Source organism: Arthrobacter sp. MYb214 (assembly GCF_002979865.1).
In the GTDB taxonomy this organism is placed as follows: domain Bacteria; phylum Actinomycetota; class Actinomycetes; order Actinomycetales; family Micrococcaceae; genus Glutamicibacter.
Genome location: NZ_PCPZ01000002.1, coordinates 287,664 through 345,334 on the forward strand (window position 1 = coordinate 287,664; position 57,671 = coordinate 345,334).

At 61.4% G+C, this 57,671-nt stretch carries 50 protein-coding genes (2 of these 50 cut by a window edge); 33 read left to right on the plus strand and 17 right to left on the minus strand.

Going from position 1 to position 57,671, the window contains the following annotated elements; all coding sequences use genetic code 11:
• From CQ012_RS07055 to CQ012_RS07065, 3 genes are all read left to right on the plus strand, one after another.
• Positions 1-1,317 carry the 3' portion of an MFS transporter gene (locus tag CQ012_RS07055; RefSeq protein WP_105657113.1) on the plus strand. 72 nt of this gene lie to the left of the window's left edge, so 1,317 of the gene's 1,389 nt are visible here — the last part of the coding sequence; its start codon lies beyond the left edge, outside the window; the stop codon is at positions 1,315-1,317.
• Between the two features lie 183 nt (positions 1,318-1,500).
• Positions 1,501-2,241: an SDR family oxidoreductase gene (locus CQ012_RS07060; protein WP_181149032.1), complete on the plus strand. Its 741-nt coding sequence runs from the start codon at positions 1,501-1,503 to the stop codon at positions 2,239-2,241.
• A 102-nt stretch (positions 2,242-2,343) separates the two neighbouring features.
• The gene (locus tag CQ012_RS07065) at positions 2,344-2,799 is read left to right on the plus strand and encodes a DUF6176 family protein (protein ID WP_286134588.1); all 456 of its coding nucleotides are present in this window, start codon (positions 2,344-2,346) and stop codon (positions 2,797-2,799) included.
• 71 nt (positions 2,800-2,870) lie between these two features.
• On the opposite strand, the gene CQ012_RS07070 is transcribed toward CQ012_RS07065, so the two are convergent.
• Positions 2,871-4,652 carry an acetyl/propionyl/methylcrotonyl-CoA carboxylase subunit alpha gene (locus CQ012_RS07070; RefSeq protein WP_181148829.1) on the minus strand — a complete coding sequence of 594 codons (1,782 nt, stop codon included), beginning with the start codon at positions 4,650-4,652 and terminating at the stop codon, positions 2,871-2,873.
• 303 nt (positions 4,653-4,955) lie between these two features.
• Here CQ012_RS07070 and CQ012_RS07075 point away from each other — a divergent pair, with 303 nt between their 5' ends.
• On the plus strand, positions 4,956-5,378 hold the full coding sequence (locus CQ012_RS07075; protein ID WP_146112923.1) for a hypothetical protein: 423 nt from the start codon (positions 4,956-4,958) through the stop codon (positions 5,376-5,378).
• Between the two features lie 54 nt (positions 5,379-5,432).
• Here the strand turns inward: CQ012_RS07075 and CQ012_RS07080 are convergent, their stop codons facing one another.
• Both CQ012_RS07080 and CQ012_RS07085 read right to left on the minus strand, forming a co-directional pair.
• A complete protein-coding gene (locus CQ012_RS07080) occupies positions 5,433-5,999 on the minus strand; it encodes a GNAT family N-acetyltransferase (RefSeq protein ID WP_388024124.1) in 567 nt (188 codons plus the stop codon).
• An 85-nt stretch (positions 6,000-6,084) separates the two neighbouring features.
• The gene (locus CQ012_RS07085) at positions 6,085-6,603 is read right to left on the minus strand and encodes a CGNR zinc finger domain-containing protein (RefSeq protein ID WP_105661743.1); all 519 of its coding nucleotides are present in this window, start codon (positions 6,601-6,603) and stop codon (positions 6,085-6,087) included.
• Between the two features lie 25 nt (positions 6,604-6,628).
• Between CQ012_RS07085 and CQ012_RS17405 the strand changes: the two genes are divergently transcribed.
• Entirely contained in the window at positions 6,629-6,832 is a 204-nt protein-coding gene (locus tag CQ012_RS17405) for a hypothetical protein (RefSeq protein WP_146112924.1), read from the plus strand.
• A gap of 54 nt (positions 6,833-6,886) precedes the next feature.
• Here the strand turns inward: CQ012_RS17405 and CQ012_RS07095 are convergent, their stop codons facing one another.
• The 5 genes from CQ012_RS07095 to CQ012_RS07115 all read right to left on the minus strand — a co-directional run bounded on the left by CQ012_RS07095 (position 6,887) and on the right by CQ012_RS07115 (position 13,906).
• Positions 6,887-7,528, minus strand: coding sequence for a Maf family protein (locus CQ012_RS07095; protein WP_105661745.1), 642 nt, complete (start codon positions 7,526-7,528; stop codon positions 6,887-6,889).
• Positions 7,525-11,028 (minus strand): MMPL family transporter, encoded by a 3,504-nt coding sequence (locus tag CQ012_RS07100; protein WP_105661746.1) that lies wholly within the window; start codon positions 11,026-11,028, stop codon positions 7,525-7,527. The genes CQ012_RS07095 and CQ012_RS07100 overlap by 4 nt, the downstream gene beginning before the upstream one ends.
• Before the next feature lie 4 nt (positions 11,029-11,032).
• Positions 11,033-11,815: a TetR family transcriptional regulator gene (locus CQ012_RS07105; protein ID WP_105661747.1), complete on the minus strand. Its 783-nt coding sequence runs from the start codon at positions 11,813-11,815 to the stop codon at positions 11,033-11,035.
• 3 nt (positions 11,816-11,818) lie between these two features.
• Complete coding sequence (locus tag CQ012_RS07110) at positions 11,819-13,195, minus strand: dicarboxylate/amino acid:cation symporter (RefSeq protein WP_105661748.1); 1,377 nt, start codon at positions 13,193-13,195, stop codon at positions 11,819-11,821.
• Positions 13,196-13,441: 246 nt separating this feature from the next.
• A complete protein-coding gene (locus CQ012_RS07115) occupies positions 13,442-13,906 on the minus strand; it encodes a DUF2975 domain-containing protein (protein WP_105661749.1) in 465 nt (154 codons plus the stop codon).
• 189 nt (positions 13,907-14,095) lie between these two features.
• Between CQ012_RS07115 and CQ012_RS07120 the strand changes: the two genes are divergently transcribed.
• A complete protein-coding gene (locus CQ012_RS07120; RefSeq protein ID WP_105657125.1) occupies positions 14,096-14,485 on the plus strand; it encodes a VOC family protein in 390 nt (129 codons plus the stop codon).
• Positions 14,486-14,538: 53 nt separating this feature from the next.
• Here the strand turns inward: CQ012_RS07120 and CQ012_RS07125 are convergent, their stop codons facing one another.
• Complete coding sequence (locus CQ012_RS07125; protein ID WP_105661750.1) at positions 14,539-16,206, minus strand: DUF885 domain-containing protein; 1,668 nt, start codon at positions 16,204-16,206, stop codon at positions 14,539-14,541.
• Positions 16,207-16,557: 351 nt separating this feature from the next.
• On the opposite strand from CQ012_RS07125, the gene CQ012_RS07130 reads away from it, so the two are divergent.
• The 9 genes from CQ012_RS07130 to CQ012_RS07170 are packed head-to-tail and all read left to right on the plus strand — an operon-like array spanning position 16,558 to position 33,553.
• A complete protein-coding gene (locus CQ012_RS07130; RefSeq protein WP_105661751.1) occupies positions 16,558-22,752 on the plus strand; it encodes an Ig-like domain-containing protein in 6,195 nt (2,064 codons plus the stop codon).
• Between the two features lie 49 nt (positions 22,753-22,801).
• Positions 22,802-23,812: an AAA family ATPase gene (locus CQ012_RS07135; protein ID WP_105661752.1), complete on the plus strand. Its 1,011-nt coding sequence runs from the start codon at positions 22,802-22,804 to the stop codon at positions 23,810-23,812.
• Complete coding sequence (locus tag CQ012_RS07140) at positions 23,812-25,131, plus strand: DUF58 domain-containing protein (protein WP_105661753.1); 1,320 nt, start codon at positions 23,812-23,814, stop codon at positions 25,129-25,131. The genes CQ012_RS07135 and CQ012_RS07140 overlap by 1 nt, the downstream gene beginning before the upstream one ends.
• Positions 25,128-27,482: a DUF4129 domain-containing transglutaminase family protein gene (locus CQ012_RS07145; protein ID WP_105661754.1), complete on the plus strand. Its 2,355-nt coding sequence runs from the start codon at positions 25,128-25,130 to the stop codon at positions 27,480-27,482. The genes CQ012_RS07140 and CQ012_RS07145 overlap by 4 nt, the downstream gene beginning before the upstream one ends.
• Positions 27,473-28,570, plus strand: coding sequence for an RDD family protein (locus tag CQ012_RS07150; protein WP_105657131.1), 1,098 nt, complete (start codon positions 27,473-27,475; stop codon positions 28,568-28,570). The genes CQ012_RS07145 and CQ012_RS07150 overlap by 10 nt, the downstream gene beginning before the upstream one ends.
• The gene (locus tag CQ012_RS07155; protein WP_105657132.1) at positions 28,567-29,391 is read left to right on the plus strand and encodes a PP2C family protein-serine/threonine phosphatase; all 825 of its coding nucleotides are present in this window, start codon (positions 28,567-28,569) and stop codon (positions 29,389-29,391) included. Before CQ012_RS07150 ends, CQ012_RS07155 begins: the two co-directional genes overlap by 4 nt.
• Positions 29,388-31,286 carry an FHA domain-containing protein gene (locus tag CQ012_RS07160; protein WP_105661755.1) on the plus strand — a complete coding sequence of 633 codons (1,899 nt, stop codon included), beginning with the start codon at positions 29,388-29,390 and terminating at the stop codon, positions 31,284-31,286. Before CQ012_RS07155 ends, CQ012_RS07160 begins: the two co-directional genes overlap by 4 nt.
• The gene (locus tag CQ012_RS07165) at positions 31,283-32,842 is read left to right on the plus strand and encodes a serine/threonine-protein kinase (protein WP_105657134.1); all 1,560 of its coding nucleotides are present in this window, start codon (positions 31,283-31,285) and stop codon (positions 32,840-32,842) included. The genes CQ012_RS07160 and CQ012_RS07165 overlap by 4 nt, the downstream gene beginning before the upstream one ends.
• Before the next feature lie 9 nt (positions 32,843-32,851).
• Positions 32,852-33,553 carry a hypothetical protein gene (locus tag CQ012_RS07170; protein WP_105657135.1) on the plus strand — a complete coding sequence of 234 codons (702 nt, stop codon included), beginning with the start codon at positions 32,852-32,854 and terminating at the stop codon, positions 33,551-33,553.
• Between the two features lie 79 nt (positions 33,554-33,632).
• Here CQ012_RS07170 and CQ012_RS07175 read toward each other — a convergent pair whose 3' ends face one another.
• Both CQ012_RS07175 and CQ012_RS07180 read right to left on the minus strand, forming a co-directional pair.
• Entirely contained in the window at positions 33,633-33,851 is a 219-nt protein-coding gene (locus CQ012_RS07175; protein WP_105657136.1) for an acyl-CoA carboxylase subunit epsilon, read from the minus strand.
• A 52-nt stretch (positions 33,852-33,903) separates the two neighbouring features.
• Complete coding sequence (locus tag CQ012_RS07180) at positions 33,904-35,514, minus strand: acyl-CoA carboxylase subunit beta (RefSeq protein WP_105657137.1); 1,611 nt, start codon at positions 35,512-35,514, stop codon at positions 33,904-33,906.
• Positions 35,515-35,709: 195 nt separating this feature from the next.
• Here CQ012_RS07180 and CQ012_RS07185 point away from each other — a divergent pair, with 195 nt between their 5' ends.
• The 7 genes from CQ012_RS07185 (at position 35,710) to CQ012_RS07215 (ending at position 43,417) form a co-directional block, all read left to right on the plus strand.
• Positions 35,710-36,567 carry an SDR family oxidoreductase gene (locus CQ012_RS07185; RefSeq protein WP_105657138.1) on the plus strand — a complete coding sequence of 286 codons (858 nt, stop codon included), beginning with the start codon at positions 35,710-35,712 and terminating at the stop codon, positions 36,565-36,567.
• A gap of 57 nt (positions 36,568-36,624) precedes the next feature.
• Entirely contained in the window at positions 36,625-37,491 is an 867-nt protein-coding gene (locus CQ012_RS07190; RefSeq protein ID WP_105657139.1) for a biotin--[acetyl-CoA-carboxylase] ligase, read from the plus strand.
• An 86-nt stretch (positions 37,492-37,577) separates the two neighbouring features.
• Positions 37,578-38,126: a hypothetical protein gene (locus CQ012_RS07195; protein ID WP_105657140.1), complete on the plus strand. Its 549-nt coding sequence runs from the start codon at positions 37,578-37,580 to the stop codon at positions 38,124-38,126.
• Entirely contained in the window at positions 38,123-39,334 is a 1,212-nt protein-coding gene (locus tag CQ012_RS07200) for an adenylate/guanylate cyclase domain-containing protein (RefSeq protein ID WP_105657141.1), read from the plus strand. The genes CQ012_RS07195 and CQ012_RS07200 overlap by 4 nt, the downstream gene beginning before the upstream one ends.
• Positions 39,334-40,290: a PP2C family protein-serine/threonine phosphatase gene (locus CQ012_RS07205; protein WP_105657142.1), complete on the plus strand. Its 957-nt coding sequence runs from the start codon at positions 39,334-39,336 to the stop codon at positions 40,288-40,290. The genes CQ012_RS07200 and CQ012_RS07205 overlap by 1 nt, the downstream gene beginning before the upstream one ends.
• 47 nt (positions 40,291-40,337) lie before the next feature.
• Positions 40,338-42,614, plus strand: a complete 2,277-nt coding sequence (gene ligA / locus CQ012_RS07210) for an NAD-dependent DNA ligase LigA (RefSeq protein WP_286134146.1) — start codon at positions 40,338-40,340, stop codon at positions 42,612-42,614.
• Between the two features lie 2 nt (positions 42,615-42,616).
• The gene (locus CQ012_RS07215; RefSeq protein WP_105657144.1) at positions 42,617-43,417 is read left to right on the plus strand and encodes an inositol monophosphatase family protein; all 801 of its coding nucleotides are present in this window, start codon (positions 42,617-42,619) and stop codon (positions 43,415-43,417) included.
• Here the strand turns inward: CQ012_RS07215 and CQ012_RS07220 are convergent.
• Complete coding sequence (locus tag CQ012_RS07220) at positions 43,414-43,971, minus strand: hypothetical protein (protein WP_105661756.1); 558 nt, start codon at positions 43,969-43,971, stop codon at positions 43,414-43,416. The two genes, CQ012_RS07215 and CQ012_RS07220, sit on opposite strands and share 4 nt — an antisense overlap.
• Before the next feature lie 197 nt (positions 43,972-44,168).
• Between CQ012_RS07220 and CQ012_RS07225 the strand changes: the two genes are divergently transcribed.
• The gene (locus CQ012_RS07225) at positions 44,169-44,402 is read left to right on the plus strand and encodes a hypothetical protein (RefSeq protein WP_105657146.1); all 234 of its coding nucleotides are present in this window, start codon (positions 44,169-44,171) and stop codon (positions 44,400-44,402) included.
• Between the two features lie 9 nt (positions 44,403-44,411).
• On the opposite strand, the gene CQ012_RS07230 is transcribed toward CQ012_RS07225, so the two are convergent.
• The 3 genes from CQ012_RS07230 to CQ012_RS07240 all read right to left on the minus strand — a co-directional run bounded on the left by CQ012_RS07230 (position 44,412) and on the right by CQ012_RS07240 (position 46,896).
• A complete protein-coding gene (locus tag CQ012_RS07230) occupies positions 44,412-44,861 on the minus strand; it encodes an SRPBCC family protein (protein ID WP_105657147.1) in 450 nt (149 codons plus the stop codon).
• Positions 44,862-44,889: 28 nt separating this feature from the next.
• A complete protein-coding gene (locus CQ012_RS07235) occupies positions 44,890-45,696 on the minus strand; it encodes a glucosamine-6-phosphate deaminase (protein ID WP_105657148.1) in 807 nt (268 codons plus the stop codon).
• Between the two features lie 69 nt (positions 45,697-45,765).
• Positions 45,766-46,896, minus strand: coding sequence for an ROK family transcriptional regulator (locus CQ012_RS07240; RefSeq protein WP_181148822.1), 1,131 nt, complete (start codon positions 46,894-46,896; stop codon positions 45,766-45,768).
• A gap of 192 nt (positions 46,897-47,088) precedes the next feature.
• On the opposite strand from CQ012_RS07240, the gene CQ012_RS07245 reads away from it, so the two are divergent.
• On the plus strand, positions 47,089-47,649 hold the full coding sequence (locus CQ012_RS07245) for a GNAT family N-acetyltransferase (protein ID WP_105657150.1): 561 nt from the start codon (positions 47,089-47,091) through the stop codon (positions 47,647-47,649).
• Between the two features lie 63 nt (positions 47,650-47,712).
• Positions 47,713-49,626, plus strand: a complete 1,914-nt coding sequence (locus tag CQ012_RS07250) for a penicillin-binding transpeptidase domain-containing protein (protein ID WP_105657151.1) — start codon at positions 47,713-47,715, stop codon at positions 49,624-49,626.
• A 16-nt stretch (positions 49,627-49,642) separates the two neighbouring features.
• Here the strand turns inward: CQ012_RS07250 and CQ012_RS07255 are convergent, their stop codons facing one another.
• Positions 49,643-50,242 (minus strand): GNAT family N-acetyltransferase, encoded by a 600-nt coding sequence (locus tag CQ012_RS07255; RefSeq protein WP_181148823.1) that lies wholly within the window; start codon positions 50,240-50,242, stop codon positions 49,643-49,645.
• Positions 50,243-50,327: 85 nt separating this feature from the next.
• Here CQ012_RS07255 and CQ012_RS07260 point away from each other — a divergent pair, with 85 nt between their 5' ends.
• From CQ012_RS07260 to CQ012_RS07285, 6 genes are all read left to right on the plus strand, one after another.
• A complete protein-coding gene (locus CQ012_RS07260; protein ID WP_105657153.1) occupies positions 50,328-50,879 on the plus strand; it encodes a maltokinase N-terminal cap-like domain-containing protein in 552 nt (183 codons plus the stop codon).
• An 84-nt stretch (positions 50,880-50,963) separates the two neighbouring features.
• Entirely contained in the window at positions 50,964-51,260 is a 297-nt protein-coding gene (gene gatC, locus CQ012_RS07265; protein WP_038989805.1) for an Asp-tRNA(Asn)/Glu-tRNA(Gln) amidotransferase subunit GatC, read from the plus strand.
• A 5-nt stretch (positions 51,261-51,265) separates the two neighbouring features.
• Positions 51,266-52,804, plus strand: a complete 1,539-nt coding sequence (gene gatA, locus CQ012_RS07270; protein ID WP_483561464.1) for an Asp-tRNA(Asn)/Glu-tRNA(Gln) amidotransferase subunit GatA — start codon at positions 51,266-51,268, stop codon at positions 52,802-52,804.
• A gap of 5 nt (positions 52,805-52,809) precedes the next feature.
• Entirely contained in the window at positions 52,810-54,318 is a 1,509-nt protein-coding gene (gatB, locus tag CQ012_RS07275; protein ID WP_105657155.1) for an Asp-tRNA(Asn)/Glu-tRNA(Gln) amidotransferase subunit GatB, read from the plus strand.
• A 143-nt stretch (positions 54,319-54,461) separates the two neighbouring features.
• On the plus strand, positions 54,462-55,394 hold the full coding sequence (locus tag CQ012_RS07280; RefSeq protein ID WP_146112253.1) for a hypothetical protein: 933 nt from the start codon (positions 54,462-54,464) through the stop codon (positions 55,392-55,394).
• A 63-nt stretch (positions 55,395-55,457) separates the two neighbouring features.
• Complete coding sequence (locus tag CQ012_RS07285; protein WP_105661757.1) at positions 55,458-56,000, plus strand: GrpB family protein; 543 nt, start codon at positions 55,458-55,460, stop codon at positions 55,998-56,000.
• On the opposite strand, the gene CQ012_RS07290 is transcribed toward CQ012_RS07285, so the two are convergent.
• The gene (locus tag CQ012_RS07290; protein ID WP_105657158.1) at positions 55,954-56,901 is read right to left on the minus strand and encodes a GlxA family transcriptional regulator; all 948 of its coding nucleotides are present in this window, start codon (positions 56,899-56,901) and stop codon (positions 55,954-55,956) included. The genes CQ012_RS07285 and CQ012_RS07290 overlap by 47 nt on opposite strands.
• A gap of 70 nt (positions 56,902-56,971) precedes the next feature.
• Between CQ012_RS07290 and CQ012_RS07295 the strand changes: the two genes are divergently transcribed.
• Positions 56,972-57,547, plus strand: coding sequence for a cysteine hydrolase family protein (locus tag CQ012_RS07295; protein WP_208294210.1), 576 nt, complete (start codon positions 56,972-56,974; stop codon positions 57,545-57,547).
• A gap of 110 nt (positions 57,548-57,657) precedes the next feature.
• Positions 57,658-57,671: the start of a GNAT family N-acetyltransferase gene (locus CQ012_RS07300; RefSeq protein ID WP_286134162.1), read on the plus strand. Its footprint extends 505 nt past the window's final position; only the first 14 of its 519 coding nucleotides appear in the window; it begins with the start codon at positions 57,658-57,660; its stop codon lies off the right edge, out of view.

Sequence of the window (57,671 nt, forward strand, 5' to 3'; positions counted from 1 at the left end):
GGCACCACTGTCGAATTCTTCGACTTCTACGCCTACGCCACCGCGTCGGTTCTCGTTTTCCCGGCGTTGTTCTTCCCTAACGCCTCCACCATCAACGCGATCCTTTCATCGTTCGCGATCTTCGGCGTGGCTTTCGTGGCTCGTCCACTGGGTTCAATCATCTTCGGCCACTACGGCGACAAGCTCGGCCGCAAGGGCACCCTGGTGGCGTCACTGCTGCTGATGGGCATTGCCACCTTCCTGATCGGCTTCCTGCCGCCGGCCGCGGGCAACTGGACCGTTTTGGCTCCGACCGCACTGGTGCTGCTGCGCTTCGCACAGGGCCTGGCGCTGGGCGGCGAATGGTCCGGCGCTGCGCTGCTGGCCACCGAGAATGCGCCGAAGAACAAGCGCGCCATCTACGGCACGTTCCCCCAGCTGGGCGCACCCATCGGCTTCATCATCGCGAACCTGATGTTCGTGGCCCTGCAGACCTTCTGCACTGCAGAGCAGTTCATGGCATGGGGCTGGCGCGTTCCGTTCTACTTCTCGGCAGTCATGGTGATCATCGGCCTGTGGGTACGCCTGAAGCTGGTTGAATCCGCGTCCTTCAAGAAGGTCCTGGACCAGAAGAAGGTAGTGAAGTCGCCGTTTGCGGTGACCATGAAGAAGCACTGGCGCCCAACCCTGGCCGGTACCTTCATCATGCTGGCAACCTATGTGCTGTTCTACCTGATGACCTCCTTCACCCTGACCTACGGCACCCAGCCAGCTACCGTCGAGCAGGCGACTGCTGCAGCTGAAGCCAAGGGCAAAACCTTTGACGCCGCAGGCTTCGTTCCGGGCTTGGGCATTGAACGCCCGACCTTCTTGACCATGCTGATCATCGGTGTCGTCTTCTTCGGTATCTTCACCGTGGTTTCCGGCCCGTTGGCTGAGAAGTTCGGCCGCCGCAAGTTCCTGATCTGGGTTACCGCGGGCATCTTCGTCTTCGGACTGTCGTGGACCCTGTTCTTCGGTCCAGGCCAGGGCGCTGCCATGGCCGGGCTGATCATCGGGTTCACCCTGATGGGTCTGACTTTCGGCCCAATGGCTGCGTATCTGCCTGAGTTGTTCCCGTCCAATGTCCGCTACACCGGCTCGGCTGTTGCCTACAACATGTCCTCGGTGATCGGTGCGGCTCCTGCTTCCTTCGTGGCTGTAGCCCTGTGGAAGGCCGGTGCGGGCAACACCACCGGCGTTGGCCTGTACTTGGCACTTGGCGCGGTACTGACCTTGGTCGCGCTGTTCATGACGCGCGATACCTCTGACATGGACATGGAAGAGTGGGTCGAGTAGTTCGACAGTCTTGCCGAGGGAACGGCTCGGCGAATCATCAAGCCATGATGATTCGCCGGGCCGTTTCCCGTTTCCGTGCAGCCTGGATGAATACGAGCTGAAAAGGGCCATCAACCCCTGACAACTTGATGCGCGGCATGGAAGCATGGGACGCGGAATATCCAATACCGAAGGGGAATGCTCATGCGTATTGCAGTTGCGGGAGGCACCGGCGCTATCGGCACGCTGGTGGTCGAAAAACTCAAGAGTGCTGGCCACGAACCAGTGGTGCTCGCACGGTCCGTGGGATGCGACCTGGTGAACCGCAACGCGGTAAAGCAGTGGCTGGTTGACTGCCAATCGGTCATCGATGTTTCCGGAGTTTCCACCACCAGCTCTGCTGCATCCATGCGGTATTTCACCCACTCGACGGCCAACCTCGTCAGTGTGGGGCGCGAGTCCGGGGTGCAGAACCACGTGGCGCTCTCGATCATCGGAGCGGCCGAAGTGGATTCCAGCTATTACGCGGGCAAAGCCGTGCAAGAGCGGATGCTGCACATGCTTCCCGGTGGCTATACGCTGCTGCGCTCGACCCAGTTCCACGAATTCATTGGCCAGAATATCAAGCGTCTGGGCGCGGGTCCGGTGCAGATGGCGCCGAAAATGCGGATGCAGCCCATCGCGGGCATCGAAGTGGCTGCAGCACTAGTGGATCTTGCCGAGGGGTCGGCGCAGGGCGTGGTGCAAGACCTTGCTGGGCCGCAAGAAGAATACGCTCCCGACCTGTTTGCCAAGTACCTGCAGGCCCAAGGCAGGTCTCCAAAGATGGTTGAAGTGCCTGTTCCTGGCCCCATGGGCAAGGCCATGCGTGATGGGGGACTGCTGCCAGGCGGTTCCGCCCGGTTGGGCCACGAAACCTTCGATGCCTGGCTAGCGCGGCAGTAGCCCGAACCAGCCTCCTTATTCAGTATCCATTGGCTGGCGTGCGGGAACTTCCAGCATCCGAATAGCCGTGACAAAACAAGTGGATTCTGGAAGCATCACGTCATGGACGAAAAAGAACCGCATGTTCCCTACAATCCCACGCCTCGGGACTTTCCCGGCTTTGCGATGCCAGCTTCAGTGCCGCAAGGCATGCGTCTGGAGCTGAGCCGTTCAAGGATCAAGGATGGGCAGGATGAGAACTTTGGCGCCTGGATCGACATGCTCAATGCGCGCTACGAGGAATGCGAAGCATCCTTATCGGCACAACGGGCAGCGCTGGAAGCAACATTCAGGCATGTGGAAGCCGATGGTTCAATATGGATCTACCACCTGAGCCTGGTAGGCGAGAACGGCGGCGGGCTCGATACGCAGCAGGATATCGATGTGGCGCACGAAGCAGCTAGCCGCCAGGCGAAAATGCCTGGCTGGGAAGAACTTGAACCGAAGTTCCTGCTCATGCCCGATCACCTGAAGGCATCCATGGCGCACTGGGCAGAACATGGACAGGTGCCAGAGTAGAAGATTCCAGTTGCAGAACGACGCAGGGCCTGGACATATCTGTCCAGGCCCTGCGTCGTTGCAAACGAGTGCTACTTGGCTTCTTCGATCGAAGCGATGACGGCGCCCGATGACAGGGTCTCGCCCGGGGCAACTTCCAAGCCGCTGACCACGCCATCACGGTGCGCAGTAATTGGCTGCTCCATCTTCATCGCTTCCAGCACGACAATCAGATCGCCCTGGGCCACGGCCTCGCCATTCTCAACGGCAACCTTCACGATGGTGCCCTGCATCGGCGAACGCAGTTCTGCGCTGTTCGCGCCAGCGGAGCTGGCTGCCTTGCGGCCCGGCTTGCGCTTCTTCTTGCCTGCGGCCTTCTCGGCACCGTTGGAGGATACCGATCCCAGCGACGAAGGAAGGGTGACTTCCAGGCGCTTGCCGCCAACTTCAACGGTCACGCTGGTGCGCTCGTCTTCGGCTGCGTCCTCGCCGTCCATTGGCATCGGGTGGGGCTCGATGGCGTTATCGAATTCGGTTTCGATCCAGCGGGTGTGGACCTTGAACGGCCCCTGGGCCGGAACGAACGATGGGTCGCTCATCACTGCACGGTGGAATGGCAGCACGGTAGCCATGCCCTCGATCTGGAATTCTTCCAGCGCACGGCGGGCACGAGCCGCAGCCACTTCACGGGTGCTGCCGGTGACGATCAGCTTGGAGATCATCGAGTCGAAGTTCCCTGAAACGCTTTCGCCCTGCTCGATGCCCGAGTCAACGCGAACGCCGGGCCCCGATGGCAGGTTCATCTTGGAGATGGTGCCTGGGGTCGGCATGAAGTTGCGGCCGGCATCTTCGCCGTTGATGCGGAACTCGAAGGAGTGGCCGCGGATCTCCGGGTCGGTGTAGCCCAGTTCTTCGCCGCGGGCGATGCGGAACTGCTCGCGCACCAAGTCCAGGCCGGTGACTTCCTCGGAGACCGGGTGCTCAACCTGCAGGCGAGTATTGACCTCGAGGAAGGAAATGACGCCATCCTGGCCTACCAGGAATTCGCAGGTGCCTGCGCCGTTGTACTTCGCTTCGCGCAAGATGGCCTTGGAAGCTTCGTACAGCCGGGTGGTCTGCTCTTCGCTCAAGAACGGGGCCGGCGCTTCTTCAACCAGCTTCTGGTTGCGGCGCTGCAGCGAGCAGTCGCGGGTGGAAACGACAACCACGTTGCCGTGGATATCGGCCAAGCACTGGGTCTCCACGTGGCGCGGTGCATCCAGGAAACGTTCGATGAAGCATTCGCCGCGGCCGAAAGCGGCTACAGCTTCACGCACTGCCGAGTCGTACATTTCGCCGATTTCTTCGCGGTTGCGGACCACCTTGATGCCGCGTCCGCCGCCACCGTAGGCAGCCTTGATGGCCAGCGGAAGTCCGTGCTCGTCGGCGAAGGCGTATACCTCGTCGGCCGAGGCCACCGGATCCTTGGTGCCGGGAACCAGCGGAGCGCCCACCTTTTCAGCAATGTGGCGGGCCTTGACCTTGTCGCCGAGCTGGTCGATGGACTCTGGCGAAGGGCCAATCCAGGTCAAGCCCGCGTCAATAACAGCCTGGGCGAACTCGGCGTTCTCCGAGAGGAAGCCATAGCCCGGGTGGATCGCGTCGGCGCCGGAGCGTTCAGCTGCGTCCAGGATCTTCTCAATGCGAAGGTACGATTCAGCGGCGGTGGTACCGCCCAGCGCGTAGGCTTCATCAGCCAGACGCACATGCAGAGCATCGCGATCCGAGTCGGCATAGACCGCAACGGACTCGATTCCTTCATCGCGTGCGGCACGGATAATACGCACTGCAATCTCGCCGCGGTTGGCGATAAGCACCTTCGTCAATGGATTCATCATGAACCTTGTCTTTTAAAAATAGGGTTTCTCAGCTACGAGCCTATCGTTTTTGTGGGAACTATATGTAGTTATCGCCTAGAACGAGGGTGTTAGGGCGAATTTTTTGGAGGAATCCTACAAAGGAGCTTCGTGCTGGCTCTTCGCGGAACCTGCCCCGCGAGGCTTGCAGACCCTGTCGCCCGCGAGGCCTGGAAAGGGGCGCGGCTCTCCGCTGGTGCGCTGGCAGCGCTGGCATCTGCCCTAGTCTTCGCGCACCCGGCGAACTAGGCTATCGCCAAGATGGAAAACAAGGAGGCAGTCGTGGGAAATCAAGGCAAGGCGCTCTGTGCGCTGCTGGCTGCTGGAACGCTCGCCTTGGCCGGTTGCTCCAGTGGGAGCGGCATCCCGGCGCTTGACCGCGATCCGGCTGGAACCGACCAGTGGCCGGGGGATAGGAGCCAGTTGGAGAACCTTGGCATGCAATCCGTGCGTTTTCTGGTCACGCACGGCAACGCCGACTACTTCGCCACCGCATCGGCAGATGCGCAAACGGCTTGCCTGTTCAAATTCGCCCAAGGAGAGGCCTCGGCAGCTGGCGGATGCGGCGGGGCCGGGGACGCGGATGCCATCGTCGAAGTGAGCGCCCCTGGAACGAGGATGATGCTGGTCCGGGCCGGAGCCGACTTCTCGGACTTGGAAGAGGCGGGCTGGACCAGGATCCACGAGAACATTCTAGTGTTCTAGCTGGCCGGGAGCCAAGGGATTCCTGAAGGGCCGCTTGACGCCTGCAGGATTGGGCTATCCAAGGTTGGCGCCCATGGTGTACACCACAGGTCCCTCTGCTATCGCGGTGCGATGCAATACCTCGAAACCGTGCCGCTCGTATAGGCGGACGTTTCTCTCGTTGGATGTTTCCAGCGACACCTCGGGATAGTCCGACGCGGCAATATGGTTCAGGCACCGGCTGATGAGTGCCGAACCAAGACCCCGTCCAACGCTGGATCCAGCAACCCCAAGCGTGGCAAAGTCCCACGCGTTCTCAGGCCGCTGTGGCAGGTCGGCTCCGTAGGTGATCTCCAAGCGATCGCCCATCAGCTGCGAAATCTCTTCCTGCATGCCCAAGCCAGGCTCTGGACAACTTGGTGGCAGGAGCGCAGCGACACCGTCGAGGTCCTCGCTGACCAGGACGACTCCATGCTCCAGAGCGTGGGAAAGGTAGACGGCTTGAAGGCGTTCCAAGCGCTCCAGGTAGCGATCGGCTGGAATGCTCCACCGTGTCCAGGGGTAGAACGCAAACGCCTCGGCCAAAGTAGAGGACGCACTGGGAATATCCGCGCGGCGCGCGGAACGGATAGCTGAAGTCACATCCATATCCTAGCCAAGCCAACCCGGCCTCCCGCCGTGCGCCGCCACGCCATGGTTCCGGCCTGGCATGAATCAGCCCCGGCAGCTACGCCTGCCGTTCGCGGTGCCGCCTGACGGCCGCGCGATTGGCGCAACGCACCGAGCAGAAACGCTGGCGCCCGTTGCGTGTCACGTCCACAACCACGTGGCCGCAGGGTGCGGCCTCGCAGCGCCGCAGCCGATGCATGCCCCTGGTGGTCAGGTGCAATGCCGTGCCCACGCAGAAGACCGAGCGCAGCACCTGGGGCATGCTCTGGCCGTCATCGCGATAGTGCAGGTGCCAACCCTCCCCATCGTGGTCCACCAGGCGCGGATAGGCCGAAGCTCGAGCCGCCTGCAAATTCAGCAGCAGCGCCCGCTCGGGATCGGACGGCGCGTCAACGATGTCCAGCCAGTCATCCACTACCGCGCGCGTTTGGGCATAGTCCGAGGCGAGCCGCGGAAAAGGCATGGTCATGCCGCTCTGCCGGGTGCGTTGTTCGATGCCGTCGCGGTCCGATGGCCAGTCATTGGCCAGCGACGCAGCGAGGAGCACCGCATATTCTCCGTAAGGGTTGAGTTGCATAAGAGCATTACATCATGCTGGAGCCATGACTATTGCACAGCACAGCCAAGCCGTTGATTCCCGGCAGGAAACCGATGTCCATGAGCACTGCTGGGAGATCGGATCCAGGCATCGGACTTCCGCCGGGATTGTTGAATACTTCCATTGCCGCCGCTGCCGGCGCCACATCATGCTCCAGCGCGGGTTCGGGCACGAACAGATGCTGCTGAGCAGGGAACTGCAGGCATGAAAAAGGTGCCTTCCGCTGTGGGGCGGAAGACACCATTTGCCGGCCGGAACCGGATTATTTCCAGAGATCCACGATGCTGATCCCGGCTTGGGCCAGCAGGCCGCGCAGCACGAAGACATCCAATCCGACTACGTTCTGGAAGTTGCCTTCGATGGACTCGATGAAGGCTGCAGCCAGCCCGTCAATGGTGAATGCCCCGGCGCAGGGCAGCGGTTCCCCGCTGGCGACGTAGGCCTCGATCTCGGCATCATCCACGGTGGAGAAATGCACCACGGTGGAAGATACCTGGCCGCGAGCCTGTTCCGGATTGGCGGGATCAATCAGCCAATGGCCCGAGTGCAGGATTCCGGTAGAACCGCTCAGCTGCAGCCATCGTTCGCGGGCTACCTCTTTGGTGTGCGGCTTGCCGTAGGCCACGCCATCAAGTTCGAAGACCGAATCGCAGCCCAGCACCACGGTGCCTGCCGGATGATCTGCCTGGGTCACGTTCTCGGCCTTGGCACGAGCCAGCAGCAATGCGGTCTGCGCTGGACTCTGCTCGCCGTTGCGGGCCACGGCAGCTGCCAGCACCGCATCTTCATCCACCTCGGAAACCTGGGTGGTGAATTTGATGCCCGCATCGGCCAGGACCTTCTTGCGTCCCCACGAAGCCGAAGCCAGCAGCAACCGGGGTCCTGTCTTCATCTGTTCGCTCATACGGCGGCGTTCTCCTTGGCCTGGTCCTGGCTGGAATTATCAGCGGAAGTGCTTTCCCCGGAATCCAGCATATCGTTGAGTTTCGATCCTTCGACATCAACATCCGGCAGGATCTTGTCCAGCCATTTAGGCAGGTACCAGGCCTTGTCGCCCAGCAGGTGCATCACTGCCGGAATGAAGGTCATGCGGATGATGAACGCATCGAAGAGCACACCGAAAGCCAGCGCGAAACCGAGCGGGCGGATCATTGCCAGGTGCGAGAACACGAAGCCGGCGAAGACCGAGATCATGATCAGCGCAGCGGCGGTGACGACCGGTGCTGCCATCGAGAAGCCGGAACGGACCGCGTCCTTGGCCGGCTCGCCGTGAGCGTAGCGTTCACGCATCGCCGAGACCAGGAAGACCTGGTAGTCCATGGCCAGCCCGAACAGGATGCCGGTGAGCAGGATCGGCAGGAAGCTGAGCAGCGGACCGGGAACGTTCACATCGAAGAGGCCGGAGAACCAGCCGAACTGGTAAACCATGACGCTGGCGCCGAAGGCCGCGGCCAGCGAGAGCAGGAAGCCACCGGTGGCCAGCAATGGAACCACGACCGAACGGAAGACCAGCAGCAGCAGGATCAGCGACAGGCCAACCACGATGCTCAGGTACGGTACCAGGGCGGCGGTGACCTTTTCGGAGACGTCAATCTGCGCGGCAACCTGGCCGGTCACGGCAATGTCGGCACCCGTGGCCTCGGAGAACTCCGAGTAGTCCGCACGCAGCTGGTGCACCAGCGCTTCGGTGGCTTCCGAGGAAGGGCCATCGGTAGGGATCACCTGGATGGCTGCCAAGGTGCGGTCTTCGGTCATGGTGACTGGAATTGCGGCCACCACGCCGTTGTATTCGCGCAGTTTCTCGGCCACATCGAGGCTAGTTTCCTCAGCTTCGCGCTCGCTGAGCCCTGCAGGCAGATCAGCTAAGACCAGCAGCGGGCCGTTGTAGCCGGAACCGAACTTGTCGCTGGTTTGCTCGTAGGCCTGGAAGGCCTGCGAATCGGCAGGTTCTGCACTGCCATCAGGCAAAGCGGTTCGCATCTGCGTGGCCGGCAGGGCGATGGCACCCAGGACGAGTATCACCAGCAGGGTCACCGGAACAGCGATCTTGGTGACCATGCGAACCCAGCGAATGGAGAACGATTCCTTGATGTGGGGAATCGCGGCATCCGCGGCTGCCTTCTTGCGGGCCCGCTTGGAAACCAATTTGGTGCCGGCCAGGGACAGCAGTGCTGGCAGCAAAGTGATGTTCAGCAGCACCGAGCAGAACACGGTGAACGCGGCCGACAGGCCCAAGACGGTCAGGAACGGAAGCCCTGGAACAGCCAGTGCGGCCAGTGCGATGATCACGGTCAGCCCGGCGAAGACCACCGCGTTGCCGCTGGTTCCCACGGCGCGTGCAATCGACTCTCCGACCTCCATGCCGGACAACAGCTGCGAACGGTGGCGGTGGATGATGAACAGCGCATAGTCAATGCCCACCGCAAGGCCCAGCATGAGAGCCAGGGCAGGGGTAATCGAGGCCATGTCAATCAGCGAGGAGAACGCCATCGTAGTGCCCACGCCAGCGCCCACACCGAGGATCGCCAGCAACAGCGGCAGGCCGGCGGCGACCAAGGTGCCGAGCATGGCAATCAGGACAATGGCAGCGATGACCACACCAATGATTTCCGAGGCTCCGAAGACCTGGGACATGTCCTGCATGATCTCCTTGGAGAACAGCACCTCAACGCCGTTAGCCTGTGGACCTGCGGCGATAGCCTTGATCTGCTCGCGGTCATCGGGAGTCAAAGCGTCGGTCTGGACCTTGAAGGTCACCTGCGAAACTGCAGTACTGCCGTCTTCGGAAACGAAACGCATATCGGAGCTTGCGCCCACCTGGCGCGAAGCGAATTCCAGTTCAGCTCGGCCGGATTCCAGATCCTTCAGGCCTTGCTCTATGTCCTTCTCGCCCTGCTCAAGCTCGGCGGTCTTTTCCTTGATGGTTTTTTCGCCGTCTTCAAGCTGCTTCTTGGCTTCTGCCAGCTCGGCCTTGCCTGCAAGGAACTGGGCCTTCTTGGCATCGAATTCACGTTGCCCGGCCTCCAGCTTGGCCCTGCCGGCATCGAGCTCGGCCTGGCCTTCGCTCAGCTTCACCTTGTTGCTGGCGATCTCAGTTTTCGCTGCATCCAGCTGCGCCTTGGCGTCGTCCAGCTGGGTTTTGGCGGCGCTAAGCTGGCTGCGGTTCGCCTCCAGTTCCTGATGGCCGGCCTTGGCCTGGGCCTGTCCAGCGTCGAGTTCCTTGCGGGCGGCGTCAAGCTGCTTCAAGCCGGCTTCGGCCTTGGCGATCTGCCCCAGTGCGGCGGTGGCCTGCTGCTTACCGGCGGTCGCTTGGGCGATGCCGGATTCAGCCGAGGTTTTGCCGGCTTCGGCTTCGGCGAGACCACCCTGCAAGGCGTTCAACGCAGCGGTGTATTCGGAGATTTCCTTTTCATTGCCGGCTTCTTCAGCGGCATCAAGCTGCTGTTGCACGCCTGCAATCTGGATCTTCAGATCATCGATAGCGGCTTCAGCCTCGGCCAGTCCGGCCTGTGCGGCGGCCAGGCCATCTTCAGCTGACTTCAGACCCGTGGTGGCTTCTTCCTTGCCTGCCGACAGGGTTGCGTCGAATTCTTCGCGGGAAGAGTCGCCCAGCAGCTGTTCCATGCCAGCCTGGTACTCCTTCTCGCCCGCGGCGAGCTTGGCGTCAGCGGCATCGAGCTTCTGCTCGCCAGCGTCGAACTTTGCGCGGCCAGCGTTGTATTCGGCCGTTCCGTCCTTGTACTGGGCTAATCCGGCGTTGTACTTCGCTTCGCCAGCTTCCAGCTGGGCACGACCCGAAGTCAGCTCGCGCTGGCCGGTTTCCAGCTGCGCGCGGCTATCGGCGAGCTGCTTTTCGGCGGCGGCAATTTGCGGCTCGGCAGCCTGGATTTCCTTCTGGCCGTCAAAGTACTGTGCCCAGCCATCGGTGAGTTCCTCGCGGCCTTCCTTGAGCTGCACCTTGCCATCGGCAATCTGCACCTTGGCATCGTCAAGCTTTTCCTGGCCGTCAACGAGTTCCTGCTGCGCTTTCTCCAGCTCTGGCTGCGCCTTATCGAGCTGTTCCTGCAGTTCGAAGGGGCTCATGGCTTCGACTACCTGGGACTGCATGGCCAGCTGTTCCAGGGACTCGGCGACGGCCTGCTTCTGGGTTTCGTTCAGCGGCCGGTTCGAGCTTTCACGGAACACAATCGAGCCAGAGCCGCCGGCGAGATCCGGGAGCTCTTCCTTCATTCGGTCGAGGGTGCGCTGGGTTTCAGTTCCGGGCAGGGTGAAGGTATTCGATAGCTGGCCCATGAACAAGCTGGCGCACAGGCCGATGAAGATGAAGGCCGCCAGCCACATTGAAATGACGCGGTAGCGGTGCAGGTGTGCCCATCGAGCGAGGCGGTAGAGGAGGGAAGCCATGAGCTTAGATGTCCTTCAAGGTGCTAGTGCTGGTCAGCGGCAAGGCGGTAAAACCCTGGTCAAGGGTTTTCATGGCCTGGGTAATCAAGGAATGGAAGACGGAGATGAGCTCGGGGGAAATATCCAGACCGTGAGTTTCGGTAGCTGGCAGACGCTCGATCCACTCATCAAATGCTGCTTGGCCTGCGCCGAGCAGAGCATGGGTAAAGACTCTGATGGAAAAACTGTCGGCCTGCGGATAACGGCGGGCGACTTTTTCGATGACTTCCGTGGTGGCTGTCCGCCATTCGTTCATCGTGGCGGGGAAGCCGCAGTTGGCTTCTTCCGTTCGCAAGAATGCACCAAACTGGGCCACTTGCCCGAGCATCTGCGACACGTCATCAGACTTGAGCGATTCGATGATCGCTTCGACCAGAGGCATGGAGTCGGTCAGGTCGCTAATGGAATCCACCATGGTTCCCAGAACCTGGTGCAGGGGATAGGAGAAGACCGCATCTACTGATGGAAAGTAGTTGAAGAGTGTACGGCGCGAAACACCGGCCGCTTCAGCGATCTGCGTAGCGGTAAGCGCCGTGGCAGAGCCTTTGCGAAGCAGGTCCGCGACGGCTTCAACGATGGCTTGTTTCGTTGCTCGTTTGTTTAGTTCGCGGCGGGTGCCGGTACTCGGGGAAGTCACATAACTTACACTACGTGCAAAGTTGCACCCTGTGCAAAGTGAATCCGTGTGACCTTTAACCGGAAATCGGCGCACGAGCAGTAGTGCTCGTGCGCCGATTTCTTTCAGCAATGCCTACTTGGTTGCAGCTGCCTCAGCATCTGCCGCTGAGATGCTTTCATCAGCGAAGGGGTTGCCATTGCGTGGTGCGTTGTACATGTCAATGTCCAAGATGCCCTCGCGCTTGGCGACAATGGTTGGAATCAGTGCTTGGCCGGCGACATTTACCGCGGTGCGGCCCATATCAATGATCGGGTCAACGGCCATCAGCAGGCCAACGCCTGCCAGCGGCAGGCCCAGGGTGGAAAGGGTCAGCGTCAGCATGACGATGGCGCCGGTAGTGCCTGCGGTTGCTGCCGAGCCCAATACGGAAACCAGCGCAATCAAGAAGTAATCGGTGAGGGACAGCTCAATACCGAAGAACTGGGCAACGAAGATTGCTGCGATCGCCGGATAGATGGCAGCGCAGCCGTCCATCTTGGTAGTCGCGCCCAGCGGCACTGCGAAGGAAGCGTAGCCCGAAGGCACCCCGAGGTTGCGTTCGGTCACGCGCTGGGTCAATGGCAGGGTGCCAATCGAAGAGCGTGAAACGAAGGCCAGCTGTACTGCAGGCCATACACCCGAGAAGTACTGCTTGATTGACAGGCCATGTGCGCGGACCAGTACCGGGTAGAGCGCGAATAGCACCAGTGCCAAGCCGACGTAGATTGCAACGGTGAACTTGCCCAGTGCGCCAATAGTGTCCCAGCCATAGGTGGCAACAGCGTTGCCGATCAGGCCAACCGTGCCGATCGGCGCGATGCGGATGATCCACCAGAGGACCTTCTGGATGATCGCCAGGATAGAGGCCGAGAACGCGAGGAATGGTTCGGCCGTCTTGCCAACCTTGAGGGCAGCGACGCCCACGGCGATGGCAATGACCAGTATCTGCAGGACGTTGAAGCTGATCGAGGTGGAAGCGGTTGCTTCATCAACCAGCTTGGTGCTCGCGCCCAGACCCAGGAAGTTGGCTGGGACCAGGCCAGTGAGGAAGCCGAGCCAGTCGCCGGTCTTGCCATCGTATTCATCTGGCATGCCCTGGCCGGTATTCGCTCCGGGGCGGAAAACGGTGCCAAGAACCATGCCGATGATTACCGAGATCAAGGCAGTGATGGCAAACCAGAGCAGGGTCTGCCACGCAAGGCGTGCCGCATTGGTGACCTTGGCCAAATTGGCAATTGAGGCGACAACCGCAAAGAAGATCAGTGGGATCACTGCAGTGCGCAGCAACGCAACGTAGCTGGAACCAATGATCGACAGGGCTTCACCCAGCCCGTTGGGTTCCTCGGCGGTGCTGCCGGTGTACTTGGCTAGGAGACCCAGTAGAAGACCAACAATCAGCGCCGCAATGATCTGCGGGCCGAAATTGGTCATCCAGCGTGGAAGCTTAGATGAAGGCGCGGTAGTAGACATGCGTTCAAGATTAGGGCGCTTTTCTTCGCCGGCGGCAGTTTTTGTTACGCAACATGACGGTATTTCGCCGTTTGTGCTTTATTGCACTGAAAAGCGGTGTCTAGGGTCACTGGACCGGCGAAATGGCGCACGATTTGTGCGAAGACTTCGGTGCGGGGACACAGATCTTCACATGGGAATTTTTGGCTCCGTGCCATTGTTGCTGGACTAATCGCCGTGACTGTGCTTGAAGAAGCATCGCTCACTTCACGCAGTTTGCTTTCGTATCCTGGACGCGAGCATGCCGCGCAGGGCGACCAGCAAGCAAGTGGCAGTTCCTCCCAGTGCCGCCCCGCCGGCAACGGCAAGGACGACACCGGGACCGTCAGCGCCGATAAACCCCAAGAGGTGAATTCCGAGTCCCAGGACCAGCAGGGTTGCTGCAGCGGCGGCGCAACTGGCGATGCTGAACCAGTGCAGTGAGCTGGCCTGGTAGAAGGTTCGGCGCCGAAGCTTCGATATGAGGATCCAAAAACAAATGAGGACAATCTGCAGGCAAGCAAGCCCGGCCGTCACTGCGCACCGGTACGGGGTCGCCAGATGGGCCACTTCGGGATGAATGTAGATGGTCTCCTCGATGAACATCGGCAAAATCAGCACTTGGCCAAGGAGCACCCCGAGGAAGATTGCGATGAGCGCGATTCGGGCGGGTAAAACTGCGAGACTGGTCATCTAATGATTTTCGGCTATTATCTATCGTTAATCAATAATTTCTTGTTGTTTTTCCCTGGAATATAGAGCTGGGCTCTTCAGTGCTGCTTCCGTGATCTTGACCTGTCGGAACCATATGGAAAGGTAGAAGCCAGCAAGGCGTGGGAAATCCCTGGTTGCTGCATGGGCCGGAACTGAAAGAAGGAAATAATGCGGGTTTATATCACTAGTGTGTGCGTGGATGATCAGGCGAAAGCTAAAGCGTTCTATACCGAGGTGCTGGGCTTCAAAGTCAAGCACGATATCCCTGTGGGCGAATACAGCTGGCTGACCCTTGTTGCAGCGGACCAGGAGCAAGGTCCTGAAGTGCTTCTGGAGCCTTCAGCACACCCTGCCGTTGGGCCGTACCGTTCAGCACTGAAAGCAGACGGCATCCCGGCAACTTCCTTTGCCGTTGATGATGTCCAGGTGGAATTCGAGCGTCTTAGCTCACTGGGCGTGAAGTTCACGCAAGAACCGACGGATGCCGGACCCGTCGTGGTTGCGACCTTTGATGACACGTGTGGCAATCTGATCCAGATTTCCAGCTACAAGGGATAAAACGAATGGCGGTCCTGCCAATAAGCAGGACCGCCAAGCCGATTTCCTGGAGGCTACTTCACTAGGGCGCGCTTCAAGATATCCAGGCCAACTGAACCGAGCTTCAACGCCGCGGTATGGAATTCCTTGAGCGAGAAGTCCTCGCCCTCGGCGGCCGCGAGATCGTCGCGGATCTGCTCCCAGAGCCGTTGGCCGATCTTGTAGGACGGAGCCTGGCCTGGCCATCCCAAATAGCGGTTGTACTCGAAGTCCAGCTGACCCGTGGACATGTCCAGATTCTTCTCCAGGAACTCATAGCCGTTTTCGGCGTTCCAGGTGCCGGTGCCCCACTGCGCAGGAACTTCCAAGCCCAGGTGAACTCCTATATCAAAGACCACTCGCGCGGCTCGAATGCGTTGCGCATCGAGCATGCCCATGTAATCGCCCGGGTCATCGAGGTAGCCCAGCTGGTGCATGAGGCGTTCGGAGTACAGCGCCCAGCCTTCGCCCTGGCCGGAAACCCAGCACATCAATCGGCGCCAGCTGTTGAGCGTGGAAGCCTGCATTTGGGCTGTACCGATCTGCAGGTGATGGCCGGGAACGCCCTCGTGATAGACGGTGGTGAGCTCGGCCCACGTGGTGAATTCATCTTCTCCAGGCGGAACCGACCACCACATCCGTCCCGGGCGGCTGAAGTCTTCTGATGGGCCGGTGTAGTACACGCCGCCATCCTGGGTCGGAGCGATCATGCATTCGATGCGGTCCATTGGCGCCGGGATGTCAAAGTGCTTGCCCGACAAGTCCGCCATGGCCTGGTCAGCCTTGCCCTGCATCCACTCCCGCAAGGCGTCGGTGCCTGAGAGCTTGCGCGCCGGATCCTCGTTGAGGATCTTCTTGGCTTCCTCGATCGTGGAGCCCGGCTTGATCTGCTGGGCGACGCGCCGCTGCTCGGCGATGATGGCATCGAGTTCGCCGACGCCCCAGGCATAGGTCTCTTCCAAATCCACTGCGGCGCCCAGGAAACGGCGGGACATCAGCGAGTAGTACTCTCGGCCCACCGCGTCTTCGGCCGGTGCCTGTGCCAGGAGTTCATCTTGCAAGTACGCGGTGAGTTTGCGGTAGGCCTTCTTCGCGGCTTCGGCTCCGGCTTCCAGCTGTGCTTGCAAAGTGGTATCCACTGCGGTGCCGGAGGTGGCCAACTGGTCGAAGAATCCGCCATCCTTGGCGTAATCGGTGGTTTGCGTGATCACTATGGACACTTGGCGCTGCGCCGCAACCAGATCATTTGAAGCGGAATCACGCAAAGATGCGATGTAGCCGTCAATCGCAGCCGGAATGTTGGACATTCGCTGGGCGATGAAAGCGTAGTCCTCGGAGGACTCCTGCGGCATCAAATCGATGATTGAGCGGATTTCCTGTGCCGCGCTGGCGATATTGTTCAGCTCGGTGCGCCCGGTGAACAGGATTTCCAGTTCGAGGCTCAATCGCTCGGTCATCGCGTCAAGCGAGACTTCGTCAATTGCGTCGACCGCAGTGGCGTTGGCCAATGCGCCCAAAGTCTCCCGCAGTAAGCTGATCTGCTGGGTGGTGCCAGCAGGGGAGTAGTCGCCATAGGTGGTCTCGTAGCCTGGCAAGCCAAGGGAAACTCCCCATTCCGGGGTCAGTTCAAGGGACTTGGCGAAGAAGGCTTCGGCGATCTGGTCGATTGCCGAAGGCTCGCGGTGCGGTGCAGAGGATGTCATGTAACTAACAGTAGTTGATATGAAAGATTTGTTGAAGACTTTTGCGCAGGTTCGTTCTGAACTGCTTCCGCGGTCGTCTAGCAGGTGCTTCCAGGCGCGGGTTATGCCGCTGGACCTGCCGAAAAGGAATCAAAGGGCATCTGCGGTCGCATAGGCGGTTCCCGCTGATGAAGATGAAGCACGCGAATTGTATTGCGTTGATGAATCGCCCAGTCAGTGCCCATGGGGAGAACTCTCCATGGCGGAGGTTTTGTCAGTTCGTTAGAATTGGAGGGCGTTGAGTCTGGCTATGGGGAATAAGGCCGGATTCTGGCGCACACTCGTACCAGCAAACCAAGGACTGACCTCTAGATGGCCAAAGCCGCTTCGACCGGATGGACCGGACTGCTCAAAAGCACCGGGTTCAAGGTGACTGCGATCCCAGTCGTGGCGGCCCTTGCCGTCACCGGCGCCATTATCTATCCGGGCTTCGAAACAGCTGACGTGGAACTCAACGACGGTGGTGTCTGGGTAGTCAATCAGTCCGAAGGCAAGATCGGGCATGTCAACTACCAGTCGCGCACCATCGACGGTGGCGTTGCCACCCCGCTGGCCAACTATGACCTGGTGCAGCATGAAGAAAGCGTGCTGGTACGCAACCTGGAACAGGCCTCGCTGACCACTATTGACCCCGCGATGGTGCAATTTGCTGGCGATAACAACCTGCCAGCCAACTCATCCTTCTCCTTCGGTGCGTCCGTTGTCGCCGTCACCGACGCGGAACACGGAACTGTCCAGGCCAGCAACCTCGAACAGATTGCCGATTTCAAGGGCGAAGGCGCCGAACCGCTGATCGAGTCCAAGGGCGAAGTCGCCGCCGTGGTTGGCGCCGACGACACCATCTGGGCCGCTGACCTCGGCGCAGGAACCCTTTCCAGCTTCACCCTGGACGACGACGGGAAAGCCGAACTCGCCCAGGAATTCGAAATTCCGGAACTGGCCGAGATGAAGGAGCCGCAGCTTTCGGCCGTCGGCAAGATCGGCGTGGTCTTCGATGAAGCCACCGGCGAACTGGTCACCTCGGAGGGCAACTCCGCAATTCTCGAGAATCCTGCCAACGCCCGGATCCAGTCTCCGGGCCCGGAAGCCGAGAACATTGCTGTGGCCCTGGACCAGTCGCTGGCAACGGTGAGCCTGTCCGGCAAAGCCACCAACTATGAGCAGCTGGAAACCGCTGGCACCCCTATCCAGCCGGTGCGCGTGGGAACGTGCACCTACGCGGCCTGGCAGACCAGTGGCGAGTATCTGCGCTTCTGCGATGACCCGGCACATAACCAGAGCACCGCAATTCCGGAAATGCCAGAAGGCGCTGAACTGGCGTTCCGCGTCAACCGGGACGTGGTCGTGCTCAACGACGTGCATTCGGGGCAAGTCTGGTTGGCCAATGAAGGCATGGAAATCGTCAGCAACTGGAGTGATCTGGAACCGCCTGCTGGCAAGGGCGAAGCCAAGGAAGAAGAAACCAAGGAAATCACCGACGCCATCGAGCTGCCTAACCGCACCGAGGAAAACAAGAAGCCGATCGCCGAGGACGACAGCTATTCGGTACGCCCCGGCCGCACCACCTTGCTGCCGGTGCTCTATAACGACGTGGATCCGGACGGCGATTTGCTGACCGCGAACCTGGAAGGCGCTGCGCCCTCGGTAGGTGCCGTGCAGCCGGTCCATGACGGCACCGGATTCCAGATTGTGGTCCCCGAAGATGCCAGGGGCGGCGCGAGTTTTTCCTACACCACCAAAGACGGCCGCGGGGGACAGGACACCGCGACCGTCAAGCTGAACGTGGTGGACGATGAAACCAACAAGGCTCCGGAACAAAAGCGCACCACCGTGCTGCGCGTGCAGCAGGGCGAGTCAGTCAGCCACAACGTGCTCGCTGACTGGACCGACGCGGAAGGCGATGACCTCCGCTTGCTCGGTGGAACCTCCGATGGCGATGACGTGATCCGCGTCCAACCCGATGGCACCTTGACCTTCCAGGATGACGGAAAGAAGCTGGGGCAAAAGGAATTGGCCATCCAGGTTTCCGACGGGCAGGAGGGCACCAAGGGCCGGGTACTGATCGAGGTCTTGGCCGACGCCACCGTGAAACCGGTGACCGCGACCGATCATGTGGTGGCCAATATCAATGAATCCGCCAGTTTCTCCCCGCTGGACAATGACACTGATCCCAGCGGAGACGGACTGCGGCTGGCCGGGGTGGATGATGTTCCCGGGTTGGAAATCAAAACCAACGCACAGACCGGAACCGTGACCGCGCGCGCCGAACGCGCCGGAACCTACTACGTTGAATACATGGCCACCAACGGCCCGGCCAGCGCCCCGGGCCTGGCCCGCATCGATATCAAGAAGCCGGAAGAAAATGCCGAGGATCCGATCGCGGTACGCGATGTCGCCTTGCTGCCTGCCGGCCAGGATGTACTGGTCAACGTGCTGGGCAACGACACCGACCCGGCCGGTGGCGTACTGGTGGTAACCGGCGTGCAGACCGCCAGCGACAAGCCGTTCTCCACCTCCGTAGAACGCAATACCTTTGTCCGCATCACCGACGTGCGCGGCCTCACCGACCCGACCACCATTAGCTACACCGTGTCCAATGGCTCTCGTGAAGCGACCGGTTCCATCCGCGTGATTCCGATTCCGGCACCACCACGCATGGATCCGCCGCAGGCCAACCCGGACACCGTCACCGTCCGCGAGAACGACGTGGCCACCGTCAAGGTTCTGGAAAACGACATCCACCCGAACGGCGGAGAGCTGCTCTTGCGTCCCGAGCTGGAAGAAGCTGATGATCTGGGAGAAGGGTCCCTGATCTCGGTTGCCGACGAAACGATTCGATTCCGCGCCGGCGACTTTGGCGGCAAGGCCAAGCAGGTTTCCGCGGTCTACACCGTGGCAGGACCTGATGGCCAGGAAACCAGCGCCAGCGTCACCTTCAACGTCCTGCCCGAGGCAGAAGCCAATGACCTGGAAAAGAACACCCCGCCGAACCCGGAACCAGTCACCGGGCGGGTCTTCGCCGGCTCCAGCACCAACGTGCTGATCCCGATTGACGCTATCGACCCCGATGGCGACTCGGTCTCCCTCGTGCAATTCGGCGATTCCCCGCGCATGGGCACCGCGAAGATCCGCGGGGCCTCCATCGACTACACGGCCAACCCCGATGCCTCGGGCACCGATGAATTCAGCTACGTGGTGGAAGACCGTTTGGGTGCCCGCGCCACCGGCACGATCAAGATCGGCGTGGCACCGCTTGCCGAATCGAATAATTCCCCGGTTGCCGTCAACGACTTCTTGACCGTGCGCCCCAACCGCCCGGTGGCGGTGGACGTGATGGACAACGACACCGACCCGGATGGCGACCCGATCGCCTTGATGAGCGAAGTCTCCACCGAAGCCAGCATGGAGGTGGAAGTCATTGACGGCCGCGTCACCCTGACCTCGCCCCCGGAAGACGGCAACGTTTCGGTGCGCTACATGATTTCCGACGGCCGCGGCGGCACCGCGGCGGGCACGCTGAGCATCAAGTCCGATCCAGAGGCCCAGCTGCTGGCGCCCATTGCCCGCGATGACCGGGTTTCCTTGGAAGAAGTCATCGGCGATGAACAAGTGACCGTAGATATCTTGCGCAATGACGAGGACCCGGATGGCAGCTCCAGCGAATTGGAGATCAGCTTGCCGGATAACCCGCCTACTGCCCAAGTCACCGAAGATGGCCTGGTCGTCACCGCCACCGAGGACGCGCAGATCATTGCCTACACGCTGACCGACCCCGACGAACTGGCGTCCACTGCCTTCGTCCATGTGCCAGGCACCGCTGGAGCGCGGCCAATCCTGCGCAGCGGGCTGAATCTGCAGGTCGAGGCGGGACAGGTCCTGCCACTGAACCTGGATGACCTGGTCCTCGTCCGCGAGGGCCGCACCCCGCGCTTGACCACCGAAGAGTCGGTGGCCTCGATGCCGCAGAACGACGGCGAGCTGGTCAAGTCCGCCACAGAACTGTCCTTCCGTGCACCGGTTGATTTCGACGGCTCGGCTACCGTCAGCTTCGAAGTCACCGACGGCACCGGCCCCGACGATGAAATGGGCCTGAAGTCCAAGCTGACCCTGCCAATCAATGTCACCCCGGCTCCACGCCAGGATGATCCCGACGAGCGCCAGAACCAGAACGAAGAAGGCCAGCCGGAGGAGGAAGAGCCAGAGGAAGAGGAAGAAGAGCAGCCGCAGGAGGAGAACTTCGCTCCGACCCTGCAGGCCAATGCCTTGGCCGTGGGCCAGGGCGAGGAGCCAGCCTTCCTGGACCTGCGCATGGCCGCCAACGATGCCAATGAAGACGACGTTCCGAAGTTGAAGTTCGCCATCTCTTCGGTGGATATCCAAGGTGTCCAGGCCGAACTGGTCGAAGAGCATAACCTGAAGGTCAGCGCCGGAGCTTCGACCCCGAAGGGCACCACCGGTACCGTCACCGTCACGGTCAGCGACGGTGTGAACCCGCCGGTTCCGGCCGCCATGAACATCACCGTGACCGGCTCGGTCCGCGAGCTGCCGGTAGCTGTGGCCGATAACGTGGCCGATGCGGCCCAGGGCAAGACCGAAGTGGTCGATGTGCTGGCCAACGACCACAACCCGTACGCGGATGAAGGCCCGCTGCGCCTGATCAACGCCCGCGCCCTGGAAGACACCGGGGAAGTGGAAACGAGCGGCGACAAGGTATCCATCACCCCGAAGGACAACTTCGTGGGCACCATGCGGGTGGAATACACCATTGGCGATGTCACCGAAGACGTGGCACGCAACGTCATCGGTACCGTGACGCTGAACGTCAAGGGCGCCCCGGAAGCCCCGGGCCTGCCACGCGTCCAGTCCACCGGGGATGAGAAGGCTGTGCTGCAGTGGGATCCACCGGCCAACAACGGCTCGCAGATCACCCACTACACCGTGACCGGCGGCGGGCACACCCAGCGGTGCGCCACCACCACCTGCACCATCACCCCGCTGGCCAACGACACCGTATACAACTTCACGGTGACCGCCGCCAACGAGATCGGCCAGTCCCCGGCCTCGGCGCCGTCAGCCGATGCCCGACCGGACGTGGAACCCGAACAGCCGGCCGCCCCGACCGGCACCGACGGCGACCAGCAGGCGGCCTTCAAGTGGACTGCCCCCGCCAGCCGGGGTTCGGCCATCCAGAGCTACACCTTGGAGATCTCCCCGGCACCGGCCAACGGCGTCACCCAGGTCACCGGCATTACCGGCACTTCCTATACCTGGAAGGGCCTGAAGAACGGCACCGATTACCAGGTCCGCGTGCGTGCGGTGAACAAGGCGTCCAAGCCATCGGCCTTCAGCGCCTACTCGGCAGCCGTGACCCCGGCTGGCAAGCCGTTCAAGCCGTCCGCCCCCACCGCGGCCCGCAAGGAATCCGCGGTGGATGGCGGCGTGGTCAACGTCGCCTGGAACGCACCGGGCACCAATGGAGCACCGATCACCGGCTATGCCCTGCGCGTCTACAAGTCCGGAACCCTGGAGAAGACCATTGGCTCCATTGCGGCCAATCAGACCAGCCAGTCGGTCACCGGCCTGAGCACCTCGGGTTCCTACACCTTCACCATCGCGGCAACCAACCGCAAGGGCAGCTCGGAACAGAGCTCGAATTCGGTGGCGGTGACCCCGTACGGGCGTCCAAAGGCCGTGTCCAGCGTGAGCGCCAAGGCCACCGGCGCCAATCGCATGGTGCAACTGGGCTTCCAGGCTCCTGCGGCCAACGGCTCGAAGATCACCGGATACCAGTACTCCGCCGATGGCGGAGGGTGGCAGTCCTTCGGCGGCCCCGGCTCGGTGATCGACACCGGTTCCAACGGCACCGCGCATACCTGGCGCGTGCGTGCCTTGAATGCTGCCGGCCCGGGAGACCCCAGCCCGGCCAGCAACCAGACCAGCGCCTACGGTCCGCTGCGCGATAACGCGAAGATTTCCTCGTCGCATGGCGATAACTGGATTTCCTTCAGCTGGAATACAGCCGCCGGCGAATCCAACGGACGCAAGGTCACCCAGACGGTAGCCATTGACGGGTCTAACACGGCTAACGACGGTACGGAGAAGGTCAGCAACCTGGGCTACTCCACCAGCCGCACCCTTAAGATCGTGGCCACGGATACCGAAGGCCAGAGCAAGTCCTGGTCCAAAACGGATCAGACCAATCCTAAGCCGGCCCGTTCGGTGAAGCTGTCCGAAGGACCGTTGTACAACGGCTACGCGAACTCCACCTGCCCGCCGAACTGCTACAAGTACCACGTGGAGCTCTACGACTTCGACCCGGGCACCCACACCTACCTGGCGCAGTGCTACCACTCCAAGGGAATGTTCTCGGATAATTACGTGACCTTCAACGTCGACGGCAATGGCCGGGCCTCCAAGGACTTGCCATGCGTGATCGAATCGGGATATGCCCAGCCGTACTTCGCGAAAATCGACGGCACGGAATCCGACCGGGTTAATTTCAGATAAGCGCGGCATCGGCCGAGCATCAAGACGTACAGAAAGAACAAACACTGCCATGACCATGAGCACCGAGCAGGCCAACTGGTTCTGCGATACCTTCGCCAAATTGGTGTCCAATGTCGGACTGTCCGTGCTGGGCAAGGACCAGGCCATCAAGCTGGTGCTAACTGCCATGCTCACCGAAGGGCACGTGCTGCTCGAAGACGCACCGGGCACCGGCAAGACCATGCTGGCCCGCTCGCTGGCCGCCACGGTGCGGGGCAGCAACTCGCGCATCCAATTCACCCCGGACCTGTTGCCCTCGGACGTCACCGGCATCACCATCTACGACCAGCGCAGCGGGCAGTTCGACTTCCACCATGGACCGATCTTCGCCAACCTCGTGCTGGCCGATGAGATCAACCGCGCGTCTCCAAAGACCCAGTCGGCGTTGCTGGAAGTCATGGAAGAAGGGCGGGTCACCGTCGATGGCACCACCTACCCGCAGGCTCGCCCGTTCATGGTGATTGCCACCCAGAACCCGATCGAGCAGGCCGGTACCTACCGGCTGCCCGAAGCCCAGCTGGACCGTTTCCTGATCAAGACCTCCATCGGGTATCCGGACCGGGAAGCCACCGTGGCGCTGCTTTCGGGCAGTACCCAGCGTGACCGCTCGACCGCGCTGAGCGCCATCATCACTACCGAAGCAGTGGTGGAAATGGCCGAGCTGGCAACCACCGTGCATGTGGACACCGCCGTGCTGGAGTACGTCGCGGCGCTGTGCGAAGCGACCCGCGAAGTTCCGGAAACCCGTTTGGGAGTTTCGGTCCGCGGAGCCCTGGCGATGGTGCGCGCGGCCAAGGTGTGGGCTGCCAGCCAGGGACGGAACTACGTGCTGCCGGATGACATCAAGGAATTGGCGCCCTATATCTTCACCCATCGCCTGGTGCTGGACCCGGAAGCGGAATTCACCGGCACCACCTCCGCCCAGGTCATCACCTCGGTGCTGCGCAAGGTCCCGGCCCCAACCCGCCGTGGCAATGAAGACTCCGCTCCGGCCGCCGGCAAGGACCAGGACGAGCATTAATGAGCAGACGAGCTAAGCGTTCTGCACGGAGCACCAGGCTGAATCGCAGGGCCGAAATGTCGCTGACCATGGCCAGCGAAGCAATGCAGGTGCTGCGCGAATACCTGCGCCCTGCAACAGCGCGGGTCAAGGAATTCAGCACCCGTTTCCTCGCACCGGTCACCACGGTCATTTCGCCGCTGGGCTTCGTGCTGCTGGGTACAGCGATTCTCCTGTGGATCCTGGGCGCCAGTTTCGGCTGGCAGGAGGCCCTGCTCGGCGCCTTCATGGCCACCTTGCTGCTGCTGGCTTCCGTGGGATTCATCCTGGGCCGCAATGATTTCAGCGTGGACCTGGACCTGCACCGCACCCGTGTCGCTGTGGGGGACCGCGCCGTTGGCGCCCTGCAGGTGGCCAACCAGGCCTCGCGCAGCGCAGCGCCGGTGATGATGGAACTTCCGGTAGGCCATGGTGCCGCCCAGTTCCGGATCCCGCGCCTGGAGCCGCAAGGAACGCACGAAGACCTGTTCACCATCCCGACCCAGCGCCGCCAGGTGCTGGAGGTGGGGCCGGTCCGCTCGGTCCGCCAGGACCCCTTCGCCATTCTGCGCCGGCAGGTGAAATGGACCGACCGCTACGAGCTGTTCATCCATCCGCGCACCACCGCGCTCGATGGCTCCTCTGCTGGTTTCATCCGCGACCTCGAAGGCATGCCCACTTCGGATCTCTCGAACTCCGATGTGTCCTTCCACGCCCTGCGCGAATACCAGGCAGGAGACGACCGCCGCCATATCCACTGGAAGTCAACGGCGCGTACCGGTGAATTGATGGTCCGCCAGTTCGAAGAGACCCGGCGTTCGCACCTGGCACTGAGCCTGAGCACCAATCTGGACGAGTACTGCGAGGCGCACGCAGAGGAAGATTTCGAACTGGCTATTTCGGTCGCTGCCTCCATCGGGCAGCAGGCAGTGGCGGAACAGCGCAAGCTGGCCATCGTGACCCAGCAAGGTCCGGTGCGCACCGACAGCGGCCGCATGATGATGGACTCGCTGACCCGCATCGAAGCAGCCGCTGGCCAGCGCGAGAACCTGGTGCAGGTGGTTCGCCACACCGCCGATATCGTGCCCGGAGCGTCGGTGCTTTTCTTCCTCACCGGCACCAGGACCAGTGCAAAGTCGCTGCGTGAAGCCTGGATGCATGTGCCTGCCGGAGTGCGCGCCATCGCTATCAGGTGCGAGACCGGCATGGAGCCGACGCGCTCGAACATTGGCGAGCTGACGGTACTGAGCCTGGGCAAGCTGGAAGAACTCGGCTTGATGCTGCGAAAGGCCGTGGCATGAAACAGTCTTTGCCCCTCTGGCGCTTCGGCGTTGACGCGATCTGTCTGGGATTGGCCCTGGTCCTTGGTGCCCTGGGTCTCCTGGACGCCTACGGCGCGAGCTTGAACTTCATCCTGGCTGCCGTCGGCGGAATTGTTGCCGGTCTTGCATTGGCCTGGGCCAATGTGCACTTCAAGCTGGGTACTTGGCGGACCATGGCCCTGTTCGCACTGCTGTACCTCGTGCTGGGCACGCCGTTGGCGACTCCACGCGAGGCTGCCTTCGGAATCTTGCCCACCGGGCAATCCCTGCGCACCTTGCTGACCGGCCTGGTCTTCAGCTGGAAAGACATGCTCACCGTGGCGCCACCGGTAGGCTCCTACGGCGGCGTATTGATCGTGGCCTTCCTTTCCGCGCTGCTCACCGCGCTGCTGGCCGGCTTGGTGGCCTGGCATTTGCGCTCGCCGTATTGGACTTTGCTGCCGCTGCTGGCGATGTTCGTGCTGGGTATTGTTTTCGGCACCCGCGACGTGCCGATGCCGATCGCCCGTGGCGTCGCCTTGATTGCGGTATTGGTCGGTTGGCTTGCCTGGCGGCGCTTTATGGACACGCGCATTTCCGGCGGATTCAGCTCGCTGAACCACGAGCAGCTTGACTCCCATGGCGGCCAGCAGATGTTGCTGCGCCGCATCATTGCCGGAGCCCTGGTGCTGGCCGGAGCCGGCGTAGCGACCGCCGCGGCCACTCCGCTGCTGGCCCCCGAAACCCCGCGCCAGGTGTGGCGCGATGCGTTGGAACCACCGGTGGATCTCTACGATTATCCAAGCCCGCTGACGAGTTTCCGCAAGTATGTGAAGACAATGGCTGACGACACCCTGCTGACCGTCAAGGGCTTGCCAAAGGGCGAGCGCATCCGCTTGGCCGCATTGGATTCCTACAACGGCATGGTCATCAACGTGGATCCTTCCGCTGGTGGCAGTTTTGCCCCCGTGGGTGATGCCAGCGATATTCGTTCTGCCCAGACGCTGGAAGGCCGCGAAGCGGCTGAACTTGAAATCTCGATCCAGGACTATGAAGGGGTGTGGGTTCCTTCCGGAGGCAAGCTCATGGGCTTGGATCTGGCCGGCGGTCGTGAAGATGAACTGGCCCGTTCCCTGTTCTACAGCGATACCTCTGAAAGCGCGCTGAGCTCCATTGGCCTGGAGAAGGGCGATGCCTACACGGCTAAGGTGCTCTTCCCCGCCAAGCCGAGCGATGACCAGCTCAATGAACTGGATTTGGCGCAGTTCCGCATGCCAGAGCTGGCCAATGTGCCAGCCACGGCGGGAGCCAAGGCCGCCGAATTCACCGGTACGGCACGCGGCGACCTGCAGCGCGTGCGGAGCATTGAAGCCATGCTTTCCGGAACCGGATTCTTCTCCAACGGCACCGAGGGCCAGGTTCCCTCGCTCTCCGGGCACGGAGCGGGACGTATCACCAGCCTGCTCGATGCCGAGCAGATGATCGGCGATGACGAGCAGTATGCTGTCGCGATGGCGCTGATGGCCCGCGAGCAAGGGATCCCTGCGCGCGTAGTCATGGGTTTCTACCCGGAGGAATACGCGCCGGGGAAAGCCGTTGAAATCAAGGGGTCCGATGTTCATGCCTGGGTGGAGATCGCTTTCGAGGAAATAGGCTGGGTTGCTTTCAACCCGACGCCGAATGAAGACGAGCAGCCCACTCCTCCGGAACAGGAACCCAAGGCTGTGCCGCAGCCGCAGGTGCTGCAACCGCCACCACCGGCGCAGGAAGAAGCGGATTTGCCTCCGCAAACTGCACCGGAGCCGCAGGAAGTCGAAGAGGAACCGAAAACCTTCTGGGAACGCTGGGGCCAGGTCATCATTGTCGCCGGCATTTCGCTGGGTTCGGTGCTGCTTGTGCTCTCGCCGCTGCTGCTGGTTGCCTTGCTGAAGCTGCGCCGCAGGCAGAAGCGTTCTCAAACCGGCAGCGCCGGTGACCGCGTGAGCGGTGGCTGGCAGGAATTGCTCAGCCATGCCACTGACCACCGAATCGCGACTGCCAGCGGTGCGACCCGGCGGGAAAGTGCCGGCGTGCTGGCCGACGGTTTCCCGACGCTGTCCAGCCCGGTGCAGTCGCTGGCGCAGCGTGCGGATGCGGCGAACTTCGAGCATGAAGAACCGACCGAAGAGCAAGTGCGGAAGTACTGGGAGGATGTCATTGCGCAGACCCAGAAGATGCAAGAGCCGCTGGGCTTCTTCGGCAAGATGCGGGTGAAATACTCTCCACGCTCTCTGATACACGAGTTGGCGGCTAAAACGGTCACCACGGCACGAACATTGCAACGGAAAAACAGGAGCAAGCCATGGCGGTAAAAATGGACCTGGTAGATGCCCGAACTGCGCAGCGGCTGCTTTCGTGGCTCGTCGACTTCCTGCCAGTACTGGTCCTCTCGGCTATTTTCCTGCCGATGATCGGATCCAGGATGGTGAACTCGCTGGATGCGCCGCAGATCATGGGCGAGATCGCCGGAACGTACATCCTGTACGGCGTCCTGGCTCTGGCCTACACGGTGTTCTTGTGGTGGTGGGAAGCTGCTGCAGGCAAGAGTCTTGGCAATGTGCTCCTCGGGTTACGCACCGCTACTGTGTCAGGCGAGCGCCCGGGCTGGGGTAAAATCATTATTCGCCGTTTGCTGATAGCCGTCGCGGGTATCGTTCCGATCCTGGGACCGGTGCTGATGGTGATCTCCAACCAATTCGACGCGAACGGCAAGAAGCAGGGATGGCACGATAAGGCGGCCGGGACGCTGGTACTGGATATCAAGGCTGGACGGGATCCGCTGACTACCGGTGGTACCGGGGGACCGGGGTCTTTCGCGCCTGAGCAGCAGTATGCTCCGGGCCGTCGCTTCGTGGGCGAACCAGAAGAAGAGCCCGGCAAGTCCTCGGGAGTCATCGATTCGGTGCCAGGCGCCGTGCGCGCCAATGCGCCTGAGGCGCAGAAAGCAGCTCGTCCCCGTCCTGCCTCGCAGCCTAAGCCGGAGGCGAAGATCGTTGAAGTCCCTTCGTCCAAGTCCGGTGGTGACCCGGATGCAGATCTCGGTCACACGCAGATTCGTTCGCAATCGCCTGATGCCTTGCATCTGCTCTTTGACGATAGCCGGTGCCTTGACCTTGCTGGCAGCATCTTGATCGGACGCAACCCTTCCTACGCAGAGGGCGATGCAGGTGTTCACCTGGTCGCGGTGGATGATCCGGAACGCACCGTCTCCAAAACGCATCTGCTGATCGAGCCGGGCGTAGGCAGTGTCTGGGTTACGGACCGGGATTCGGGCAACGGTTCTTCCATTGTCGATGAAGACGGAAATGTGCGCGAACTTGTCCCGGGCAAGCCGGAGCAGGCAATGATTGGCCATACGGTGTACTTCGGTGACCGCTACTTCCAGGTGGAACGTCCGTGACAGATACTAGCCCGGCAGCCAGCCTCAGATTCAGCCACGGCCAGGCAACGGACCGTGGACTGCGCCGCGCCTTGAACGAGGACAGCTTGCTGGCCTCGGAACGGTTGCTGGCCATTGCCGATGGCATGGGCGGACATGAAGCCGGTGAAATAGCTAGCGCCCTGTGCCTCAAGATCCTGGGTGCGGGATTCCAAGACGCCGGCACCAATCTCGATCCGGAAACCCTGGACGCGCTGCTGCTTGAAGCTGACCGCAGCATTGTGGAGGCAGGCTCCGGCCGAGCCGGAACCACACTCACTGGGGCCGTGCTGATTGATGCAAGGACCTCCAGCGGGCAGGAAGAACAACCCGAACTGCTGGTGTTCAATGTGGGCGACTCGCGCACCTACCTGTGGGCCCAAGGATTGCTGCAACAGGTCAGCATCGATCACTCCGAAGTGCAGGAGCTGATGGATATCGGCCAGCTGGACGCCGCGCAAGCGGCCACCCATCCGCGCCGGCACGTCATCACCCGCGCATTGGGGATCAACGCCAACAGCCAACCCGATTACTGGCTGGTGCCACTAGCAGGGCACGAACGCATTCTGGTCTGCTCAGATGGGCTGAGCAGCGAAGTCGGCGACGCCGCAATCCAGGAGATCCTCACGCGTTTCCCGGATCCGCAGCAGGCGTCCGAGGAACTGGTCCAAGCGGCCATCGACGCCGGAGGACGCGATAATATCAGCGTGATCGTCGCCGACGTGCAGTATGGGCACCCCGATGATGTTGGCATTACAATCCCACGCATATCGACCACGAGCCACCAAGAGGAGAAATCATGAACGGCCTGAGTTACATTCCCGGAGACTGGTACGCCCTGGTGAATAACCAGCACATCGTCCTGCTTCCTGCCAGCGCCAGCGCCGAACAGGTCAACGTTTTGTGGTCCAACCTCGTTGGGAAGACGACGGTGGAAGCACTGCTCTCAGAGCTGTTGCCGCTTTACCAGATGAACATTGCCGAGCTGCCGAACTTCGCTTTGGTTTCCCGGGACAGGGCACCGCATCTGGTCTTGCGGGGAGCCCCAGAATTTACCGCACGGACAGCTGCCGGTGACGAGCTGGTCAGCGGTGCCGGCATTGCGACCTGGACCGAACGCAAACTTGGCGAGTCGAAGTCATGGACTTTGAGCACCGGTTCGGCGAATCCTGAAGCTGCGTTCGCGCTGCCAATTAGCGAAGGCATTGTTCGAGTATCAAGCCTTGAGTGGGGCACCGAAGGGGACGCCGCTGCTGGTGCGCCCGCCGGTGCCGCATCCAAATCACCTGCCACCCCTTCTGCTCCGGCCAAAGCAGCTCCAAGCGTGATGGCGCCTGCCGCCGCTGCGGCCAAGCCTGCTGCGGCTCCGGCAAAGGCGCCAGCGCCAACTGCGGCTAAGCCTGCTGCTGCGCCCGCGCAGGCAAAGGCCCCCGCAGCAACGGCGGCTAAGCCTGCGGCGGCCCCCGCTGTTGCCAAGCCGGCGGCTGCTCCGGCAAAAGCTCCAGCGGCAGCGAAAGAGCCAGCGCCAGCTGCGGCTAAGCCTGCGGCGGCCCCCGCTGTTGCCAAGCCGGCGGCTGCTCCGGCAAAAGCTCCAGCGGCAGCGAAAGAACCAGTGCCAGCTGCGGCTAAGCCTGCGGCGGCGCCCGCGCAGGCAAAGACCCCCGCAGCAACCGCGGCCAAGCCTGCGGCGGTGCCCGCGCAGGCAAAGGCCCCAGCGGCAGCGAAAGAACCAGCGCCAACTGCCGCCAAGCCGGCATCCGACCCGGGCGCCGCCGCGCCGTCCAAAGAAGCAGGAGATCCCAAGGGCCCCGCAGCTGTGTTGGCACGAGCAGCCAAGGCAGCCGACGCGGCCAAGGTATCTGCACAGGGTGCCGGGGATGAGCAGACAGATGGCACGGCAACGAGTTATGCGCTGCCGCCGACCGAAGTCTCGGAAGAAACTCAGGATCCAGCACAATACGAGCAGGAAGCCTACTCGGAGGAACTATCGCTGGGCGGACAGCTGCTGGGCGCCAGAGGTGCAGCAGAGACCGTCTACGATACCGGCCAGGGCGATGATCTGGACACGATTATCAAACCGCGCCCGGGAAGTCCTGCCTCTTCGGCGCGGCCGGTTGAACCAGCCGACGACGAGCACACGATCATCCGCGGCTCCAGTGTTCCGAAATCCAGCGCCGCTTCAGGTTTGGACGCCAAGGACGGCACCGAAAATTCGGTGTCGCTGAATGAATTCATCTTGGCCCGCTCTTGCTCCAAGCGGCATCCCAACCCTCCAACTGCCTCGACCTGCCGGGAATGCGGCGAGCGCCTCACCGGCCAAGCGCAGCAAGTTCGCAAACCGGCCATGGGGCGCATGATTGTCAGCGATCACGGTGGCGCCCGCGAATACGCCCATGAACTGAACCGCTCGGTGATCCTGGGGCGCCAGCCAAGCGCAGCAGCCATCAAATCCGACACCGAACCCCGCCTGCTGAAGGTGGAAAGCCCAAGCGGTGACATCTCCCGCTCGCACCTGCATGTGCGAGTGGAAGGATGGCATGTGCAGCTGGTTGACCTGGGTGCGACTAATGGCACCGTGCTCCTGCGCGAAGGGCAGCGGCCACGGCGCCTGTCCCGGCACCAGGAGATCATGCTGATCAACGGCGATGTTGCTGATCTGGGCGATGGCGTGAGCATACGCTTCGAGGATCTGCCGTGAGCCTGCGGCGCGCGCCAGCTCCGGCACCGCAGATCCCGGGATTCACCTACGTCAAGCCGCTGGGCACGGGCGGATTTTCCGATGTCTACCTGTACGAGCAGCACCGGCCCAACCGCAAGGTGGCGGTGAAGGTGCTGCTGGCGGATGTCAGCGATGAGGAAGCCCGCCAGCGATTCGAGGCGGAAGCCAACTTGATGGCCCAGCTGTCCACCCATCCGTATATTGTCACGATCTACCAAGCGGAGATCACCGAAGACGGACGTTCCTATTTGGCCATGGAGTATTGTTCCCGGCCTTCTTTGGACGTCCGATACCGTCGTGGCGTCCTGAGCATTGATGAAACGCTGTCCCTGGCGATCCAGTTGTGTTCAGCGGTGCATACTGCGCATCTTGCTGGCATTGTGCATCGCGATATCAAGCCGGGAAACGTGCTGACCACCGACTACAACAGGCCGGCGCTGACCGACTTCGGCATCTCGGGAACTATCGGTTCACACACCGCTGGGCTTTCGGTGCCATGGTCCGCACCGGAAGCCTTCGGCGATGGCATGCCTCCGGGTGTGCGCATGGATGTGTACTCGCTCGGTGCCACGATCTATACGATCTTGGCCGGGCATTCGCCATTCGTCCGTCCTGGACAGGATAATTCGCAGGCAGTACTCATTGAGCGGATTTGCAATACGCCGTTGGTGCCGTTGGAACGGCTTGATGTTCCTGAATCATTGAGCCAGGCGCTGGCGGTAGCCATGGCGAAGAACCCGGCGTCGCGATTCGGCTCGGCTGCCGAACTGGCCCGCTCGATGCAACGAATCCAGATCGAGCTGGGCTTCTCGGTCACGCCCTTTGAAGTACTTGAAGAACCTGCAGAAGCGGTTGACGAAGATCACGGCGAGAGCACTCGCGTTCGCAATGTTACTTCGATTAGCGATGCGCAGCGTCCGCTGCCTACCCCACCGATGATTTCCTCCGTTCCCGGGCAACGGCTGCGGCAGGCAGGACCGTCAGTTCCAATACCGCGGCTGGAAATGCCGAAGGATTCCATTTCGGCTCCGGGCCAGCAGAGCGCAGCTCGAGGCGAATCAGGAACGCCGGTGGACGCGCCGGCAGAACCGAAGCCGCGCCAGGGCCTGCCGAAGGTCTTCATCGCAGTGGGCCTTGTGCTATTTCTCCTGGTTGGCGGCGCTGTCATTGCCAACATGTACTTGCCGGACCAAAATGCTGCACAGCGTTCTGGCCCGCCTATTACAGCGACGGACGGGCCCAAGGATGCATTGGTTGGCGGCACTGTGCCGAAGGTGGATAATTTTGCGTACTCCACGGTCGGAGAAACTGTAACTTTCCGTTGGTCCAACCCAGAACCGAATAAGGCAGACCATTACCGGTGGGCTCCAATTACCGCCACGGAAACGGGAGAATACAAGCAGACGATGTCCCCAAGCGCCACTACCGAGATCGGGAAAGGCGGACAAACCTGTATCGAGGTCAAGCTCGTGCGCGATGATGGACGTATCTCGGATGGAGCACGGTTCTGCACCGCCGCAGGTTCAGGAAAGTAGGCAAGAGAGATGAGTGAAGTAACTATCGAGTACTGCGGACAGTATTATCCTGTCCAAGACGCCAAGCCCTTCACCATCGGCCGAGAAGGCGATCTGGCCATCGACGACAATCCCTACTTGCACCGGCACTTCTTGACGATTACCAAGCAAAGCGGGCTGTGGTGGCTTAATAACGTCGGTAGCCGGCTGACCGCGACGATTGCTGACCGTACCGGCGGACTGCAGGCCTGGCTCTCGCCGGAATCGAGCCTGCCCCTGGTGCTGAACCGGGTGGGCGTGGTTTTCACCGCCGGTCCCACCACCTACGAGCTATCGATTCATGTTGCGCAGCCGGCATTCCGGCAGGCCTACATGGACTACGACGCTTCGGGCGAGACCACCATTGGCCCGGTGCTGCTGACCAGTGCCCAGCGGGCCTTGGTCGTTGTCCTGGCTGAGCCGATGCTGCGCCGTGAAGGCACTGGCTTGAGTTCAATTCCCACAAGTGCCGTTGCCGCCGCCCGGCTGGGGTGGGGAATTACGAAGTTCAATCGCAAACTCGATAACGTCTGCGACAAATTGGACAAGGCCGGCGTGGCCGGGCTGCGCGGGGGGCCTGGAAAATTGGCCACCAACCGCAGGGCGCGACTGGTGGAACACGCTGTGAGTTCGCATCTGGTGACTCGTGCAGACCTAGCCATCTTGGACTTCGAAGTTCCCGACGAAGACTAGGATGCCAGCGGCGCTGCACAGAGCAATGGCCCGGAAAATTCCGCTAGGGAACGTTCCGGGCCATCGCTTTCAGCAGGCCTTAGCGCCGGCCAATAGTCCAGCCCAAACGCGGGGCCAGCGCCCGGCGCCTGCGGATCCGGGCTACACGCTTCTTGGGCTCTGCGGCTTCTGGTGCAGGAGCCGGAGTATTGCCCATGGCAGCGAGCAGCGCGGTAACTACCGCCACTTCCTCGTCACTGGGGTTTCCCTTGGTGACGCGGATCTGCGGGGCAACAGGCAACGCAGCGTTCTGTTCCATGGGAGTGCTCCTTATTGGTTTTAGCTGGTACTAGGCGGGCAGGCACTGCTGCTTACAGCGGGATGTTGCCGTGCTTCTTCGGCGGCAGGCTAACGTGCTTCTCGCGCAGTGCGCGCAGGCCGCGAACCAGCTGGAAGCGGGTCTCGCTCGGGGCGATGACCGCATCCACGTAGCCCAGCTCCGCCGCCTGGTAGGGGTTGAGCAGTTCGGCCTCGTAGTCGTCGATAATCTGCTTGCGGCGTGCCTCGACGTCTCCGCCTTCGGCTTCCACTGCGGCCAGATCGCGGCGGTAGAGGATGTTCACTGCGCCCTGGGCACCCATCACGCCGATTTGCGCGGTAGGCCAAGCCAGGTTCAGGTCCGCGCCCAGCTTCTTCGAACCCATCACGATGTACGCTCCGCCGTAGGCCTTGCGGGTGATCACGGTCAGCTTCGGCACCGTGGCCTCGGCGTAGGCGTAGAGCAGCTTCGCACCGCGGCGGATGATGCCCTGGAATTCCTGGTCCTTGCCCGGCAGGAAGCCTGGCACGTCCACGAAGGTGAGGATCGGGATGTTGAAGGCGTCGCAGTTGCGCACGAAGCGGGCAGCTTTTTCCGAGGCGGCGATATCCAAGGTGCCAGCGAACTGCATTGGCTGGTTGGCGACGATGCCCACGGTGCGCCCTTCGATGCGGGCGTAGCCAATCATCACGTTCGGTGCATACAGCGACTGCATTTCAAAGAAATGCTCGTCGTCGACAACCGACTCGATGACCGTGCGCATGTCATAAGGCTGGTTGGCGGAGTCCGGGATGAGCGTATCGAGCTCCAGGTCCTCGGCAGTGATATCCAGCTCTTCATCGAATTCGGCAATCAGCGGATCCGAGAGGTTGGACGACGGGAGGAAGTCCAGCAGTTCCTTGCAGAACTCCACGGCGTCTTCTTCATCGGACGCAAGATAGGTGGCGGTACCGGTATTGGCGTTGTGCTGGCGGGCGCCGCCCAGGGTTTCCATGTCGATTTCCTCGCCGGTAACCGTCTTGATGACGTCCGGACCGGTGATGAACATGTGGCTGGTCTTGTCGACCATGATCACGTAGTCGGTCAGTGCAGGGGAGTACGCTGCACCACCGGCCGATGGGCCCATGATCAGCGAGATCTGCGGGACAACGCCCGAGGCATGGACATTGTTGCGGAAGATGTCGGCGAACATGGCCAGGGAAGCGACGCCTTCTTGGATGCGGGCACCTCCGCCATCCAGGATGCCGACAACTGGGCAGCCGTTGCGCAGCGCAAATTCCTGGACCTTGACGATTTTCTCGCCATTGACCTGGGACAGGGAGCCGCCGTAGACGGTGAAGTCCTGGGAGTAGACAGCCACCAGGCGGCCATCGACGGTGCCGTAGCCGGAGACCAGCCCATCGCCTAATGGCTTCTTCTTCTCCATGCCGAAGGCGGTGGAGCGGTGGACTGCGAGGGCGTCGAACTCAACGAAGGAATCCTCGTCCATGAGCATTTCAATGCGTTCGCGGGCAGTGTGCTTGCCGCGGGAGTGCTGCTTTTCAATCGCTGCTTCGCCACTTGGCGCTTTAGAGAGCTTCTGGCGGCGGCGGAACTCAGCAAGCTTTCCGGCGGTGGTGGACAGGTCGATTGACTCGGCTGCCTCGGTTCTGCCCTGCGTCATGCCTTCGACTCCCTCGAGTTGTCTTCAATGTGTAGGAATGGCACAAGAAAAATGCCAACTAAGCCAGTCTAGCTGGGCAAACAGCTCATTTGTTTGTAGGAATCTTACAAAATGGCCCGATATCTGGTGCGTGGCACGCCAGAATAAGTTACTGAACAGTAGCTTAGTGGGGGATCATCGCGTAATCTATATCACATGACTAGTGAATCGCGCACTCTTATCGCACCTGTTCCCGGGAACCTGGAAAACCGCACCATCCTGATGAGCGGCGGTAGCCGCGGCATCGGCCTGGCTATCGCCCTGGCCGCAGCCAGGCTGGGGGCCAACGTGGTCCTGCTGTCCAAGACCGATACGCCGCATCCGGCACTGGAAGGGACCATCCATACCGCCGTTGCGCAAATCGAAGAAGCAGGTGGCAAGGGCCTGGCCGTAGTTGGCGATGTCCGCGTGGACGCCGATGTGCAGCGCGCGGTGGAAGAGGCGGTTGCAAAGTTCGGCGGCATCGACATTGTGGTCAACAACGCCTCGGCCATCAACCTGGCCAAGACCGATCAGCTTGATATGAAGCGCTACGACCTGATGCAGGACATCAACGTCCGCGGCACTTTCCTGCTCTCAAAGTCCGCGCTCCCGTACCTGCGCGCCTCCGAGCATGCCCATGTACTCACCCTCTCCCCGCCATTGAACCTGGAACCGAAGTGGGCTGGACGGCATTTGGCCTACACCATGGCCAAATACGGCATGTCGCTGACCACCCTTGGCCTGGCCGAAGAGCTGAAGGACGATGGCGTCGGCGTGAACTCGCTCTGGCCCGAAACCCTGATCGATACCGCAGCCATCCGGAACCTGCCAGGCGGACAGGAAATGGTTCAGGGAGCGCGCGACGCTTCGGTCGTGGCAGATGCCGCCATGGCCATTCTTGCCAGCCCGCCGGCCGGAGTCAGCGGAAACTTCTTCACGGATGGACAGGTGCTGACGCTGGCTGGGGAGACGGACCTGGAGAAGTACACCTTGAACCCCGAAGTCCCGCTGGTTGAAGACATCTTCCTCTAGGCAGATGACGAGGCAGGACTAAGCGTAATCATCGGCCGGTGCCATAGGGTTGGAGGTATGGAAAACCCGCATGGCACCGACCGCGCAATTCTCGATTCCCGGCTCTTCACCGAGCTCACCGCCCAGCTGGAATTGGGGCTGGTTAATATCAAGCCAACCTCCGGTTCAACCAATACCGAGTTGGCGCAACTGGCTGGCAATGGGGATGCCGGCCACCTCAGCGTGTACTTCACGGAGCACCAGCAGGCAGGCAAAGGGCGTTTGGGCCGTGAATGGGTAACTCCGGCAGGATCCTCCCTGACCGTCAGTGTCTTGGCGGTGCCGGGTCCCAGCTTCCCTGCCGAATCCCTGTCTTGGTACACCATGCTTGCGGCCTTGGCCTGGAGCCGAGCCGCCGAGAATATCGGCGGCGTTCCCTTGGGCATCAAATGGCCCAACGATTTGTTGGCCGGAGAGCAGAAAGTCTGCGGCATACTGGCGCAAATGGTTCCAACTGGCAACGGCTACGGGGTAGTGGTTGGCACCGGAATCAACGTGAACCAGAACCGGGACGAGCTTCCGGTGCCCACCGCGACGTCCCTGCGTTTGGCTGGCGCCCAGAACTTGGACCGCACCGAACTGCTGGCTGAGTACCTGAAGCAATTCGCAGCACTGGATCAGGGTTTCCGCCGGGTCGGCGGCTTTGCGCAGATGCCGTTGCCGGGAAATAATGGAAAATCTTTGCGCCAGCTCGTCAGCGACAAGCTGGCCACACTGGGACATGAAGTGCGTGTGGAATTCCCCGATGGATCCACGCTAGTTGGCAACGCGGTCGAGTTGGGCGCAGACGGCTCACTGGTTCTGGAATATGGAACCGGGCAGCGGAAGCACGTGATGGCAGGGGACGTGCACCACGTACGGCGCGCCGACGGAAAGTATGCCTAACCAGACTTGGGTCTTGGCCCGGGACTATTATTGGAGATGATGACCGAAACACGGAGTCGAGAACAGGAGGGGCGAGGAACAACACGATGAAGTTGCCGCTGCATGAAAGGGAACGAGTGATTATCAAAACTCGTGAACATTCGCGAGTGCTGCGCCAGCCCGTGGGAGCCTTCCTCGTATTGACTGCCGTGTGCACCTTCTCGTTGGGCTATCTCTCCCGGGACGATCTCTCGGACTGGCTAGCTGGCAACGCGAATGTGTGGATGGTCGTTTCGGTGGTTCTCTGGGCCGCACTGGTGCTGATCTGGAGCGTGATTCCCTGGGCCCGGTGGCTACGCAGCCAAATCGTCTTGACCACCGAGCGGATCATGTTCCGGCCCACATACAACGATGGCAAGCTGCAATCTGTAGGATTATTTACAGTTCGCGACCTCGTCGCGCACAGCAAGGCGAAGAACACCATGACGCGTGCGGGAACCTTGGATATCGTGCTGAACCAGGGATACGTGAGACTCTCACATGTCCCCTCGGTACCGTATTTCCGTTCCCTGGCAATGGAGGCGATGGCGAACCTGCGCAGCAACCAGAATGCGGTGCATACCGAAACGACGAACAGTGAGGGCATGGGGGCATGAGCACCGAGCACACCAACACACCCCGAGCAGACTCTCCGCAGTCCGCCGCCGAGGCTGTCCGCGGCGCCCGCCAGCACCCCCCTGTGGCCACACCGGCCGAGTCGGATCCAATTTTCGAACTTGCGCAGGCCATGGAAGGCCCCTTGCGCATTCCGGCCCACACCCCCGACGCTGTCCGCGACACCGTCGCTTCGCTGGAAAGGCGGCTCATCGGCGGCCAACGCGAATTCCGTCGCCGCGAGGTCGCTTCCGAGGCCGGTGTTTCCCTGCACTCCGCGCGCAAGCTCTGGCGCGCCATCGGCTTCCCTGAACTCAGCGATGATGAAGTGTTCTTCACCCAGGCCGACAAGGAAGCCCTGGGCACCATGGTGGGGATGGTCCGCGAAGGCAAGCTGACCGAAGAAACCGCCATTTCCCTGATGCGTTCGGTTGGCCAGATGACTGACCGCATGGTGGTGTGGCAGATCGAAGCACTGGTTGAGGACATGATCGCCAACCAGAACATGTCGGACCGCCAGGCGCGCCGCCAGCTTTTCGGCCTGCTGCCCGAAATCATTCCAGCGATTGAAGACCTGCTGCTCTACTCATGGCGCCGCCAGCTGAACTCTGCCGTGCACCGCATGGCATTGCGGGTGGAAACCGGAGTGGCTGCCTACAACCAAGACCGTGGCGACGAAGATGGCGGCACCCCGCTGCCGCTGGCCCGTGCGGTGGGCTTTGCCGACCTGGTCTCCTACACTTCGCTGTCGCGCCGCATGAACGAGCGCACCCTGGCCCAGCTGGTGCAGCGCTTCGAAGCCAAATGCGCCGAGGTCATTTCCGTGGGCGGTGGCCGCCTGGTCAAGACCATTGGCGATGAAGTGCTCTACGTGGCCGAAACCCCGCAGGCTGGCGCCGAGATTGCGCTGTCCCTGTCGCGCGAGCTGGCCAAGGACGAGCTCTTCCCGCAAACCCGCGGCGCGGTGGTCTGGGGCCGGCTGCTCTCACGCCTGGGTGATATCTATGGTCCTACGGTGAACATGGCGGCTCGGCTGACCTCGCTGGCGGAACCGGGCACCGTGCTGACCGACGCGATTACCGCAAACACGTTGCGCAATGACGCACGCTTTGTGCTCACCGCCCAGGAAATCACCGCGGTGCGCGGCTTTGGAGACATTCAACCCTATGAGCTCTCCGCAGGCGAGGGAGCAGGACTGGTGATCGACTAATGGCTAAAGAACCAGCACCGGTACCGTTCATCCTCGCCGCGGCAGGGCTGACGGACGTGGGCCGGAAACGAACGCAAAACCAGGACCGCATCCTGATGCATGACATCGTGTATGCGGTAGCCGACGGCATGGGCGGTCACGAAGCTGGCGAGGTGGCCAGCCAGCTTGCGGTGGAAACGATGCAGGAAATCTGCACCTTCGCCAATAAGACGTCGGTTCGGAAACTGCCATCCGTGCCGGATGTCCAGCGCCAGGTGCAACTGGCTGATGACCGCATTCGCGAAGCGCTTGAATCACGTGGCGGCACTACCTTGTGCGCATTGGTGCAGATCAAGACCCCCGGCAAAGGCCGGGACAATGTGACCGCTCCACTGGCCGCGGTGCCGCCCTGGACCTCAAGTTTCGCGATGACGCAGAACACTGATGTCATCTCCAAGATCACTCCGCAAATGCTGGAGAACCACCGCGCCAGTTTGGCTCCAGCTACCGAGCCGATCCCGGTGGTCGCCGATGAAATCCCGAGCTTGTTGCTGGTCAACGTGGGGGACTCGCGCGGATACCGGTTGCGTGATGGCGCCCTGCAGCAGCTGACCCGTGACCACTCGGCCGTGCAGGAAATGGTGGATGCCGGGCAGATCACCGAGTTGGAAGCCCGCAATCATCCGCACCGGAATCTGATTACCCGTGCGCTTGGCGCCGGCGCCGAAAGCCAGCCGGATCTCACCGTCTTGCAGCCACGCATCGGCGACCGCTACATGCTGTGCAGCGACGGGCTCTCGGGCGAACTGACCGAAGACATCTTGCAGACCTTGCTGGTGAACTACAAGGACCGCACCGAAGCGGCCCGGATTCTCACCGGGGCCGCACTGGAAGCTGGCGGCCGGGACAACATCGCGGTGATTGTCCTTGATGTGCTGGCAGCCGAGTCCGCGCAAATTGACGCACCTGGGAACTAGGGCTCCAAGCCAGCTAAACTGTCCGCCGGTGGGGCACAATTGAATACGTGAGTGAAAAAGACGTAACACCAGTTGAGGCCACCAACGTTCCGCCAGAAGCTGACAAGTCCCGCTATGAACAGCTGGTCGAGCAGATCCGTGCCCACCGCGAGGCGTACTACCAAAACGATGCTCCTCTGGTCTCCGACGCGCAATACGATGCGTTGTTCCATGAGCTCCAGCTGCTCGAGGCAACCTATCCCATCCTGGCTGGACAGGATTCGCCCACGCAGGAAGTCGGCGGCGAAGTTTCCGCCGCCTTCGCATCGGTCACCCACGCAAGCCGCATGTACTCGCTGGAAGACGTTTTCTCACTTGATGAACTCGAAGCGTGGCTCGAACGTGCCCAGGTCAATGCCGAACGCCTGCACCCGCAAACCCCGGTCAAGTGGCTGTGCGAAGTCAAAATCGATGGCCTGGCACTGAACCTGACCTACCGCCAGGGCAAGCTGGTGCGTGCAGCTACCCGCGGCGACGGCACCACCGGTGAAGACGTTACCCACAATGCGCTGACCATCGGCGACATCCCGCAGGAGTTGTCCGGCACCGGCTGGCCCGAAGAATTCGAAGTCCGCGGCGAAGTTTTCATTGCCACCGATGACTTCAACAAGTTCAACGAAGCGTTGATTGCCCAGGGCAAGGCGCCCCTGGCCAACCCGCGCAACGCGGCCGCCGGGTCCTTGCGCCAGAAAGACCCGGAACAGACTGCTAAGCGCCCGCTGCGCATGTTCGTGCACGGACTGGGCCGCAGCCGCGATTTCAACCTTGCTGAACAGTCCCAGGCTTACGAGCTGATGCGCAACTGGGGTCTTCCGGTTTCGCCCTACGGCCGCGTTGTCGGCAGCCGCCAGGAAGCCAAGGACTACATTGCCGAGCACGGCGAGAAGCGCCACGACTTGATCCATGACATCGATGGCATCGTCATCAAGGTCGATGACCTGGCCACCCAGGAACAGCTGGGCTACACCTCGCGTGTTCCACGCTGGGCTGTCGCCTACAAGTACCCGCCAGAAGAAGTGCACACCAAGCTGCTGGACATCCAGGTCCAGGTGGGGCGCACCGGCCGCGTGACGCCTTTCGGCGTGATGGAACCGGTCCTCGTCGCTGGCTCCACCGTTGCCCGCGCGACCCTGCACAACCAGGAAGTCGTCAAGGCGAAGAACGTCAAGATTGGCGACACCATTATCCTGCGCAAGGCGGGAGACGTCATCCCTGAAATTGTTGGCCCGGTGCTGCCACTGCGTGACGGCAACGAAGACCTGCGTGATTTCGTCATGCCTGTCGAATGCCCATCCTGCGGGCAGCCACTGGCGCCGGCCAAGGAAGGCGATGTGGACATTCGTTGCCTCAACGCTGAATCCTGCCCGGCCCAGCTCACCGAACGCGTGGCCTACCTCGGCGGACGCAGCGCCCTTGATATCGAGGCACTGGGCTACGAAGCAGCGGCGGCCCTGACCAGCGGTCCGGGCGAGGACCCTGCCACCCAGGGCGGCATCATTCTGCCTGCTGGCCCCGGCCCGCTGAAAAACGAAGCCGAACTGTTCAACCTCAAGGACATGCTCGACGAGCTTGGCGAGGTGAAGGTATGGCGGGAAAAGCGTTCCAAGGGGGAGGGCACCGGCATTTTCGAGCTCGTCCCGTACTTCTACTCCAAGGCCACCGCCAAGAAGCCGTCAGAACCAACCAAGAGCACCATGAAGCTGCTCGATGAGCTGGAAAAGGCCAAGGGCAACCCGCTGTGGCGCGTGCTGGTGGCACTGTCCATCCGCCACGTTGGCCCGAACGCTTCGCGGGCCATTGCCACCCGCTACGGCTCCATGGATGCCCTGCTCGAGGTCCTTGACTCGGGCAACGCCGAGGCTGAACTGAGCGAAATCGATTCCGTCGGATCAATCATTGCCGACGCGCTGGTGGACTGGTTCAAGGTGGATTGGCACCGTGAAATTGTCTCCTCCTGGCAGGCCGCTGGGGTGAAGATGGAAGACGAGCAAGATGCGAACATCACCAAGAACCTCGAAGGCTTGGCCATTGTGGTGACCGGTACCTTGGAACACTATTCCCGCGATACCGCCAAGGAAGCGATCATTGTCCGTGGCGGCAAGGCCACCGGCAGCGTTTCGAAGAAGACGGACTTCCTGGTGGCCGGCGAAGCCGCAGGGTCAAAGCTGGACAAAGCCCAGTCCCTGGGTGTTCCGGTACTGGACGAAACCGGATTCGGCGTCCTGCTTGAACAGGGCCCAGACGCAGCGCGCGAGGTAGCCCTCGCCGCACTAACGGAAGGCTAGAAATGGACCGCGCAGTGACTCATGATCCGCTGGTAATGGTTGCCCGCCGGGCCGCCGCCGCCGGCGCCGAAGTACTCAACCGCCGCGATGAATCGCAGTTCAACCTCACCGACAAATCGGCGGCCGGGGACTGGGTGACCGACTTCGACCGTGCCGCCGAGGAAGCAATTCGCGCGGCCATCCTGACCTCCCGGCCCAACGACGAACTGACCGGCGAGGAATATCCAAGTGCCAAGCCTGCGAACCCGAGCGGCTTGCGCTGGAGCATTGATCCGCTGGATGGCACCACGAACTTCGTGCGCAACATCGCCTATTACTGCTCCTCGGTGGGCGTCTGCCAACGCAATGAGGATGGCAGCGAGACCTGGGTAGCCGCGGCCATCGTCGCCCCTGCATTGCAGGTGGAATACTTCGCCGGAAAGGGATTGGGTGCATGGAAGCTTGATCTGCGATCCGGGAAGCTCACACAGCTCACCGGGCCGGCCGAATCCGAGACCAGGATCCTGGCAACTGGCTTCGGCTATGATTCCCAGCGCCGCCAGTTCCAGGCCCAAGTGCTCGGGCAGATGCTCCAGGACTACGTCAATGTGCGCCGACTCGGCTCGGCCGCGCTGGACCTGTGCCTGGTGGCCGAGGGGTCTTTGGACGCCTACGCCGAATATGGCACCCAGGAGTATGACTGGGCTGCCGGCGCGCTGATTGCGGAGGAAGCCGGATGCCAGGTAGGCCGGCCCAGCAGCAACCCGGGCTGGCAGTACGCCGGATTGGTGGATCCAGCCAAGCTCGCGGAGCCTAGCGCCTAGGGAAGCAAAGCTGCTATCCACTGATGCGCGTAATGGATGGCGATGCCCACAGCTACACCGCCGCACACCTGTGCGGCGGTGTGCTGGTAGCTGCGGATCCGGGCCCAGGAAAGCACCGCAAGGAAGAACACCACTAGCGGCATCAGCTCGGCCTGCTGTCCCGCCACCTGCAAAACAACGTAGGTGCCCACAGCCAGGTGCACCGAGACCTTCCACCACAAATTGATCACGGCAACAAGCGCCAATCCAAGCAGGATGCTGAGCACTTCGAGAAAGATCCCGGAACCGGCATCCATGACCCGCAGCACGAGCAGGCCGCACAGGATCAATCCTGCGGTATAGGCATAGATCCCATGCCGCTGACGCCGGACGGTCACGTGCATATCGGTGACCTTGCCGCGCAGTTTCGCCCCGGCCAGGATCAGCCACGGAATAATCGTGGTGAACAAGGCGGCAACAATCGACTCGGTCCAGCGCACTGAGGAATCCCGCCATGGCGTTGCCAACAGCAACACGGTGGCCAGGATAATGGGGGAGAGCACGTGCGAAACCACTAAGGCGATTTTTCGCACCGCAAGAGGTGAGCTGGCTGTCGAGGTCTGCTGCATCGGGGTCATTGGCCTTGATAGGGGTAGCGGTTTACTGCCGTCGTGGCGACTAATCCACTGTACACGTGGAGCCGTCAATAATTCCCCTCGCAGGCCGACGGCGATGAGCCCTCGGATCCAACTTCCAGTCCCGCACTGCAACCGTGTACTCCGTCATCTTGGAGCGGGGCGAAGCCATATTGGATCAAGGCCCGGATCTGAAAATCCCGGTTAACGCCGACGGTTCGTTCACCCACGTGCTTCCGGTGGATGCCAGTGAATTGCCCAGCCCGATGGCCGTCATCGTCCAGGCGCAGCCGCAGACCGGAGAATGCGGGGAATCCGACTCCTGCGCGGTGCGCCAGTGGGCTGTGGTCATCGAGCCACAGGACCGCTAGCGAGCAGGATTAGCCTTGCGCGTTGACCAGGTAGTCGTTGCGGATCCGGATGAGCTTGGGCAGGTACCAGCCAAGCACGAGCCGCTCGGCTAGCCAGCCCAAGGGACCCATTGGAGCGCTGAAGCGGATCTTGTCCACCATCAACGTCCCCTGGTCCGACTCGTAGAATTCATGGACGTGGTGGAAGGACTTGAAAGGCCCTCGCTCCTGCTGGTCGGTGAACGTGTGCGGGGCATCCAGGTCGGAAATCCTCGAGGTCATCCGGAAGGGGATGCCGAAATGCTTGGCACGCCAGGTGACCTGCTCGCCTAATCCGATAGTGCCGCTGGTAACCCCCGCCACGGCCTTTTCCTGCGAATCGGCCATTGAACCGGCGTGCGCGTCGATGCTGAGCGATTTCTCGAAGAGGTCGGCACGTGAAGCACCGCAAAGCGTAACGCATTCAAAGTAGACGGCCATGGCTTCAGTATGCCATTGACTGGGCGGTTTAGCTGACCACGAGGTCTACGACGGTCAGTTCCTCAGCCGCGTCATCGTAGTATTCACGCAGTTTCAGCCCCTTGGCTGCCGCTTCATCAACTACTACCACTGCATCCTGGTGCAGCTGCAGGACGGATGCCGGGCAGGAAGCTGACAGCGGCCCTTCTACGGCAGCGGCAATGGCTTGGGCCTTGCCCGCGCCTACAGCCACCAGGACCAAGCGGCCGGCGTCAAGAATAGTACCTAGTCCCTGGGTGACGCAGTGGGTGGGAACGTGCTCGATGCCGTCGAAGAACCGGGCGTTGTCTTCACGGGTATTGGCCGCGAGGCGCTTGATGCGGGTGCGGCTTCGCAGCGCGCTGCCTGGTTCGTTGAAGCCCAGATGCCCATTGGATCCGATGCCCAGAATCTGTACGTGGATGCCACCGGCCTGGGCGATGGCGTCATCGTACGCCCGGGCCGCCGTCTCGATGGCTTCCACGGATGCGGCCATGCCCTGCGGTACATGCAGGCAGCGGGCAGGCAAGCCGATGACATTGCAGACCTCGTTGATCAGCGTCTGGCGGTAGGACTGTTCGTGGGTGTCCGGGATCCCGATGTACTCATCCAAGGCGAAACCCTGGGTATCGGTGAAATCGGCACGGCCTTCCTGGACCGCACGGGAAAGTTCACGGTATAGGCCCAACGGAGACGAACCTGTGGCAAGCCCCAAATTCGAGGGGGCTCCAGCGCTGTGGTGGGCCAGGCCGGCCAACACGTTGTCGGCAGCGATGCGTGCAACTTCTTCAGGGGATGAACCAATGAGCACTCGCATGGTGGGCACTCTCCGATCTTGGCAGTGATGATTAGTGGAATACAGGTATGGAGAAACCGGGCGGCCCCGCTAGGTGATCCCCAGTTCATGGAATAGCACGTTGACCGCGCAACCTCGGAGCACCAGATGCTCTGGATCTTCGCTCAGCGAAAGCCGGAAGTTCTCGGCGCGTGCCGTATGCGAGCGCAGGGCCAGTGCTTCGCGTAGCGCTTGCGCGAGAGGCTGATCCACGACTTCCGGGGTCCCGGTGAAAATGACATCGCGAATGTCGAGTACCGAAAGAAGCGGGGCAAGTGCGCCAGCAAGATACGCGGCGATCCGCTGATCCAGCTGTTCCTTTGGTTCCCCCTCGGCCAGGGACTTCCAGATTGCAGGAACGGAAGCATAGGCTTCCAGGCAGCCGATTTGCCCGCAGCTGCATAAGGCAGTGTCCTGCGCACGCTGGCGGACATGGCCCAGCTCGCCGGCGGCGAAATCCGAGCCGCGCACCAGGGTGTTGTGGGTGATGACGCCGCAGCCTACACCGCGCCCCAGGCGCAGCAAGATCATGTGGTCGCTGCCTTGGCCGAACGTGTGCTCGGAAAGGATGGCGCAGTCGGCGTCATTGAGGACATGAGCGGCCAGGCCGGTAGCCTGCTCGACCGCAGATCGCAGGTCGTAGTCGCGCCATCCGAACTTTTCGGCTGCGAGGACAATTCCCCGATCGGTCACTACACCGGGCGAGCCAATGCCCACGCCCAGAACCGGTGCGTCGCATTCGGCTAGTGCGGTGTCGAGCAGCTCCAGGAGCTGGACCGTCGCGGCTTCACCGGTTGCTTCGCGTGCCTGGGCAGAAAACTTCTTGAGGATGGCGCCATCCAGGTCCATGATGGCCGCCCGGAACGGGACAACGCCGGATAAGTCCACGCCGATGATCCTGAGCCCCGGGCGATTCAAATCGACGAGGGTGGAGGGCTTGCCGGGGCGTTTTTGCTCTTGCTGCCCGGTCTCAATGACGTGCGAGCGGTTGATCAATTCCGCGACCAGTTCCGAGACGGTGACACGTGTCAGGCCGGTAGCGCGTGCCAGATCGGCACGGCTCGAAGCGCCTTGGTCCGAAAGTGTTTGCAGAACCAGAGAGAGGTTGTGCTCCCTCCCATGGGAGGGCAAAATAGCGCTGCCGTGCGACAGCACATTCCAGTCCTTGCGTGGGGAAGTCACAGGGTTAGTTAACTCCATTAACAAACTTGCGGGCAAGTTTTTCTCCAAGTTATTCGCAAGGCACTATTTCCCACCGCGAATCACTGCAGATCAGAGAAGAATTGCTCAGCAAAAATTTCAGCCAGAGCATCATTTGCCTTGGGCTCGGTGACGTGCAGAAACCCCCTGAGCTCGTGGCACACTTGGAGCATCATGACTGACACGCAAACTTTTTCAACCAGCATTGGCGACTTGTCGATTGAACTGGCTGCTCCCGAGCACTACCAGCGTGTGGGGGAGCTGACCGCAGAGTCCTATTTTGCCGCTGGGCATTTCGACAGCCCGGATAACGAGTACCTGGACTTCGTGCGCAAGGTGGCCGAGCGTGCAGCCCAGACCGAAATCTACGTGGTGCGCCGGGAAGAAGAGATCATCGGTTCCATGACCTTGATCCGGGCGGGCAGCGACTATGCGGACATTGCCAGAGCGGACGAGCTGGAAATCCGCATGCTCAGCGTTGATCCGGCCGCGCAGCGCAGGGGTGTTGGCCGGAGCATGGTGCAGGCCGCCATCGAGCGCGCCCGGCTCATTCCCGGAATCAATGCCGTCTCCCTGACTACCGGCAGCAGCTGGGATTCTGCCCGGGCACTGTATGAATCCCTCGGATTCGTCCACTATCCCGAACGCGACTGGTTTGTGCCGAACACCGATATCGAATTGGTTGTCTACGCCTATAGCCTGCAGCCAAGATGGATTCAGCCTGGATCCAGGTGAACCGCCCATGACTTCGGCGGACACACGTTGTGGTCTGTCCGAGCGCGTGAATAGAATGGCGCCATGAGTGCTATTCGCCGAAGTGTTGCCGCCCTGTCCGTTGCGTCCCTGGCCATGGGCGCACTAAGTGCCTGCAGCGCTGGCGCGCCAGACCCGGCGCCTTCGGCCGATGCACTGGTATCCGCCATGAATAGCGGCGATTTCGGCTCAGTGCAATTCGCTGGGACCAGCCCGAAAGATGCAGCGAAAGCCCAGGAAACTGCCTTTGGCACCATGGGCGAAATCAAGCACACGAGCACCGTTCGTTCGGTGGCCGAAGACGAAGAAGAGCAAGATGGGGTCAAGACAGCTACCGCGAGCATCACCACGGTATGGGATATCGACAAGTCGGACAAGGATCTGAGCTACGACACCCAGGCTGTGTGGGAATTCGACAAGGAATCCGATTCCTGGAAACTGCGCTTTGACCCGTCAATTCTTGCCCCTGAGTTCGAAACCGGCGACTACCTCAAAGCGGCCTTCGACCCTGCAGCACGAGGCAGCATCACCGATGCAGAAGGCGAAAGCATTGTCTCCAATCGGCCGGTGATTCGTGTTGGCATGGATAAGACCCACACCGGAAAAGAAAACTGGGAAAGCTCGGCGAAGAAACTGGCCAAGCTCGTGGACATCGATGAACAGGCCTATGTGCAACGAGTGATGGCCGCTGGCGACAAAGCCTGGGTGGAAGCAATTGTCTTGCGCGACGACGCAACGCGGGAAGTCACCGACGAGGAAATCAAGGGCATTCCGGGTGCCGGCTTCCACAACGACGAGCTGCCCTTGGCACCCACTCGCTCCTTCGCCCGCCCGCTGCTAGGCAGCGTTGGCAAGGCCACCGCCGAGAATATCGAGAAGTCTGAAGGCAAGGTCAAGGCCGGTGACCAGGTAGGCCAATCAGGATTGCAAGCCGCCTACAATGACACCCTCGCGGGAACTGCAGGAGTCTCGGTATCGCAGTACAACGCTGAAGATGAAGCGGTAGCGGAACTGATCACCACAGCCCCGGTAGCAGGCAAGGATCTGAAGACCACTTTGGACACCGGACTGCAGGAAACCGCGGATGAACTGCTGGCCGAAGCCGAATCGAACTCTGCCATCGTGGTCATTCGGCCCTCTGACGGCAGCGTCCTCGCGGCCTCCTCGGGCCCGGTTTCTTCCGGGCTGAACACCTCCTTGCAAGCTTCCTATGCACCGGGTTCTTCCTTCAAGGTCGTGAGCGCCTTGGCGATGCTGCGTGACGGAGCGACACCGGGCACCGAGGTCAAGTGCCCGGCAACCACGGTGGTGGATGGCAAGAGCTTCAAGAACTATGACGGCTATCCTGCTGCCGCCGTAGGCACCATCCCGCTATCCGAAGCAATCGCGCAGTCATGCAACACGGTCTTTGTGAATCAGGGAACGGAAATTGGCGGCAAGAACCTGGCTGAAGCCGCGGCTGCTCTCGGCTTGCTGGCAGAGGACGGAACCGGTGCCGGCGCAGTGTTCGGTTCGGTGCCCGAAGATTCTGAAGGCACCACCCAGGCCGCGAACATGATTGGCCAGGGCGTGGTGGAAGCATCGCCACTGGGCATGGCCACCGTGATGGCATCGATCCAGGCGAAGTCCACGGTGCAGCCCAAGCTGATCCTGGCGCCAGAACCCCAGGCACCTGCCAAGCCGGCTTCCACGCTGAGCGAAGAGGAAGCAGGGCAGCTGTCCACCATGATGGCCGAGGTCGTGGACCACGGAACCCTGGAGGACCTGAAGGCAGTAGGCAGCGGAAAGATCATCGGCAAGAGCGGCACCGCCGAATACGACGGCGAAAAGAACGCGCATGCCTGGGCCATCGCCGCCCAAGGCGATCTGGCGGTTGCCGCGTTCGTCGAGGATGGAGACGGCGGAGCCCAGACGGCGGGACCGCTGGTGAAGTCCATGCTGGAGGAAGCGGCCAAATAGTAGCGCGGGGTGCTGCTCAGCCCCGCTGGGCGAAGTATTCGCCGGCGAGCAGGCTCAGCTGCACCTGGTCGTGGAATACGCCATTGTGGAAGTACACCTCGCGTTGGCGCCCCTCCTGGGTATACCCGGCTTTCTCATAAGCCCGGATGGCCCGCTGGTTGAAGGCGGCAACGCACAGGCTAATCCGGTGCAGTCCCAACTCGCGGAAACCATAGCCGGACATCAACGCGGTGGCACGGGTGCCGAAACCCTGGCCGACGAAGTCCGGGCCGATCATCACCGCCATTTCAGCGGCGCGATGGGGCAACTGGCCGCCATGCAGCGTGATGTGCCCGATGAAGGTTCCGCTGCCGCGCTCGAAGATGCTGAAGCCGGCATCGCCGGAAGAGGGCTTGTTCTCGCTCCACTGTGCGAATATTTCCACGAGCGGAGCCCCGGGACGCGGTTTGATGGTTCGTTGCTGGAGCACCGCCCAGGCCGGGTCGTTCCACCACCCGGCCATGACCGAGAAGTCCTCGTGCTCGGACTCGCGCAGTTCAATGGCGGCATCCCGCAGCAGGTTCTGCCCGTACTGCTGCGCCTGCTGAACTTCATCCCATGGCTCATGTGTGTGCATGAAACCATCGTAGGAGCTATCGGCTGGCCAAAGAACCGTTGCGCTAACACTTGTGCCTAATACCAGCAATTGACAGACTAAGCTCATGGGAATCGTCTACAACACCACCATGTCTCCAACTAAGACCGAGTTGGTGGCAGCCTGGCTGGCCAAGCAGGAGTTCTACACCGGCCAGGGCGCGCCGAAACTTGAAAGTGTTGGCGGATTCCGTCTGGAAGACCCGCAGGGTGAAGTCGGTATCGAGCTGAGCTTCTACGCTGACCACAGCGATACCTCTGACGTGATTTACCACGTTCCGCTGACCTATCGGGATGCCCCGGTTGACGGTGCGGAACGCTACCTCCTGGGAAGGAGCGAGCACGCGATTCTGGGCACCCGCTTTGTCTATGACGCCGCCGGCGACCCCATTTTCATCGCCCAGGCACGTGAACTGCTGGCCGGAAATGCCACGCCGCAGCACCGGTCCGAGTCCTTTACCGCAGATCCGCGGATCCTGGTCCGCGGCGAGAGTCGGGGCAAAGACGCGGTGATCATCCGCAAACCGGTAGCCGGCGATCCCGCCGAAGCCGGTGTTATCGGGATCTGGGAGAACGCCCTCGGCCAGGACCTGAGCGGTTTGGTATTGCGCACAGCATAACTAATGCCCCGCATATAGGCATTGGGGCAGGCGCGTAAGGGATAGACTTGTCTATGAAACCCAACCGCCATTCTAGGGAGATACATGTCTGCCATCAGCCGTGAGGACGTTGTGCATCTGGCACACCTTGCCCACATCGAGATGAGCGACGCAGAGCTGGACAAAATGACCGGTGAACTCGACGCTATCGTCGGTGCCATCGCGTCCGTCAGCGAAGTCGCCGCCTCCGACGTCCCAGCCACCAGCCACCCGATCCCGCTGACCAACGTGTTGCGCGAAGATACGGTGGGGCAGACGCTGAGCATTGAAGAAGTTCTGCTCAACGCGCCTGATTCGGACTCGGACCGCTTCAAGGTCCCGGCTATTCTGGATGGTGAATAATCCAAGTGAACGAACTGATTAAGCTTTCCGCCACCGAGCTGGCCGCCAAGCTGCGCGCCGGCGAAGCCACCTCCGTTCAAGCAGTCCAGGCCCACCTGGACCGCATCGCCGAGGTTGACGGCGCACTGAATGCCTTCCTGCACGTGAACGCCGAAGAAGCGCTCGCCGTCGCAGCCGAAGTTGACGCCATCCGTGCCGCCGGCGGCGCGCAGGCCGAAGCCCTGCACCCGCTGGCCGGCGTGCCCATCGCGATCAAGGACCTGATCGTCACCAAGGGCCAGCCGACCACCGCCGCATCGAAGATGCTCGAAGGCTGGATGAGCCCCTACGACGCGACCGTGATCGAGAAGATCCGCGCTGCCAAGCTGCCGATGCTGGGCAAGACCAACTTGGATGAATTCGCCATGGGTTCCTCCACCGAGCACTCCGCCTACGGCGTGACCCGCAACCCGTGGAACCTGAACCGCATTCCGGGCGGGTCCGGCGGCGGCTCGGCCGCAGCCGTGGCCTCCTTCGAAGCTCCGCTGGCACTGGGCACCGACACCGGCGGCTCCATCCGCCAGCCAGGCGCCGTCACCGGTACCGTCGGCGTGAAACCGACCTACGGTGCCGTCTCACGCTACGGCGCGATCGCCATGGCCTCCTCGCTGGACCAGATCGGCCCGGTCTCCCGTACCGTGCTGGACTCGGCCTACCTGCAGGAACTGATCGGCGGGCACGATCCCAAGGATTCCACCTCGCTGCCCAACCCGCTCGAAGGCCTGGTTGCCGCCGCTGAATCCGGCGCCACCGGGGACATCAAGGGCCTGCGCATTGGCGTCATCAAGGAACTGACCGGCGAAGGCTACCAGGAGGGTGTCCAAGCACGCTTCAACGAGTCGCTGGAACTGCTCAAGGCCGCCGGTGCAGAAATCGTCGAGGTTTCCTGCCCGAACTTCAAGTACGCGCTGGGCGCCTACTACCTGATCATGCCGTCGGAAGTTTCCTCCAACCTGGCCAAGTTCGATGGTGTGCGCTACGGCCACCGCGTGCTTCCGGAAGAGAGCCCGATGACCATCGAGCGCGTCATGGGCTCCACCCGTGCCGCCGGCTTCGGCGACGAGGTCAAGCGCCGCATCATCCTGGGCACCTACGCCCTGTCCGCCGGCTACTACGACGCCTACTACGGCTCGGCGCAGAAGGTCCGCACGCTGATCCAGCGCGACTTCGAGGCCGCTTTCGAGCAGGCCGACGTGCTGGTTTCCCCCACCGCGCCGACCGTCGCCTTCGAGCTGGGCGCGAACGACAACGACCCGCTGGCCATGTACCTCAACGACGTGGCCACCATCCCGGCCAACCTCGCTGGCGTTCCGGGCATCACCGTCCCGGGCGGCCTGTCCGAGAACCTGCCGGTAGGCATCCAGTTCCTGGCCCCGGCCTACGAGGATGCCCGCTTGTACCGTGCCGGCGCAGCACTGGAAACCCTGCTCGAGAAGCAGTGGGGCCACTCGCTGATCTCGCAGGCACCAGCCATTGACACCGCTTCGATCGCGCAGGAGGCCTAGGCACCATGAGCAACTACACCGATGAACTGGTCGACTTCGATACGGCACTGGATCGCTACGACCCGGTCCTGGGCTTCGAGGTCCACGTCGAGCTGAACACCAAGACCAAGATGTTCTCCGACGCGCCGAACGCTTTCGGCGATGCCCCGAACACCAACGTCACCCCGGTAGACCTGGGCCTGCCCGGCGTGCTGCCGGTGGTCAACAAGACCGCCGTGGAGTACTCCATCCTGATCGGCCTGGCACTGAACTGCCAGATCGCGCAGAAGTGCGGCTTCGCCCGCAAGAACTACTTCTACCCGGATACCCCGAAGAACTTCCAGACCTCCCAGTACGATGATCCGATTGCCTTCGACGGCTACCTGGACATCGAGCTGGAAGACGGCGAAGTCTTCCGCGTCGAGATCGAACGCGCCCACATGGAAGAAGATGCCGGCAAGCTGACCCACATGGGTGGCGCTGCCGGGCGCATCCAGGGTGCGGACTACTCGCTGGTTGACTACAACCGTGCTGGTGTTCCGCTGGTGGAGATCGTGACCAAGCCAATTACGGGTGCCGGCAAGCGCGCTCCCGAGCTGGCCAAAGCCTACGTGGCCGCCGTGCGCGAAATCGTGAAGAACCTGGGCGTTTCGGATGCCAAGATGGAACGCGGCAACGTGCGTTGCGATGCCAACGTCTCGCTGATGCCCAAGGGCGCGGAGAAGTTCGGCACCCGTACCGAAACCAAGAACGTGAACTCCCTGCGCGCGGTGGAGCACGCCGTGCACTTCGAGATCGAGCGCCACGCAGCGGTGCTGGATTCCGGGGCGAAGATCGTCCAGGAAACCCGCCACTGGCATGAGGACACCCGTTCGACCACCTCGGGCCGCCCGAAGTCGGATGCCGATGACTACCGCTACTTCCCGGAGCCGGATCTGGTGCCTATCGTCACCACTGCCGAATGGGTCGAAGAGCTGCGCGGCCGCCTGCCGGAACCGCCAGCCGAGCGCCGCAAGCGCCTGAAGGCCGAGTGGGGCTACGCGGACAAGGAATTCCGCGACGTGGTCAACGCCGGTGTGCTCGACGAGATCGAGCAGACCATTGCCGCTGGCGCCAGCGCCGCTGTGGCCCGCAAGTGGTGGATGGGCGAGATCGCCCGCCTGGCCAAGGCCGCGGACAAGGACATCGCCGATCTGGGCGTGAGCGCTGCGACCATCGTTGAGCTGAACTCGCTGATCGAGGCGAAGAAGATCAACGACAAGATCGCCCGCCAGGTGCTGGAATTCGCCATCGCCGGCGAAGGCACCCCAAGCGAAATCGTCGAGAAGCGCAGCTTGGCTGTGGTGAATGACGATGATGCCTTGGGCAAGGCCGTGGATGATGCCATGGCTGCCATGCCTGATGTGGTCGAGAAGATCAAGGGCGGCAAGATGCAGGCCATCGGTGCGCTGATGGGCCCTGTCATGAAGGCCACCCGCGGACAGGCCGACGCCGGCCGCGTGCGCGAAATCGTGATGGAGAAGCTGGGACTCTAGTCCCCGGACTCCAGCCCTGGCGCCAGCCTCGGACTTCCAAGCGTGAAGTCCGAGGCTGGCGTTTTTTAACAAGCATTACACGCAAGCGGTCTTGATGGCACAAGTTTTTATGAGTCGTTTTTATATTCAGTTATCATCTGAACATGGTCAATGCATCTCGTGGAGCAAGAATTTTCAGCACGGTGGCCGCGGTTGGGCTGCTGCTCACTGGGTGCAGCGAACCAGAGCCGGACCTGGAATCCTCAACGCCAACGGTAGTTCCTTCGCCGAGCAAGGAAGAACCTGGGATCGAATCCCTGCGAGATGCGGATCTTGGAAACGCAACCTGGATGGATCCGATGGCGCTCGATGGCAAACCCTCGAAGATCCGTCTTGAGAATTCGAAAGCCAGCGATGAATTCAACAGCTATGAGCTGGGCAAGATCGTCTACGCGGATCTGGATGGCGACGGCGTAGACGATGCCGTCGCATCGTTCATCAGCACGTCCGGCAATGCCTATTGGGAGCACTTCGTTGCCTGGGTTGCGACGGAGGAGGGGCCAGTCCAGGTTCCCGGCGAGATCGCTTATTCGCATAATTGCGGATCCACCGTTGCGAGCGTGGTGCCAGCCACGCAGGGCGTCAAGGTCACTGAGTACCTGCGCAGCGATTTCCAGAATACTGCCTGCGCGGAAAATGGCCCGCTGGAACAGGTTCGAACGGTAGGCGTAAAACAGTATTCCGGCGATGACCAGTACTACCTCGTGCGCACGGACGGTCTTGGAGGCGACGGTGGATACTGCCACCCGGAGGCAAATGGCGACACCATTTCCGTGTCGATCCCCGTCTATTCTGCCCCGAACGCCAAGAGCGAGATGCCTCTGGACGATCAAGAAATGATGGGCTACCTGGCCGGACCGGAAGCCATGGAAAAGGTCACCGACGACGGGCAGTGGATGCTGGGCACGGTGCTGATCAGGGATGGGCAAGCGGTGTCGGGCATGCAGACGCGCTGCGCGTGGATGCCGACGATGAAAAACCCGCTGCATACCGACGGGGAAGCGGTGCTGGGTGAAAACGGCCAGCCGGCTGGATAGGGCGAAGTGGAACCTGCCTGGAATTGCACCTTCCGGCTTCCGGCATCGAGGCATACTGGATAGATGAATAGCGAATGGTTTGATAAGCCCGGTGGTGAACCTGTCCAGCTTGTCGAGCATGATCCGTCGTGGGCCGTCCAGGCCGCTGATTGGATGCTGCGCATCCAGGACGCCATTGGTCCTGCCGCGGCATCTGCAGAGCATATCGGGTCGACAGCAGTTCCGGGCCTCATCGCCAAACCAGTTCTCGACCTCCAAATAGCTGTTCCGGATATTTCAGAAGAGTCCGCGTACCGCAGCGGCCTCGAAGCGCTGGGGCTTGTGCTGCGGCAACGGGAGACCGGCCATCTCTTCTTTCGTCCGCCCGCGGGAGAGCCCCGAACAGTGCATGTTCACGTGTGCCAACTCGGTTCGGTCTGGGAACGCGAGCATCTGGTGTTCCGCGATCGACTGAGGGAAGACGCCAATGTTGCTACCGCATATGCCGAGCTGAAACAGGACTTGGCCACGAGGGTCGGGGATGACAGGATCGCTTATGCGCGAGGCAAGGCGCAATTCATCAAGGACGTTGTCGACGGAAAGCCGCTGCATGGCCGGTCGGCGTGATCCCCAATCGCGACGAGAAATGCTTGCGCAGCAGATCATCAGAAGCAAAGCCAACCTGACGGGCAACGGCGCCAACCGACAGGTCGCTTTGTTCCAGTAGGCGTTGGGCCTCGCTGATTCGAAGATCATTGAGCCATGCAATAGGTGTTGTCCCGACCGCGTCTGAGAACCACCGGTGAAAAGTCCGTGGTGACATTGCGCAGACCGCTGCTAGTTCTTGGACGTTCCAATGCCGTTGAAGATCTTGGCTGACTGCCAGATGCAGTTGTTCAACTGACGGCGATGAATTCCCAGGGATGCTGGTATCCGCGTATTGCGCTTGGGTTCCCGGTCTGAAAACAGGGGTGACCATGGCCTTCGCGATAGTTTCTGCAGCGCTGGTTCCCCAGTCTAGACGTACTAGATGGAGTAATAGATCAACTCCTGCGGTGACTCCAGCCGAAGTCCATACTTTGTCCTCGCCACAATACAAATCCCTCGACTTGACGTTGACCTCTGGATAACGCCTTGCAAGTTCATTGGCAAAACGCCAGTGAGTCGTCGCGCTTCGCCCATCGAGCAGTCCTGCAGCGGCGAGTGTGAATGCGCCGGTACACAACGAGGCGACAAGGACCCCGGCGGAAGCAGCTCGTGCAACTGCTGCCACTTCCTGCGGGTGAGGTTCTGCGAGCGGATTCTCGCTTCCTGGAACCACCATCATGTCGAGTTGCTCCACCGAAGCAAGCGGATGTGTGCGCCGTATTGAGCGAACCGGGTCAAGAGCGGTGACCGTGGTTGCTGCGAGGATTCGAACTGCGGGCCGGGGGAGACCACGGTCGGTTCGGTCGTCGTACACCTCGCGTGCAACTTCGATATCAAATGCTCGACGGCCCGGCCCAACTAGAATCCCCACGATGGTCATGGCGCAATCTTATCGAACCATGTCATTTATGCCACTGGTTGGGTTCCTCGATCCCTGATGAAGTAGAAGCATGATGACAAGTACAAAGACCGCATTGATCGTGGTTGACATGCAGCAGGGTTTCTACGACACCTCATGGGGCCCGACAACCAACTACCCGCAATGCGAGAACAACGTTGATCGGCTTCTCTTGGAGTGGTCCCAAAAGAACATGCCGATAGTGATCGTCAGGCACGATAGCCGAAATTCGGACTCGCCCTTGTTCGTGGAAAGTCCCGGCAATAATCTTCACGAATCGGTGCAAGCGGTCACCCCTGATCTGTTCGTAACCAAGTCAGTGAACTCATCATTTTATGGCTCCCCGGATTTGGGCCAGTGGCTGAGGTCCAATCAGATCAAAAAGATCGTGGTTTGCGGAATCCAAACCAACTTGTGTGTAGAAACCACCGCCCGGATGGGCGGAAATCTGGGATTTGACGTCATTGTGCCTCTCGATGCCACACGAACTTTTGATCTGGCAGGACCTGACGGCACGGTAATACCGGCAGCCACTCTGATGCAGGTTACGGCGACCAATCTTCACGGAGACGGCTTTGCGCTGGTGGTTTCGACGCAAGAGATTCTGGATTCATTGAAAGCGGCCTGACATGGAAGCAGATATTCGGCCGGGTGCTGTCGCCACCGGATTCATGTTTACGCTGACTGGATCCGGCATGTCTTCTATAGGCTGGCCCCATGAATATCTCGTTCACAGCAATGGTACCGGAAGA

Excerpts from the sequence above, each read along its gene's own strand:
- CQ012_RS07130 (WP_105661751.1), top strand. The coding sequence starts at position 16,558 with ATGGCCAAAGCCGCTTCGACCGGATGGACCGGACTGCTCAAAAGCACC.
- CQ012_RS07145 (WP_105661754.1), top strand. The coding sequence starts at position 25,128 with ATGAAACAGTCTTTGCCCCTCTGGCGCTTCGGCGTTGACGCGATCTGT.
- CQ012_RS07290 (WP_105657158.1), bottom strand. The coding sequence starts at position 56,901 with ATGACCATCGTGGGGATTCTAGTTGGGCCGGGCCGTCGAGCATTTGAT.
- CQ012_RS07285 (WP_105661757.1), top strand. The coding sequence starts at position 55,458 with ATGAATAGCGAATGGTTTGATAAGCCCGGTGGTGAACCTGTCCAGCTT.
- CQ012_RS07110 (WP_105661748.1), bottom strand. The coding sequence starts at position 13,195 with ATGTCTACTACCGCGCCTTCATCTAAGCTTCCACGCTGGATGACCAAT.
- CQ012_RS07250 (WP_105657151.1), top strand. The coding sequence starts at position 47,713 with ATGAGTGCTATTCGCCGAAGTGTTGCCGCCCTGTCCGTTGCGTCCCTG.
- CQ012_RS07170 (WP_105657135.1), top strand. The coding sequence starts at position 32,852 with ATGAGTGAAGTAACTATCGAGTACTGCGGACAGTATTATCCTGTCCAA.
- CQ012_RS07200 (WP_105657141.1), top strand. The coding sequence starts at position 38,123 with ATGAGCACCGAGCACACCAACACACCCCGAGCAGACTCTCCGCAGTCC.
- CQ012_RS07070 (WP_181148829.1), bottom strand. The coding sequence starts at position 4,652 with ATGAATCCATTGACGAAGGTGCTTATCGCCAACCGCGGCGAGATTGCA.
- CQ012_RS07185 (WP_105657138.1), top strand. The coding sequence starts at position 35,710 with ATGACTAGTGAATCGCGCACTCTTATCGCACCTGTTCCCGGGAACCTG.
- gatB (WP_105657155.1), top strand. The coding sequence starts at position 52,810 with ATGAGCAACTACACCGATGAACTGGTCGACTTCGATACGGCACTGGAT.
- CQ012_RS07260 (WP_105657153.1), top strand. The coding sequence starts at position 50,328 with ATGGGAATCGTCTACAACACCACCATGTCTCCAACTAAGACCGAGTTG.
- CQ012_RS07135 (WP_105661752.1), top strand. The coding sequence starts at position 22,802 with ATGACCATGAGCACCGAGCAGGCCAACTGGTTCTGCGATACCTTCGCC.
- CQ012_RS07205 (WP_105657142.1), top strand. The coding sequence starts at position 39,334 with ATGGCTAAAGAACCAGCACCGGTACCGTTCATCCTCGCCGCGGCAGGG.
- CQ012_RS07115 (WP_105661749.1), bottom strand. The coding sequence starts at position 13,906 with ATGACCAGTCTCGCAGTTTTACCCGCCCGAATCGCGCTCATCGCAATC.
- CQ012_RS07125 (WP_105661750.1), bottom strand. The coding sequence starts at position 16,206 with ATGACATCCTCTGCACCGCACCGCGAGCCTTCGGCAATCGACCAGATC.
- CQ012_RS07060 (WP_181149032.1), top strand. The coding sequence starts at position 1,501 with ATGCGTATTGCAGTTGCGGGAGGCACCGGCGCTATCGGCACGCTGGTG.
- CQ012_RS07095 (WP_105661745.1), bottom strand. The coding sequence starts at position 7,528 with ATGAGCGAACAGATGAAGACAGGACCCCGGTTGCTGCTGGCTTCGGCT.
- CQ012_RS07180 (WP_105657137.1), bottom strand. The coding sequence starts at position 35,514 with ATGACGCAGGGCAGAACCGAGGCAGCCGAGTCAATCGACCTGTCCACC.
- CQ012_RS07195 (WP_105657140.1), top strand. The coding sequence starts at position 37,578 with ATGAAGTTGCCGCTGCATGAAAGGGAACGAGTGATTATCAAAACTCGT.
- CQ012_RS07255 (WP_181148823.1), bottom strand. The coding sequence starts at position 50,242 with ATGCACACACATGAGCCATGGGATGAAGTTCAGCAGGCGCAGCAGTAC.
- CQ012_RS07175 (WP_105657136.1), bottom strand. The coding sequence starts at position 33,851 with ATGGAACAGAACGCTGCGTTGCCTGTTGCCCCGCAGATCCGCGTCACC.
- CQ012_RS07215 (WP_105657144.1), top strand. The coding sequence starts at position 42,617 with ATGGACCGCGCAGTGACTCATGATCCGCTGGTAATGGTTGCCCGCCGG.
- CQ012_RS07150 (WP_105657131.1), top strand. The coding sequence starts at position 27,473 with ATGGCGGTAAAAATGGACCTGGTAGATGCCCGAACTGCGCAGCGGCTG.
- gatC (WP_038989805.1), top strand. The coding sequence starts at position 50,964 with ATGTCTGCCATCAGCCGTGAGGACGTTGTGCATCTGGCACACCTTGCC.
- CQ012_RS07280 (WP_146112253.1), top strand. The coding sequence starts at position 54,462 with ATGGTCAATGCATCTCGTGGAGCAAGAATTTTCAGCACGGTGGCCGCG.
- CQ012_RS07140 (WP_105661753.1), top strand. The coding sequence starts at position 23,812 with ATGAGCAGACGAGCTAAGCGTTCTGCACGGAGCACCAGGCTGAATCGC.
- CQ012_RS07065 (WP_286134588.1), top strand. The coding sequence starts at position 2,344 with ATGGACGAAAAAGAACCGCATGTTCCCTACAATCCCACGCCTCGGGAC.
- CQ012_RS07230 (WP_105657147.1), bottom strand. The coding sequence starts at position 44,861 with ATGGCCGTCTACTTTGAATGCGTTACGCTTTGCGGTGCTTCACGTGCC.
- CQ012_RS07295 (WP_208294210.1), top strand. The coding sequence starts at position 56,972 with ATGATGACAAGTACAAAGACCGCATTGATCGTGGTTGACATGCAGCAG.
- CQ012_RS07190 (WP_105657139.1), top strand. The coding sequence starts at position 36,625 with ATGGAAAACCCGCATGGCACCGACCGCGCAATTCTCGATTCCCGGCTC.
- CQ012_RS07100 (WP_105661746.1), bottom strand. The coding sequence starts at position 11,028 with ATGGCTTCCCTCCTCTACCGCCTCGCTCGATGGGCACACCTGCACCGC.
- CQ012_RS07160 (WP_105661755.1), top strand. The coding sequence starts at position 29,388 with ATGAACGGCCTGAGTTACATTCCCGGAGACTGGTACGCCCTGGTGAAT.
- CQ012_RS07120 (WP_105657125.1), top strand. The coding sequence starts at position 14,096 with ATGCGGGTTTATATCACTAGTGTGTGCGTGGATGATCAGGCGAAAGCT.
- CQ012_RS07245 (WP_105657150.1), top strand. The coding sequence starts at position 47,089 with ATGACTGACACGCAAACTTTTTCAACCAGCATTGGCGACTTGTCGATT.
- CQ012_RS07085 (WP_105661743.1), bottom strand. The coding sequence starts at position 6,603 with ATGCAACTCAACCCTTACGGAGAATATGCGGTGCTCCTCGCTGCGTCG.
- CQ012_RS07235 (WP_105657148.1), bottom strand. The coding sequence starts at position 45,696 with ATGCGAGTGCTCATTGGTTCATCCCCTGAAGAAGTTGCACGCATCGCT.
- CQ012_RS17405 (WP_146112924.1), top strand. The coding sequence starts at position 6,629 with ATGACTATTGCACAGCACAGCCAAGCCGTTGATTCCCGGCAGGAAACC.